The organism is Herbiconiux dendrobii (assembly GCF_052048175.1).
Classification (GTDB): Bacteria; Actinomycetota; Actinomycetes; order Actinomycetales; family Microbacteriaceae; genus Herbiconiux.
Map to the genome: position 1 here is coordinate 955620 of NZ_JBLZQV010000001.1, position 56170 is coordinate 1011789.

The 56170-nt window shown below is 71.7% G+C and carries 50 protein-coding genes, 2 tRNA genes and 3 pseudogenes (2 of these 55 only partly in view); 21 read left to right on the top strand and 34 right to left on the bottom strand.

Annotated features, from left to right (window positions below; all coding sequences use genetic code 11):
* The 6 genes in view from ACN4JJ_RS04415 to ACN4JJ_RS04440 are tightly spaced (at most 31 nt apart) and all read left to right on the top strand, a layout consistent with a single transcriptional unit that may run on beyond the window.
* Positions 1–719, top strand: partial view of an ABC transporter substrate-binding protein gene (locus ACN4JJ_RS04415; protein WP_440708688.1) — the 3' end only. Its footprint begins 949 nt before the window's first position; only the last 719 of its 1668 coding nucleotides appear in the window; its start codon lies beyond the left edge, outside the window; the stop codon is at positions 717–719.
* A 31-nt stretch (positions 720–750) separates the two neighbouring features.
* Positions 751–1707: an ABC transporter permease gene (locus ACN4JJ_RS04420; protein ID WP_440708689.1), complete on the top strand. Its 957-nt coding sequence runs from the start codon at positions 751–753 to the stop codon at positions 1705–1707.
* Entirely contained in the window at positions 1704–2567 is an 864-nt protein-coding gene (locus tag ACN4JJ_RS04425) for an ABC transporter permease (RefSeq protein WP_440708690.1), read from the top strand. The genes ACN4JJ_RS04420 and ACN4JJ_RS04425 overlap by 4 nt, the downstream gene beginning before the upstream one ends.
* Complete coding sequence (gene nikE / locus ACN4JJ_RS04430; RefSeq protein ID WP_440708691.1) at positions 2564–4273, top strand: nickel ABC transporter ATP-binding protein NikE; 1710 nt, start codon at positions 2564–2566, stop codon at positions 4271–4273. Before ACN4JJ_RS04425 ends, nikE begins: the two co-directional genes overlap by 4 nt.
* Complete coding sequence (locus ACN4JJ_RS04435; RefSeq protein ID WP_440708692.1) at positions 4270–5700, top strand: amidase; 1431 nt, start codon at positions 4270–4272, stop codon at positions 5698–5700. Before nikE ends, ACN4JJ_RS04435 begins: the two co-directional genes overlap by 4 nt.
* Positions 5697–6221, top strand: coding sequence for a DUF3237 domain-containing protein (locus ACN4JJ_RS04440; RefSeq protein ID WP_440708693.1), 525 nt, complete (start codon positions 5697–5699; stop codon positions 6219–6221). The genes ACN4JJ_RS04435 and ACN4JJ_RS04440 overlap by 4 nt, the downstream gene beginning before the upstream one ends.
* A 27-nt stretch (positions 6222–6248) precedes the next feature.
* Here ACN4JJ_RS04440 and ACN4JJ_RS04445 read toward each other — a convergent pair whose 3' ends face one another.
* Positions 6249–7193, bottom strand: a complete 945-nt coding sequence (locus ACN4JJ_RS04445; protein ID WP_440708694.1) for an alpha/beta hydrolase fold domain-containing protein — start codon at positions 7191–7193, stop codon at positions 6249–6251.
* An 82-nt stretch (positions 7194–7275) separates the two neighbouring features.
* Between ACN4JJ_RS04445 and ACN4JJ_RS04450 the strand changes: the two genes are divergently transcribed.
* Entirely contained in the window at positions 7276–7869 is a 594-nt protein-coding gene (locus ACN4JJ_RS04450) for a TetR/AcrR family transcriptional regulator (RefSeq protein WP_440708695.1), read from the top strand.
* Position 7870: 1 nt separating this feature from the next.
* Here ACN4JJ_RS04450 and ACN4JJ_RS04455 read toward each other — a convergent pair whose 3' ends face one another.
* The gene (locus ACN4JJ_RS04455) at positions 7871–8707 is read right to left on the bottom strand and encodes an SDR family oxidoreductase (protein WP_440708696.1); all 837 of its coding nucleotides are present in this window, start codon (positions 8705–8707) and stop codon (positions 7871–7873) included.
* A 95-nt stretch (positions 8708–8802) separates the two neighbouring features.
* On the opposite strand from ACN4JJ_RS04455, the gene ACN4JJ_RS04460 reads away from it, so the two are divergent.
* On the top strand, positions 8803–9378 hold the full coding sequence (locus ACN4JJ_RS04460; RefSeq protein WP_440708697.1) for a TetR/AcrR family transcriptional regulator: 576 nt from the start codon (positions 8803–8805) through the stop codon (positions 9376–9378).
* Here the strand turns inward: ACN4JJ_RS04460 and ACN4JJ_RS04465 are convergent.
* From ACN4JJ_RS04465 to ACN4JJ_RS04485, 5 genes are read right to left on the bottom strand one after another with little or no spacing between them, the layout of a single operon-like run.
* Positions 9375–10199 carry an SDR family NAD(P)-dependent oxidoreductase gene (locus ACN4JJ_RS04465; RefSeq protein WP_440708698.1) on the bottom strand — a complete coding sequence of 275 codons (825 nt, stop codon included), beginning with the start codon at positions 10197–10199 and terminating at the stop codon, positions 9375–9377. The genes ACN4JJ_RS04460 and ACN4JJ_RS04465 overlap by 4 nt on opposite strands.
* Positions 10196–11161: an alpha/beta fold hydrolase gene (locus ACN4JJ_RS04470; RefSeq protein ID WP_440708699.1), complete on the bottom strand. Its 966-nt coding sequence runs from the start codon at positions 11159–11161 to the stop codon at positions 10196–10198. Before ACN4JJ_RS04470 ends, ACN4JJ_RS04465 begins: the two co-directional genes overlap by 4 nt.
* Complete coding sequence (locus tag ACN4JJ_RS04475) at positions 11158–12654, bottom strand: flavin-containing monooxygenase (protein WP_440708700.1); 1497 nt, start codon at positions 12652–12654, stop codon at positions 11158–11160. The genes ACN4JJ_RS04470 and ACN4JJ_RS04475 overlap by 4 nt, the downstream gene beginning before the upstream one ends.
* A 36-nt stretch (positions 12655–12690) precedes the next feature.
* On the bottom strand, positions 12691–13302 hold the full coding sequence (locus ACN4JJ_RS04480; RefSeq protein ID WP_440708701.1) for a TetR/AcrR family transcriptional regulator: 612 nt from the start codon (positions 13300–13302) through the stop codon (positions 12691–12693).
* A gap of 34 nt (positions 13303–13336) precedes the next feature.
* Complete coding sequence (locus tag ACN4JJ_RS04485) at positions 13337–14053, bottom strand: cyclodeaminase/cyclohydrolase family protein (protein WP_440708702.1); 717 nt, start codon at positions 14051–14053, stop codon at positions 13337–13339.
* A 117-nt stretch (positions 14054–14170) separates the two neighbouring features.
* Between ACN4JJ_RS04485 and ACN4JJ_RS04490 the strand changes: the two genes are divergently transcribed.
* Genes ACN4JJ_RS04490 through ACN4JJ_RS04505 form a run of 4 tightly spaced genes read left to right on the top strand, consistent with a single transcriptional unit; the run spans position 14171 to position 17440 of the window.
* Positions 14171–14575, top strand: a complete 405-nt coding sequence (locus tag ACN4JJ_RS04490; RefSeq protein WP_440708703.1) for a TOBE domain-containing protein — start codon at positions 14171–14173, stop codon at positions 14573–14575.
* A 17-nt stretch (positions 14576–14592) separates the two neighbouring features.
* Positions 14593–15420, top strand: a complete 828-nt coding sequence (gene modA, locus ACN4JJ_RS04495) for a molybdate ABC transporter substrate-binding protein (protein ID WP_440708704.1) — start codon at positions 14593–14595, stop codon at positions 15418–15420.
* Positions 15421–15428: 8 nt separating this feature from the next.
* The gene (locus ACN4JJ_RS04500) at positions 15429–16256 is read left to right on the top strand and encodes an ABC transporter permease (RefSeq protein WP_440708705.1); all 828 of its coding nucleotides are present in this window, start codon (positions 15429–15431) and stop codon (positions 16254–16256) included.
* The gene (locus ACN4JJ_RS04505) at positions 16253–17440 is read left to right on the top strand and encodes a sulfate/molybdate ABC transporter ATP-binding protein (RefSeq protein WP_440708706.1); all 1188 of its coding nucleotides are present in this window, start codon (positions 16253–16255) and stop codon (positions 17438–17440) included. The genes ACN4JJ_RS04500 and ACN4JJ_RS04505 overlap by 4 nt, the downstream gene beginning before the upstream one ends.
* Positions 17441–17476: 36 nt before the next feature.
* Here the strand turns inward: ACN4JJ_RS04505 and ACN4JJ_RS04510 are convergent, their stop codons facing one another.
* From ACN4JJ_RS04510 to ACN4JJ_RS04520, 3 genes are read right to left on the bottom strand one after another with little or no spacing between them, the layout of a single operon-like run.
* Positions 17477–18136, bottom strand: a complete 660-nt coding sequence (locus ACN4JJ_RS04510; RefSeq protein WP_440708707.1) for a methionine ABC transporter permease — start codon at positions 18134–18136, stop codon at positions 17477–17479.
* Positions 18129–19214 (bottom strand): methionine ABC transporter ATP-binding protein, encoded by a 1086-nt coding sequence (locus ACN4JJ_RS04515; protein ID WP_440708708.1) that lies wholly within the window; start codon positions 19212–19214, stop codon positions 18129–18131. Before ACN4JJ_RS04515 ends, ACN4JJ_RS04510 begins: the two co-directional genes overlap by 8 nt.
* Positions 19215–19217: 3 nt before the next feature.
* Entirely contained in the window at positions 19218–20123 is a 906-nt protein-coding gene (locus tag ACN4JJ_RS04520; RefSeq protein WP_440708709.1) for a MetQ/NlpA family ABC transporter substrate-binding protein, read from the bottom strand.
* Positions 20124–20267: 144 nt separating this feature from the next.
* Between ACN4JJ_RS04520 and ACN4JJ_RS04525 the strand changes: the two genes are divergently transcribed.
* A tRNA-Cys gene (locus ACN4JJ_RS04525) sits at positions 20268–20338 on the top strand.
* Positions 20339–20366: 28 nt separating this feature from the next.
* Here ACN4JJ_RS04525 and ACN4JJ_RS04530 read toward each other — a convergent pair.
* Positions 20367–20960: a DJ-1/PfpI family protein gene (locus ACN4JJ_RS04530; RefSeq protein ID WP_440708710.1), complete on the bottom strand. Its 594-nt coding sequence runs from the start codon at positions 20958–20960 to the stop codon at positions 20367–20369.
* Positions 20961–21084: 124 nt separating this feature from the next.
* Between ACN4JJ_RS04530 and ACN4JJ_RS04535 the strand changes: the two genes are divergently transcribed.
* A tRNA-Gln gene (locus ACN4JJ_RS04535) sits at positions 21085–21156 on the top strand.
* Between the two features lie 84 nt (positions 21157–21240).
* Entirely contained in the window at positions 21241–22320 is a 1080-nt protein-coding gene (locus tag ACN4JJ_RS04540; protein ID WP_440708711.1) for an alcohol dehydrogenase catalytic domain-containing protein, read from the top strand.
* Positions 22321–22351: 31 nt separating this feature from the next.
* Here ACN4JJ_RS04540 and araA read toward each other — a convergent pair whose 3' ends face one another.
* The 6 genes and pseudogenes from araA to ACN4JJ_RS04570 form a co-directional block, all read right to left on the bottom strand.
* Positions 22352–23869, bottom strand: coding sequence for an L-arabinose isomerase (gene araA / locus ACN4JJ_RS04545; RefSeq protein ID WP_440708712.1), 1518 nt, complete (start codon positions 23867–23869; stop codon positions 22352–22354).
* A complete protein-coding gene (locus ACN4JJ_RS04550) occupies positions 23866–24564 on the bottom strand; it encodes an L-ribulose-5-phosphate 4-epimerase (RefSeq protein ID WP_440708788.1) in 699 nt (232 codons plus the stop codon). The genes araA and ACN4JJ_RS04550 overlap by 4 nt, the downstream gene beginning before the upstream one ends.
* Positions 24565–24639: 75 nt before the next feature.
* Positions 24640–26256: pseudogene (locus ACN4JJ_RS04555) on the bottom strand (xylulokinase); the annotation flags it as partial.
* 158 nt (positions 26257–26414) lie between these two features.
* Positions 26415–27440, bottom strand: coding sequence for a LacI family DNA-binding transcriptional regulator (locus ACN4JJ_RS04560; protein WP_440708713.1), 1026 nt, complete (start codon positions 27438–27440; stop codon positions 26415–26417).
* Positions 27441–27552: 112 nt separating this feature from the next.
* Positions 27553–27852 (bottom strand): hypothetical protein, encoded by a 300-nt coding sequence (locus ACN4JJ_RS04565; protein WP_440708714.1) that lies wholly within the window; start codon positions 27850–27852, stop codon positions 27553–27555.
* 85 nt (positions 27853–27937) lie between these two features.
* Complete coding sequence (locus ACN4JJ_RS04570) at positions 27938–29278, bottom strand: hypothetical protein (protein ID WP_440708715.1); 1341 nt, start codon at positions 29276–29278, stop codon at positions 27938–27940.
* Positions 29279–29460: 182 nt separating this feature from the next.
* Here ACN4JJ_RS04570 and ACN4JJ_RS04575 point away from each other — a divergent pair, with 182 nt between their 5' ends.
* Entirely contained in the window at positions 29461–30189 is a 729-nt protein-coding gene (locus ACN4JJ_RS04575) for a type II toxin-antitoxin system PemK/MazF family toxin (RefSeq protein ID WP_440708716.1), read from the top strand.
* A gap of 151 nt (positions 30190–30340) precedes the next feature.
* Here the strand turns inward: ACN4JJ_RS04575 and ACN4JJ_RS04580 are convergent, their stop codons facing one another.
* The 6 genes from ACN4JJ_RS04580 to ACN4JJ_RS04605 all read right to left on the bottom strand — a co-directional run bounded on the left by ACN4JJ_RS04580 (position 30341) and on the right by ACN4JJ_RS04605 (position 34506).
* Positions 30341–30664, bottom strand: coding sequence for an SHOCT domain-containing protein (locus ACN4JJ_RS04580; protein ID WP_440708717.1), 324 nt, complete (start codon positions 30662–30664; stop codon positions 30341–30343).
* A 177-nt stretch (positions 30665–30841) separates the two neighbouring features.
* Positions 30842–31501 (bottom strand): response regulator, encoded by a 660-nt coding sequence (locus tag ACN4JJ_RS04585; protein ID WP_440708718.1) that lies wholly within the window; start codon positions 31499–31501, stop codon positions 30842–30844.
* Entirely contained in the window at positions 31498–32832 is a 1335-nt protein-coding gene (locus ACN4JJ_RS04590) for a sensor histidine kinase (protein WP_440708719.1), read from the bottom strand. Before ACN4JJ_RS04590 ends, ACN4JJ_RS04585 begins: the two co-directional genes overlap by 4 nt.
* 137 nt (positions 32833–32969) lie before the next feature.
* Positions 32970–33227 carry a hypothetical protein gene (locus tag ACN4JJ_RS04595; protein WP_440708720.1) on the bottom strand — a complete coding sequence of 86 codons (258 nt, stop codon included), beginning with the start codon at positions 33225–33227 and terminating at the stop codon, positions 32970–32972.
* Positions 33228–33408: 181 nt separating this feature from the next.
* Positions 33409–33936 (bottom strand): hypothetical protein, encoded by a 528-nt coding sequence (locus ACN4JJ_RS04600; RefSeq protein WP_440708721.1) that lies wholly within the window; start codon positions 33934–33936, stop codon positions 33409–33411.
* Positions 33937–34044: 108 nt separating this feature from the next.
* Positions 34045–34506: a hypothetical protein gene (locus tag ACN4JJ_RS04605; protein ID WP_440708722.1), complete on the bottom strand. Its 462-nt coding sequence runs from the start codon at positions 34504–34506 to the stop codon at positions 34045–34047.
* Positions 34507–34664: 158 nt separating this feature from the next.
* Here ACN4JJ_RS04605 and ACN4JJ_RS04610 point away from each other — a divergent pair, with 158 nt between their 5' ends.
* Both ACN4JJ_RS04610 and ACN4JJ_RS04615 read left to right on the top strand, forming a co-directional pair.
* Positions 34665–35684, top strand: a complete 1020-nt coding sequence (locus ACN4JJ_RS04610) for an NAD-dependent epimerase/dehydratase family protein (RefSeq protein ID WP_440708723.1) — start codon at positions 34665–34667, stop codon at positions 35682–35684.
* Positions 35677–36330, top strand: coding sequence for a CatA-like O-acetyltransferase (locus tag ACN4JJ_RS04615; RefSeq protein WP_440708724.1), 654 nt, complete (start codon positions 35677–35679; stop codon positions 36328–36330). Before ACN4JJ_RS04610 ends, ACN4JJ_RS04615 begins: the two co-directional genes overlap by 8 nt.
* A 390-nt stretch (positions 36331–36720) precedes the next feature.
* On the opposite strand, the gene ACN4JJ_RS04620 is transcribed toward ACN4JJ_RS04615, so the two are convergent.
* From ACN4JJ_RS04620 to ACN4JJ_RS04640, 5 genes are all read right to left on the bottom strand, one after another.
* Positions 36721–37356: a GNAT family N-acetyltransferase gene (locus tag ACN4JJ_RS04620; protein ID WP_440708725.1), complete on the bottom strand. Its 636-nt coding sequence runs from the start codon at positions 37354–37356 to the stop codon at positions 36721–36723.
* Positions 37357–37363: 7 nt separating this feature from the next.
* Positions 37364–37948, bottom strand: coding sequence for a hypothetical protein (locus tag ACN4JJ_RS04625; RefSeq protein WP_440708726.1), 585 nt, complete (start codon positions 37946–37948; stop codon positions 37364–37366).
* Positions 37945–38760 (bottom strand): hypothetical protein, encoded by an 816-nt coding sequence (locus ACN4JJ_RS04630; RefSeq protein ID WP_440708727.1) that lies wholly within the window; start codon positions 38758–38760, stop codon positions 37945–37947. The genes ACN4JJ_RS04625 and ACN4JJ_RS04630 overlap by 4 nt, the downstream gene beginning before the upstream one ends.
* A gap of 130 nt (positions 38761–38890) precedes the next feature.
* Entirely contained in the window at positions 38891–39535 is a 645-nt protein-coding gene (locus tag ACN4JJ_RS04635) for a hypothetical protein (RefSeq protein ID WP_440708728.1), read from the bottom strand.
* 38 nt (positions 39536–39573) lie between these two features.
* Positions 39574–40224 carry a hypothetical protein gene (locus ACN4JJ_RS04640; RefSeq protein WP_440708729.1) on the bottom strand — a complete coding sequence of 217 codons (651 nt, stop codon included), beginning with the start codon at positions 40222–40224 and terminating at the stop codon, positions 39574–39576.
* A gap of 316 nt (positions 40225–40540) precedes the next feature.
* On the opposite strand from ACN4JJ_RS04640, the pseudogene ACN4JJ_RS04645 reads away from it, so the two are divergent.
* From ACN4JJ_RS04645 to ACN4JJ_RS04655, 3 genes and pseudogenes are all read left to right on the top strand, one after another.
* Positions 40541–41608: pseudogene (locus ACN4JJ_RS04645) on the top strand (purple acid phosphatase family protein); the annotation flags it as partial.
* 1110 nt (positions 41609–42718) lie between these two features.
* Positions 42719–42853 (top strand): annotated as a pseudogene (locus ACN4JJ_RS04650) (LPXTG cell wall anchor domain-containing protein); the annotation flags it as partial.
* Positions 42853–47094 carry a metallophosphoesterase gene (locus tag ACN4JJ_RS04655; protein ID WP_440708730.1) on the top strand — a complete coding sequence of 1414 codons (4242 nt, stop codon included), beginning with the start codon at positions 42853–42855 and terminating at the stop codon, positions 47092–47094. The pseudogene ACN4JJ_RS04650 and the gene ACN4JJ_RS04655, both read left to right, overlap by 1 nt.
* Positions 47095–47184: 90 nt before the next feature.
* Here ACN4JJ_RS04655 and ACN4JJ_RS04660 read toward each other — a convergent pair whose 3' ends face one another.
* The 6 genes from ACN4JJ_RS04660 to aroA all read right to left on the bottom strand — a co-directional run.
* Positions 47185–47838: an FMN-dependent NADH-azoreductase gene (locus tag ACN4JJ_RS04660; protein ID WP_440708731.1), complete on the bottom strand. Its 654-nt coding sequence runs from the start codon at positions 47836–47838 to the stop codon at positions 47185–47187.
* A gap of 744 nt (positions 47839–48582) precedes the next feature.
* Positions 48583–50907 (bottom strand): FAD-dependent oxidoreductase, encoded by a 2325-nt coding sequence (locus tag ACN4JJ_RS04665; protein WP_440708732.1) that lies wholly within the window; start codon positions 50905–50907, stop codon positions 48583–48585.
* Positions 50908–50917: 10 nt separating this feature from the next.
* Positions 50918–51859, bottom strand: a complete 942-nt coding sequence (locus tag ACN4JJ_RS04670) for an SDR family oxidoreductase (protein WP_440708733.1) — start codon at positions 51857–51859, stop codon at positions 50918–50920.
* Positions 51856–53070: an acyl-CoA dehydrogenase family protein gene (locus tag ACN4JJ_RS04675; protein WP_440708734.1), complete on the bottom strand. Its 1215-nt coding sequence runs from the start codon at positions 53068–53070 to the stop codon at positions 51856–51858. Before ACN4JJ_RS04675 ends, ACN4JJ_RS04670 begins: the two co-directional genes overlap by 4 nt.
* On the bottom strand, positions 53067–54872 hold the full coding sequence (locus tag ACN4JJ_RS04680) for an AMP-binding protein (protein WP_440708735.1): 1806 nt from the start codon (positions 54870–54872) through the stop codon (positions 53067–53069). The genes ACN4JJ_RS04675 and ACN4JJ_RS04680 overlap by 4 nt, the downstream gene beginning before the upstream one ends.
* Positions 54869–56170, bottom strand: the 3' portion of a protein-coding gene (gene aroA, locus ACN4JJ_RS04685; protein ID WP_440708736.1) for a 3-phosphoshikimate 1-carboxyvinyltransferase. 81 nt of this gene lie beyond the right edge of the window; the window shows 1302 of its 1383 coding nt (coding positions 82–1383); its start codon lies off the right edge, out of view; the stop codon is at positions 54869–54871. Before aroA ends, ACN4JJ_RS04680 begins: the two co-directional genes overlap by 4 nt.

A 56170-nucleotide genomic window follows, 5' to 3' on the forward strand; every position in this document is an offset into this window, starting at 1 on the left:
CCCTCAGCCTCGCCATCGACCGCGATCAGTACATCCAGACCGTGCTGAACGGTCTGGGCGAAGCGCAGTCGACGTTCGTGGCTCCCTTCTCCTGGCAGGGGTCGGATGCCGCGGCCACCTACGAGGCCGGGTACGACGCCCTGCAGGCGCCCACCTATGATCTCGACGCGGCGAAGAAGCTCGTCGAGGAGTCGGGTGAAGACACTTCGGTGCCGCTGCGCATCGTGATCCCGGCCGGATCGACCGAACTCTCGCAGACGGCGGCCATCATGCAGAGCGCCGCCCAGCAGATCGGCCTCACCGCCGAGATCGACGAGCGCCAGGCGGCCGACTACGCCGCGATGTTCTCCGACCCGTTCAACGAGAGCGTGCGCGCCGACACCGACCTCATCGCGGCGACCGGCTACACCGAGACCCCGGGCGTGCTGGCCTACCCGCAGCTGTTCCTGCTGCCGCCGGACCAGGGCGGCATCTTCAACTGGAGCGGCTACGCGAACCCCGACGTGACCGCCGCGTTGCAGACCGCGCGCACGACGCCGGATGCCGAGGGCGCCGCCGCGGCCTACGTCGACGCCCAGGCGATCTTCGCGCCCGACCAGCTGCAGGTCACCCTCGCCGGGGCGTACCACACCACGTTCCTGTCGAACGATCTCACCGGTGTCGTCACCTCGATCGCCGCGTACTCCAGCCCCTGGGCGCTCGCGCTGGGTGGCAAGTGACCGGGGCGCTGGCCGGGAAGGGGGCGGGCGGATGAACCGCGCCACGATCCGGCCCCTGCTGGGCAAGCTCGGCGGGCTGCTGCTCACCCTCTTCCTGGCCAGCGTCGTCATCTTCGGCGCCCTGCAGCTCACGGGCGACCCGATCGCCGCCATCACCGGCGGTGTGCGGCCGACGCCCGAGCTGATCGACACGATCCGGGCGCAGTACCACCTCGACGATCCGATCTGGCTGCAGTACCTGCGCTGGCTCGGTGGCATCTTCACCGGCGACCTCGGCACCTCGTTCGTGTACAAGACGCCCGTGGTCGACCTGATCGCGCCGCGGATCGGGATCACGGTGCTGCTGGTGCTGTACACCGTGGTGCTGATCGTGGTGTTCGGTATCGGCAGCGGCATCCTCGCCGCCCGACGGGGCGGAGCGACCGACAGGACGGTGCTCGTCGCCACTTCCGTCGGCGTGGCGCTGCCCACCTTCGTGGTGGCGATCCTGCTGATCTGGCTGTTCGGCCGCGAACTCGGCTGGTTCCCGGTGTACGGGGCGGGGGAGGGACTGCTCGACAACCTCTACCACCTCACTCTGCCCGCCATCTCGCTCTCGGTGCTCTACATCGCCTACCTCAGCCGCATCACCCGCGGCGCCGTGGTGGCGCAGCTCGGCTCCGAGCACGTGGACACCGCCCGGGTACGCGGCATCCCTTCCGAGCAGATCTTCCGGCGGCACGTGTTCTTGAACGCCTCGCCGCAGGTGCTCTCCATCTCCGGCGCCACCATCGCCGGCCTGTTCGCGATCTCGGCGATCGCCGAGGTGGCGTTCGGCATCGGCGGGCTCGGCTCGCTGCTCACCGAGGCCGCCGCCCGCAAAGACCTGCCGGTCGTGCAGGTGATCTCGCTGATGCTGGTGGCGCTGTTCGTGGTGGTGAACGCCGTCGTCGACGTGATCATCGCCACGATCGATCCGGATTCCGCCAGACCGAGGAGGAACGCATGAGCGTCGCACAACTCGCCGGCGGCCGTGTTCCGCGGGTCGCCCGCCGGGCCGCCCAGCGCGAATGGCTCTCCGTCGCCGCAGCGATCGTGCTGCTCGGCATCGTCGTGATGGCGCTGTTCGGGCCGCTGCTCGCCCCCTACGACCCCGATCAGCTCTTCGTGGGGCCGGCCAACGGCGCCGTGTCGGCCGCCCACATCATGGGCACCGACGACCTCGGGCGCGACATCTTCTCCCGCGTGCTCAGTGGGGCGGCGGCCAGCGTGTTCGCGCCGGTCGTGGTGGTCGTGCTCTCCGGGTTGCTGGGCGCCACCCTGGCGATCGTGGCGGCCTGGTTCGGCGGCTGGGTCGACGGCGTGAGCAACCGGGTCATCGACGTGATCTTCGCCATCCCCGGCCTCGTGCTGGCCATCCTCGCGGTCGCCATGTTCGGCAAGGGGCTCGTCGCCCCGGTGATCGCGCTGTCGATCGCCTACCTCCCGATCGTCTCGCGACTCGTGCGGGGTGGTGCCCGGGCCGAGCTCGGCAAGCCGTACATGGCGGCCCTGCGCATCCAGGGCGTGAGCTCGGGTGCCATCGCCTTCAAGCACCTCGTGCCGGCGCTGCTGCCGATGATCATCGCGCAGTCGACCATCGGCTTCGGCTACGCGATGCTCGACCTGGCCGCGATCTCGTTCCTCGGCCTCGGCGCCCAGCCGCCGGCATCCGACTGGGGTGTGATGATCTCGGCCGGGCAGGCCTCGCTGCTCACCGGCGCTCCCGAGCAGTCGGTGTTCCCGGCGCTGCTCGTGGTGGTGACGGTGCTGGCGGTCAACATCCTCGGCGCGCGGGTGACCGCGTGGGCGGAAGGAAAGGACTCATGAGCGACCTCGTGCTCGAACTCGACCACCTCTCGATCGCCGCGCCGGCGGCTCCGGGCGCTCCCGGCGCCGGGCCGCGCACGATCGTGCACGACGTGACGCTGCAGGTGAGGGCCGGCGAATCGGTGGGCCTCGTGGGGGAGTCCGGATCGGGCAAGACCCTCTCGGTGCGCTCGGTGGCCGGCCTGCTGCCCGCCGGATTCACCACGACCGGCGCCATCCGGGTCGAAGGTCACGACCTCTCGCAGCTGCCCAAGGCGGACCTGCGGCGGCTGCGCGCCACTCGCATCGGTATGGTCTTCCAGACCCCCCGCGCGCACCTGAACCCGTTGCGCACCATCGGCGACTTCATGACCGAGGCGCTGATCGCGGTGGCGAAGGAGCGACCGGATGCGGCGCGCCGGCGGGCGGTCGACCTGCTCGCCGAGGTGGGCATCCCCGACCCGGAGCGGCGGATGCGCCAGCGGCCCGCCGAGCTGTCGGGCGGCCTGCTGCAGCGGGTGATGATCGCGGCCACCCTCGCGATGGATCCGCCCATCCTGCTCGCCGACGAGATCACGACGGCCCTCGACGTGACCACGCAGGAGGAGGTGATGGCCGTCATCGCCGACCTGCGCCGGCACCGCGACCTCACGCTGCTGTTCATCACGCACGACCTCGCCCTCGCCGGCGCCGTCTGCGACCGGGTCGCCGTGATGCAGCACGGCCGGGTGGTCGAGACGCTGAACGCGGCGACCATGCGCCAGGATGCGACCGATCCGTACACGAAGCGGCTGCTGTCGGCCTCGCTGCCGGGCGAGGTCTCGGCCGAGCGGCCGCCCGCCGCCGAGCCGGTGCTCGTGGTGGAGGGGCTGCGGAAGGTGTTCTCGGTGCTGTCCTCCACGGGCCGGCGCGAGGAGTTCGTGGCCGTCGACGACGTGGGCTTCCGGCTCGCGCCGGGCGGCTCGCTGGGCATCGTGGGCGAGTCCGGATCGGGCAAGTCGACCACGGCGCGGGTCATCTGCGGCCTGGAGGCGGCCGACGGCGGATCGGTGCTCGTGAAGGGCGAGGACTGGACCACGGCGGCGCGCGGCACCAAGGCCAGGCGGCATCGCGCCCGGATCGCGCAGATGGTGTTCCAGGATCCGTACCAGTCGCTGGACCGCCGCCAGACCGTGCGCGAATGCCTGGCGGAGGCGGTGGCCGTGCACCGGCCCCGCGCCACCCGGGCCGAGCTGACCGCCCGGGCCGACGAGCTGCTCACTGCCGTCACCCTCGACCTCGCCCTAGCCGGGCAGCGGCCGCGCTCGCTCTCGGGCGGGCAGCGGCAACGCGTGGCGATCGCGCGGGCGCTCGCCGCCGATCCCGAGATCCTCGTGCTCGACGAGGCCGTCTCGGCGCTCGACGTGACGACGCAGGTCGAGATCCTCACCCTGCTCGACCGCATCCGGCGCGACACCGGGGTGGCCCTGCTGATGATCTCGCACGACCTCACCACGGTGCGGCGCGTGTGCGACCAGGTCGTGGTGATGAAGTCCGGCCGGGTCGTGGAGCAGGGGCCCATCGCCGAGGTGCTCGACGAGCCGCGCGCCGACTACACGCGCACCCTGCTCGACTCCATCCCGCGCGAGGGGTGGGTGCCCCGGCGCCGCATCCCCACCCGCACCGCATCGCTCCCGGCCGTGGCCACAAGAGCGACGAACATCGTCACCAATGAAGGAGAGAAATGACCGACCGTTCCCTGTGGCAGCTCAGCCTGCGCGAGCTCGCCGAGGCCGTCCGCTCCCGTTCCACGACCGCGCGAGCCGTCGTCGACGCCCACCTGGCCCGCATCGACGAGATCAATCCCGTCGTGAACGCCCTCACCGTCGTGTTCGCCGACCGCGCCCGTGCCCTCGCCGACGAGGTCGACCGCCGGCTCGACGCGGGAGAGGAGGTGGGTCCGCTCGCGGGCGTACCGTTCACCGTGAAGGAGAACATCGACCTCACCTGGTCGGCCACGACGAGCGGATGGCCGTTCCTGGCCGAGGCCGTGCCCGCGCAGGACGCCACGCTGGTGCGGCGCCTGCTCGAGGCCGGCGCCATCCCCGTGGGGCGCGGCAACATGCCCGACTGGGGGCTGCGCTGGGACACCGACAACGACCTGTTCGGCCGCACGCTCAACCCGTGGGACCCGAGCCGGGTGCCCGGCGGATCCAGCGGTGGGGACGCCGTCGCGGTCGCGACCGGGATGACGCCGCTCGGGCTCGGCAACGACTACGGCGGATCGCTGCGGCTGCCGGCCTACGCCGCGGGTGTGTGCGCACTGCGGCCCTCGGCCGGGCGCGTTCCGGCCCCGATGCTCGAGGTCACGGAGCCGGTGGCGCTGTCGCTGCAGTTCTTCGCGGTGAACGGGCCGATCGCGCGCCGCGTCGACGACCTCGACACCGCCTTCGGCCTCATGCACGGTGCCGACGGATCCGACCCGACCGCGCTGACCCTCCCGCATCCGTCCTCGTACGACGGTCCGAAGCGCGTGGCCGTGGTGCGCGATCCGCTCGGCTGGGGTGTCGACCCCCAGGTCGCGGCCGCCGTCGACCGGGCCGCTGCGGCGCTGGCCTCCGCCGGCTGGGAGATCGTGGAGGCCGAGCCGCCGATGATCGAGGAGGCCGCCACCCTGTGGCGCGAGATCTCGACCACCGAGATGGTGGGCGCGTTCCTGCCGGGGGCCCTGCCGATGCCGCTGTCAGAGGGGTCGACGCAGTACTTCCTCGACAACGCGAAGGAGACGACGGTGCTCGAGTCGGGCCAGCAGTACGGCGGCGCGTGGGCCCGCCGAGCGCTCGTGGCGGGCGCGTGGGAGAAGTTCCAGAGCGAGTATCCGGTCGTGCTCGGCCCGGTGTCGGCGCGACGGATGCCCGAGATCGGCTTCGACCTGTCCGGGCCAGCCGCGACGACCGAGCTGTGGAAGGCGCACCGGCTGCTCGTGACGGTGAACTTCCTGGGCCTGCCCTCGGTGGCGCTGCCCACCGGGCTCGACGACGACGGACTGCCGACCGGCGTGCAGCTGATCGGGCCGCGCAACGGGGAGCACGTGGCGCTCGCCGCGGCGCGCGCGGTGGAAGCCGCGCTCGGCACGCTCACACCCGTGGATGCACGTCAGGCGGTCGTCGCGTGAGCGGGGTCGGCGGCATCGGCGGCATCGGCGGCGTCGACGGGACGGATGGGCAGGGCGTCGCGCCCGCCTTCGAGCCCTCGCTCGAGTTCGTCTTCGAGCTCCGGGTCGCCGTCAGCGAGCCGATCCGCGTCGGTCGCAGCGCATCCGAAGACCTCAACGTGACGCCGATCGTGGGCGGCACGGTCACCGGCCCGCGGCTCACCGGCGAGGTGCTTCCGGTGGGCGCGGACTGGTGGGTCACCCGGGGTGCGACCACGCAGCTCGACGCCCGCTACCTCATCCGTGCCGCCGACGGCGCCGCGATCGACGTGGTGAACCGCGGCTACTGGCACGCGGATGCCGCGGTCGAGCAGCGCCTGTACGCCGGCGAGGCGGTGCCCGAGTCCGACCTCTACTACCGCACGGCCTTCGTGTTCCAGACCGGCGCCGAGCAGCACCGCTGGCTCACCGAGGCGCAGTTCGTAGGCTACGCCCGCCCGGAGCCCGACACCGTGGCCATCCGCGTCTTCCGCCTGGCCTGACTCCTCCGTCCGGCCTGACGGGGATCGCTAGCCGAGGCCGAGGTGGCGATGCACGAAGGAGCGGGTCTCCAGCGTGACGGCGATCTCCTCCGGTGCGTTCCCGAACCCCGCGTGCGGGCGGCCGTCGAAGATGTGCAGATCGGCATCCACGCCCGCTTCCCGAAGGCGCCGGTGCATGCGCACGGTGTTGGAGAGGAAGAGGTCGCGGGTGCCGCCGGTGAGCAGCGTGGGCGGGAAGCCGGTCAGATCACCAAACAGCGGCGAGAGGTAGGGCTCGTCGAGGGCGTGGCCGCCCGCGTAGAGCAGGTTCGCCTCGCGCAGGCTCTGCAGGCCCACGCTGACATCGGCGAGGGTGGTGAAGCTGTCGCCCGACTCGGTGAGGTCGACCTCGGGGGTGTTGAGCACGAGGGCCGCGGGCATCGGCAGCCCCTCGTCTTTCGCGCGCAGCAGCAGGGCGGCGGCGAGGTTGCCTCCGGCGGAACCGCCCCCGACGACGATCGCGTCGGGCGACTTCACGGCCAGCAGAGCGCGGTAGACGGTCACCACGTCGTCAAGTGCGGCCGGGAACGGATGCAGCGGCGGCATCCGGTAGTCGGGCGCCCAGTTGACCACGCCGTTGCCCGCCGCACCGATCTCGGTCATCACGCGGGTGAGGTCGCCGGCGCCCATGATGAGGCCGCCGCCGTGGATGTTCAGGAACACCGGGGCGTCATCGCCGGTGGGTGCTCCCGGCGGGGTGACGACGTAGGTCGGAACCCCGTCGGCGTCGATCTGGGCGGATTCGGCGAGGGAGGGCATACCGGCGAGCATGCCCGTGACCATGGTGTCGACCTGCCCGATGAACTCCTGCCAGGCGGCCGTGTCGTCCAGCGGCGGGTAGGGGGTTCGGGTGATCGGAACCTCGAGGCCGGCGCGGGCCTCGGGGCTGAGCCAGCTCGGGGCGGCCGGCGGGTTGACGGTCGAATCGGTCATCGCATCTCCTTCGATGGAACGTATCGATATTGAATACTCTCCGTCTCCTAAATGCAAGAGGCGGCTCGGCTACGCTCGGGATGTGAGCGTCGAAGCCGGTGACCGACCGCGGGGGAGGCCCCGCGACGAGTCGCTGCGTGCGCGGGTTCTCGCGGTCGTGGCGGATCAGCTGGCGTCGACCGGCTTCGCCGCGATGACCATGGACGGCGTGATCGCCGAGTCGGGTGCGGCGAAGAGGACTCTGTACCGGTGGTGGCCGTCGAAGGCGTCACTGGTCGCCGACGCGCTGCTGCAGGGATTCATCGAGGTGCCGGCCAACGTGCTGCCCGAGTCGCCCGACGTCTGGGCTGATCTCGACCTCTGGCTGCAGCGCTGCGCCCGTGCGATGCGCGGCCCGTACGGAGAAGTGCTGCGGGCGGCGACCGCCATCAGCGCCACCGAGCCGGCCATCGCCGTCGCGCTGGAGCAGGCCTTCGCTCTGCCGGCCCACGAGAACCTCGTGGCCCGGCTGGAGCGCGGCGTGGCCGACCGCCAGCTGCGCGCGGATGCCGACATCGAGTCCGTCGTGCACCTCCTCCTGGCGGCGATCACCTACGTCGGCATCTCCCGCGCCGATCCGGACCGTTTCACCGCGACACTCGCCGTGCTGAAGGACGGCATCAGCGCCCGGGTGTGAGTTACTCCTGCAGGGCGCCGGAGAGCACGGCCGCGACGACGCCGCCATCGACGAGCAGATCGGTCCCGGTGATGAACGACGAGTCGGGGCCGAGCAGGAACAGGGCGGCACTCAGGATGTCGTCCGGTGAGCCCAGACGACCGGTTCCGGATGCGGCGACCATCGCGCGCATCTGGGCGCCGTTCTCGCCGGCGAGCTCCTGATCGCCCATCGGCGTGCTGATCACTCCCGGGCTGATGGAGTTGATGCGCGCGCCGCGAGCGCCCCAGCTGAGGCTCGCGCTGCGCACCCGCAGCTGATTGGAACGCTTGGCGATGCCGTAGGCCGCGCCCGGGTCGGGGAGGGCGGCGGGAGAGAGGAAAGGCAGGCCGAGCAGGTCGTCGGAGGGCGTGTGCTGGAGCGCGACGCCGAGCTCCGCCGGCAGCTGTTCGCCCGTCATGGTGCCCGCCATGCTGGCGATCACCACACCGGCACCCCCGTCGGCTATCACCGCGGCGAATTCGTCGAGCCCATAGGCCACACCCGCGAGGTCGACCGCGAGGATGGCCTCGGCCGAGGCCTGCACCGGAGACAGCCCGGCGGTCCAGGCGACCTTCGTCACCGGGCCGAGCGCGGCGGCATCCTGGGCCAGGGCCGCGACAGAGGCGCGCGACGAGACGTCGACCAGATGGGAGGAGGTGGCGATGCCGTCGGCCTGCAGGGCGGCGGACACGCGATCGAGTGCGGTCTGACTGAAATCGGCGAGCACGACGTGCACATTCTCACCCGCCCCCGCTGCGCGTGCGATGGCTTCACCCATTCCGCCGACTCCGACGACGACCACGATGTCGTTCGACATGTGCACTTCCCTTCTCGGTCGACCCGCCGGCGACAACGTGCGCCGATTAACGAGTCACCTGTATCGTAATACCATGAAGGCAAGAAAGCATCCCCGTGGCTGAGCGCGGTCGCCCCCGCAGCGAGCAGGCACGGCACGCCATCCTGCTCGCCGCCCGCGATCTGCTGGCCGAGGTGGGCTACGAGCAGCTCTCCATCCAGGGGATAGCCGCCCGGGCAGGGAGCGGACGGGCCACCGTGCACCGCTGGTGGAGTTCCAAAGCGCTGATCGTGGCCGATCTGGTCATCGCCGGAGAACTCGACCTGCCGCGGTCGCCGGTGCCGGATTCGGGGCACCTGGCCGCCGACCTCACCGCCTGGCTCGACGGCGTTCTCGTCTCGCTCGCCGAGCCGCGCCTGCGAGCAGTGATGCTCGGCCTGGTCACGGCCGCCTCCGACAACGAGCAGGAGAGCCGACTGCTGTACGACACGAGCACGGGCCCGTTCTTCAGGGCTCTCGTCGAGCGATTGGAACGCGGCGCGCAGCTCGGGCAGATCGGCGCATCCGGGGATCCCGAGGCGATCGCCGAGGCCTTGATCGGCACCGTGCTCTTCCGTGCGCTGACACCGGCCGCTCGGCCCGCGCCTGCCTCCGCCGTGGTTCGAACCCTGCTCGGAGGCACGTCGACCTAGCCGAAGGTGCGCTTGTCCCAGCCGGCGACCACGCGCGGGTACGACTGGGGAAAGAGCCGCACCAGGCGGTCGACCGCGACGGTCTGGCCGAGGCGCAAGCGGCCCTTGCCGGCGGCGACGGCTTTCAGGATGCGGGCGGCCGCGTCGTCGGCCGTCATCCGGAACAGCTTCGTGTTGTAGACCTCGGCCTGCCGGCGCTCGACGGCCGAGACGGTCGCCGAGGCCGGGATCTCGGCGATGCTCGTGCGCACGCCGCCGGGATGGATCACCGTCACCTTCACCGGCGCGCCCTGCCGGATCAGCTCGGAGCGCACCGCCTCGGTGAAGCCGCGCACCGCGAACTTCGACGTGACGTAGGCCGCCAGCCGCGGCTGCGCCATGATGCCGTTCAGGCTCGAGACGTTGATCAGGTGGCCGTCGCCAGAGGCGATGAGCCGCGGCAGGAACTCCTTGGTGCCCGTGATCACCCCGCCCAGGTTCACGGCCAGAACCCGGTCGATGATCTCGTACGAGGTGTCGACCAGCGGCCGCGAGCTCGCCCCGATGCCGGCGTTGTTGTAGAGCTGGTGCACCACGCCGAAGTGCTCGGCGACGGCCTCGGCGTACGAGCCGAAGGCGGCCCGGTCGCTCACGTCCACGGGCAGGGCGTGCACGTCGACCCGCTCCGCCCGCAGCGCGGCCTCAACCGTGGCGAGCCTCTCCGGATCCACGTCGCTGATCGCGACCCGGGCGCCCGAGGCCCCGAGCGCGTGCGCGAGCGCCTGCCCGATGCCCGAGCCCGCCCCCGTGACGACCGCGACCTTGCCGGTGAAAGTGCTCATGGGGTGCTGTCCGTTCTGGGAGTGGCCGAGGGAGTGGAGGACGGGGCGGGGGACGGATGTGCGGGGCCGGCGTCCCGGATGTGGTCGCCGATCAGCGCCAGGAGTTCGGGCGCGAGCGATTCGGGCAGGTGGTGCCGCATCCCCGGGATCGTCACGTGCCGCGCACCGCGGACGGCGGCGGCCGTGGCCCGTCCGCCGCTGGGGGCGACCATGAGGTCGCGATCGCCGTGCAGCACGAGCGTCGGCGCCGTGATGCGGGCCAGGGCCTGCGTGCGGTCGCCCGAGGCGTTGATCGCACCGATCTGCCGGGCCATCCCGGTGGCGCGCTGCTCGCCCGCGCCCCGCTCCCAGGCATCGACCGCCCACCGCGTCTCGCGAGCGACGTCGACCGGGTATCGCGTCGAGCCGATGTGGCCGAGCATCCCGACGTGCCGGCGCGCGAAGTCGGGCCCGGTGGCGGCGCCGGGCCGCACCATCCGCACGAGGGTCGAGCGTGCCGGCTGCCCCACCGAGCGGGCGCCGGTCGTGGAGAAGATCGACGTGAGGCTCAGCACGCGATCCGGATGCGCCGCCGCGATCGTCTGCGCGATCATCCCGCCGAGCGACATGCCCACCAGGTGCACCCGGCGGATGCCGAGGGCGTCGAGCAGGCCCACATGATCCGCCGCCATGTCCTCGAGCGTGTAAGCGCCGGCCGGGGCGACGCCCCGCAGCTGCTGCCACGGTGTCGGCGCCGGCGTCGTGGCCCGGGTGGATCGGCCGGCGTCGCGGTTGTCGGTGCGCAGCACGCGCAGACCCCGGCCGAGCAGGCCGTCGACGAGTGACGGCGGCCAGGAGGTGAGGTCGAGACCGAGCCCCGCGATGAGCAGCACCGCGGGAGCATCCGTCGGCCCGTCGCTGCGGTAGCAGATCCGGATGCCGTGGCCGGCCTCCGCGAAGAGGTCGCCCCCTTCGACGCTCATGAGGCGGCCGTCCGCGCGCCCGCCGCCGTCGCGCCCGCCGTTCTCGCGCTGCGGCGGCCGAAGCGGAGGGCGGGATCGACCACTGAGGCACGGCGCAGCACCTTCACGTCGGCGCGGTAGTCGGCCGAGGTCAGCCACGGCGCCGCCGAGCCCTGACGCGGGAGCGTGTCGGCGACCCGCTGGATGTAGCCGGCGCCGAAGTCGAGCAGCGGCCGCGTCTCGAGCCCTTCCGGGGCGACGGGGGTGCAGGTCGCCAGGTCTTTCTCGTCCATCAGGTCGAGCAGCTTCACGAAGTGCTCGCAGAGCAGCCCCACCTTGAGGGTCCAGGAGGCGTTGGTGTAGCCGATCGCGTAGGCGAAGTTCGGCACGCCGCTCAGCATCATGCCCTTGAACGACACCCGGCTCGACACGTCGACGGGCACACCGTCCAGGCTCAGCGCGACGCCGCCGAGCGGCTGCACGCTCAGGCCGGTGGCGGTCACGACGATGTCGGCGTCGATCCGCTCGCCCGACTCGAGCTGCACGCCGTCGGCGTCGAAGGTGCGGATGCGATCGGTCACCACCTCGGCGTCGCCGCTGCGGATCGAGGCGAAGAAGTCGCCGTTCGGCACGAAGCAGAGCCGCTGGTCCCACGGCTGATAGGGCGGGTTGAAGTGCGTGTCGACCGGATAGCCCACGGGCAGGCTCTTCACGTTCGCCCAGCGGATGAACCGCCGCATGCGGTTCGGGAAGCGCCGGCTGATCCGCCAGACCAGCCGCTGCCGGGTCACGTTCTTCCGCCGGATGAGCGGGTAGGCGATCCGGTCGCCGAGCACCCGGCGCAGCCACAGCGCCGGCTCGTCGCGGGAGGCGAGCGGCAGGATGTAGCTGGGCGTGCGCTGCAGCATCACCACGCTCGCGGCCTTCCCGGCCAGGTTGGGAACCAGGGTGACGGCCGTGGCCCCGCTGCCGATGACGAGCATCCGTGTGCCGGCGTAGTCGAGGTCGGCGGGCCAGAACTGCGGATGCACGACCCGGCCCTCGAAGGCGTCGAGGCCGGGGAGCTCGGGGGAGTAGCCCTGGTCGTAGCGGTAGTAGCCGCCGGCCGAGAACACCCAGCGCGAACGGATGCGCTGCCGCTCCCCGGTGGCGACGGTCTCGACCTCGGTGGTCCACCGCTGCTCGGCGCTGCTCCAGTCGGAGGAGATCACCCGGTGCCCGAAGCGGATGCGGTCGGCGAGCCGGTTCTCGTCGACCGTCTCCTGGAGGTAGGCGAGGATGCGGTCGCCGCTGGCGATCGACTCGTCGTCGCGCCACGGCTTGAACTCGTAGCCGAAGGTGTAGAGGTCGGAGTCGGACCGCACGCCGGGGTAGCGGAAGAGATCCCAGGTGCCGCCGATGTTCTCGCGCGCCTCGACGACGGTGAAGCTCGTGCCCGGCCGGCGCCGCGCGAGGTAGGAGGCCGCGCCGATTCCCGAGATGCCGGCTCCGATGACCAGAACGTCCGTGTCCATGCGCTAACTATACGTCACGTATAGTTAAATTGTCTCCTAGGCATCGCGGATCGTGGCGCCGAGCCCCCCGACGATGAAGTCGCGGTAATACGCCACCACCTGCTCGCGGGGCACGTCGGGCTGCGTGAGCCACCAGCGGCCGAGCTGCTCGCCGAGGCCGCTGACCATGTACGCCACCGCCTCCACCTGCCGGGCGTCGACGTCGGTCCGCATCCGCACGCCGATGTCCATGATGCGCAGCACCGTGGTCCGCCGCATCTCGGGAAGGCTGGCGACCGCATCCGGGGCATTCGCCAGGATCGGTGCGAACAGCAGCGCCCACCGGCTGGGCGCGCTCTCGAGCATGGCGAAGAACAGGTCGCCGCCGCGTTCGACCACGTCGGCGACCGGCACGCCCGGGTCGGTGTCGGCGGCGAGTTCGGCGAGGCGCCGGTCGAGCTCCTCGTGCGCGCGCCGGATGCCGTCGAGCAGAATCGCCTCGCGGCTGGCGAAGTGCGCGTAGACGACGGCCCGGGTGACGCCGGCGGCCTTGGCCACGTCGTCCATCGTGGTGGCCTCGTAGCCCTGCGAGGCGAACAGACCCTCCGCGGTGTCGAGCAGCTGCGCGCGCCGCTCGTCGCGGCTCAGTCGCTTTCGGGGTGCCGTCACACCGCCATCCTAGGGATCGTGCCGCGGCGCGGGGCTACGGATGCCCGGCGGCGTCGGTGGGCGCCGCGCGGTCGTCGGAGCGTGCGGTCAGGGCGTCGATGCGGGCGAGGGCACGGTCGAGATCGCCGACGGCCGACCAGAGCTCCGGCTCGGCGTCGTGGATCTGGGGGAGCGAGAGGCCCGTGGAGCGCAGCGATCCGAGGTCGAAGCTCACGTTGGTGCGGGCACCGGCGAGGGCGGCGCGCAGGGCGCCGAGCCCCACCACGACATCGGAGATGAGAGCGGGATTGCCGTGCTCGGCGAGCCAGGCCAGGTCGTCGAGGGCCTCGATCGCCCGCCGGCCCAGCTCGGCCGAGCTGCGGGCCGCGGCGAGGGACGCCTCGCGGATCGCACGGGTACGTTCTTCGCCCTTCTCGAGCCGGAATGCTGCCCCGAAGGCGTTCGAGGCGTCGGCGTCGGCGTCGGCCAGCCGGAGAGCGGTCTCGCGCAGGGCGCGGGCGCGGGAGCGGATGGCCTCGACCGGCGACTCGTGTGCCGGCTCCGCCTGCTCCGGCTCCGCCTGCTCCGTCTCCGGCGCCTCCGTGTAGCCGGCCACCATCGAGGTGAGTGAGGCCGCGATGGCCAGCATCACCCCGGCTCCGGCGCCGCCGCCGGGCGATCCCGTCGACTCCGCCAGTTCGCGGGTCCACTCCTGCACGGTCGATCCGCCGGTCGTCACCGGCCGGGCCTGCGGGGTCTGCTCCGTGTCCATCCGTCCACCCTGGCCCACCCGGCATCCTGTGGCCATGTCTCGGAGCGCCGACCGGCCCGGGTGCGGAGTCCGCCCGCCCTGTCCGCTATCCGCAGATGCGGCCCTAGACTTGATGCCATGTCGCAGATTCGGATCAAGGATGCCGCGAGCTTTCTCGGGGTGAGCGACGACACGGTTCGGCGGTGGATCGATCAGGGCGTGCTGCCCGGCTCGAAAGACGACTCCGGGCGCGGCGTCGTCGACGGCCTGGCGATGGCCGAGCTGGCCCGCACGAACGCGGTGCTGCCCGTCGATCCCTCCGAGATCGGCCGCTCGGCGCGCAACCGGCTGGTCGGCATCGTGACGGAGATCATCCTGGACACGGTGATGGCCCAGGTGGAACTGCAGTGCGGCCCGCACCGGATCGTCTCCCTGCTGAGCAGCGAGGCCGTGCGCGAGCTCGGTCTCGAGCCCGGATCCGTGGCCATCGCCGTCGTCAAAGCCACGACGGTGATCATCGAGACCCCCGCCGGAAAGGCCTGAGAGTGACCGGAGCCAGCATGACCCGCACCACCACGATCGCCGCCGCAGTCCTCTCGGCGGCCGTCGCCCTCACCCTCGCCGCGTGTTCGAGCGGAAGCTCCGACGCCCCCGCCCCCGCCCCCGCCCCCAGCGCAGCGCCCGCCGCGACCGAGACGGCCGCCGCCCTCGACGGCTCGATCACCGTCTTCGCCGCCGCCTCGCTGAAGAGCACCTTCACCGAGCTGGCCGACGAGTTCGAGGCCGCGAACCCCGGCGTCACCGTCGAGCTGAACTTCGCCGGCTCCTCCGACCTGGTCACCCAGATCACCGAGGGCGCCCCGGCCGACGTGTTCGCCTCGGCCGACGAGAAGAACATGACCAAGCTCACCGACGTCGGCCTGATCGCGGCGGATGCCCCGGTCGACTTCGCCACGAACGTACTGACCATCGCCGTGCCGCCGGGCAACCCCGCCGGCGTCGCCGCCTTCGCCGACCTCGCGAAGCCCGAGGTCACGACCGTCGTCTGCGCCGCCCAGGTGCCCTGCGGCTCGGCCACGGTCACGGTCGAACAGGCCACCGGCGTCACCCTCACGCCCGTCTCGGAGGAGTCCTCGGTCACCGACGTGCTCGGCAAGGTCATCAGCGGCGAAGCGGATGCCGGCCTCGTCTACGTCACCGACGTGATCGCCGCGGGTGACGCCGTCGAGGGCATCGAGTTCCCCGAGTCGAGCGAGGCCGTGAACACCTACCCGATCGCCCCGGTCACCGCGTCGGCGAACGCCGAGATCGCCCGGGCGTTCGTCGACTTCGTCACCGGAGCGGCCGGCCGGGGAGTGCTCGAAGCCGCCGGCTTCGGCAAGCCCTGACCCCGCCCGTGTCCTCCCGCAGCAGCAGCGCCACCTACGCCGGGGTCCCCGGCTGGGTGGTGACCATCGCGATCATCGGTGCCGGCTTCGTGCTGCTGCCGCTGATCGCGATGGTCACGCGGGTCGACTGGGGCGAGTTCATCCCGCTCGTCACCTCGGAGTCGTCGGTCGACGCCCTCTGGCTGAGCCTGCGCACCTCGCTCACGGCCACCGTGCTGTGCGTCGTCCTGGGTGTGCCGATGGCGATCGTGCTGGCGCGCACCGAGTTCTGGGGGCAGAAGATCCTGCGCTCGCTCGTGCTGCTGCCGCTCGTGCTGCCCCCGGTGGTGGGCGGCATCGCGCTGCTCTACACCTTCGGACGGCGGGGCCTGCTCGGCCAGAGCTTCGAGGCGCTCGGCGTCACCATCGCCTTCTCCACCACCGCCGTGGTGCTCGCGCAGACCTTCGTGGCGCTGCCCTTCCTCGTGCTGAGCCTGGAGGGCGCGCTGCGCACGGTCGGCACGCGGTACGAGGCGGTGGGCGCCACGCTCGGCGCCCGCCCCACGACGGTGCTGCGGCGTATCACGCTGCCGCTCGTGCTGCCGGCGCTCATCTCGGGCGCGGTGCTCTCGTTCGCCCGGGCACTCGGCGAGTTCGGCGCCACCCTCACCTTCGCAGGTTCGCTGCAGGGCGTCACCCGCACTCTGCCGCTGGAGATCTACCTGCAGCGGGAGACCGATCCGGATGCCGCGGTCGCCCTCTCGCTGGTGCTGGTCGTCGTCGCCGTGATCGTGGTGGCCATCGCCCACCAGGCCGGTGAGGCGAACGGATTCCGCCTGCGCAGGAGCGGCTCGTGACGGAGGTGCCCGTGCCGGAACCGGTGTTCGAGTTCGAGGCCGAGGTGCGGGCGCGCGGCTTCGCGGTGTCGCTGGCGCTGCAGCCGGGCGAGACCGTCGCGATCCTCGGTCCGAACGGTGCCGGCAAGTCGACCCTGCTCACCCTGATCGCCGGGCTGCTCAAGCCGGATGCCGGCCGCGCCCGACTGGGCGAGCGGGTGCTGTTCGAGGTGGGGGAGCAGGGGCGCTCCCGCTGGCTGCCGCCGCACGCGCGGGGGGTGTCGATGCTGGCGCAGGACGCACTGCTCTTCCCGCACCTCAACGCCCTCGACAACGTCGCGTTCGGGCCGCGCAGCCAGGGCCGCTCGCGTTCTTCGGCGAATGACCGGGCCGCCGAGTGGCTCGAGCGGGTGGGGGCGGGCGAACTCGCCGGCCGCAAGCCCACCCAGCTGTCGGGCGGGCAGGCGCAGCGCATCGCCGTGGCCCGGGCCCTCGCCTCGGAGCCCGATCTGCTGCTGCTGGACGAGCCGATGGCCGCGCTCGACGTCTCGGTGGCGCCGGCGCTCCGCCGCCTGCTGCGCGAGGTGCTGGCCGAGCGCACCGCGATCATCGTCACCCACGACGTGCTCGACGCCTTCACGCTGGCCGACCGGGTGCTCGTGCTCGAGGGCGGCCACGTGGTGGAGGCCGGCCCGACGCGCCAGGTGCTCGACCGCCCGCGAACGCCGTTCGCCGCCGGCCTCGCCGCGCTCAATCTGATCGTCGGCGTGCGCGACGGCGACGCGGTGCTGACCGACGGAGGTCACCGCATCCACGCCGAGGGCCTCGCCGGGGAGTCGGCGCCGGGCGTCGACGGCCCCACCGCGGGACCGGCGCCGGCACCGGGAGCTCGCATGGGCGTGTCGGTGCGGCCGTCCCGGGTGAGCGTCGAGCTGCCGGACGGATCGCCGGACTCCCTCTCCGGATCCCGCGCATCCGCCGGCCTGCACCCGCAACCGCACCCCGGCGCCGCCCTTGGTGCCGCCCGGAACGTGCTGCCGGCGACCATCACCGACCTCGAGCCGCGCGGCGACCTCGTGCGCGTGCGCTCCGCCGAGATCGCGGCCGACGTCGAGCCCGGCCTGGTGGCCGAGCTCGACCTGGCTCCCGGTCGCGCCGTCGTGTTCTCGTTCCCGGCCGACGCGGCTCTCGCCTACCCGCTGTAACGCGACAGCGACAGCGACCGCGACCGAACGCGCGGGCTAGCGGCGCAGCGCCTTGCGCGCCAGGGCGTTGCCGAGGAACTGCACCGCCTGCACGATCAGGATGATCACGATCACGGCCGCCCAGGTCACCACCGGGTTGAACTGCCGGTACCCGTACTGGATGGCGAACGTGCCGAGCCCGCCGCCGCCCACGTAGCCGGCCACGGCCGACATGTCGATGATCGCGATGAACACGAAGGTGTAGCCGAGCGTGAGGGGCCCGAGCGCCTCCAGGATGAGCAGGTTCGCTACGATCCGGAGCCGGCTGGCACCCACCGATCGGGCCGCCTCGATCACGCCGGGCTGCACGGTGAGTAGGTTCTGCTCCACCACCCGGCTGATGCCGAAGGTGGCCGCGAGCGAGAGCGTGAAGATGATCGCCGTGTTGCCGATGCCGGTGCCCACCACCAGCCGGGCCAGCGGTTGGGCGGCGGCCAAGAAGATGATGAACGGGATCGGCCGGAAGATGTTCACGACCACGTTCAGGATGCCGAACACGACGCGGTTCGAATAGAGGTTGCCGGGCCGGGTCGTGTAGAGCCCGAGCCCCACGAGCAGGCCGCCGATGCCACCGAAGAGCAGGCTGAAGCCCACGATGTAGAGGGTCTCGAAGGTGGCCTGGCCGAGTTTCGGCAGCAGCTGGATCAGGTCATCCACCGTGGGCCTCCCGTCCGGCGCCGAAGTGGCCGTCGATCGTGCCCTCGCGGCCGTGGTCGGTCACCTCGACCGAGGCATCGGCCAGGCTCGCCAGCGTGCGGTCGATCACCGCCTCGTCCCCGTTCAGCACCAAGGTGAGGTGCCCGAAGGCCCGGCCCCGGATGTCGTTGATGCCGCCGTAGACCAGTTCGAGCGCGACGCCGGCCTGGGCGAGGGTGAGGAACACGCTGCCCTGCGAACTGTCGCCGTCGCGGAACGAGAGCGTGACGATGCGGCCCGGATGCCGCTCCCGCAGCACCGCGAGCTCGGCCGGCGACGGGATGCCGCGCACGACGGTGGCCACGAAGCGCTGGGACGAGGCCTCCTGCGGGTCGGAGAACACGTCGAACACGTCGCCCTGCTCGACGATCCGCCCGCCGTCCATCACCGCGACCTTGGTGGCGAGCGTCTGGATGACCTCCATCTCGTGCGTGATCACGACGATGGTGACGCCGAACTCCTCGTTCACGCGCTTCAGCAGCGCGAGCACCTCCTGCGTGGTCTCGGGGTCGAGGGCGCTGGTGGCCTCGTCGGCCAGCAGGATGCGAGGACTCGTGGCGAGCGCGCGGGCGATGCCCACGCGCTGCTTCTGGCCGCCGGAGAGCTGCTCGGGGTAATTGCGCGCCTTGTCGGCCAGGCCCACGAAGCGCAGCAACTCCTCGACCCGCGGGCCGATCTCGTTCTTGGGCGTGCGGGCCACCTCGAGCGGGTAGGCCACGTTCTTGTAGACCGACTTCGAGCTGAACAGGTTGAACTGCTGGAAGATCATCCCGATGCCCAGCCGAAGCCGCCGGAGTTCCCGTTCGCGCAGCCCGTTCACCTCGATGCCGTCGACCAGGATGCTGCCGGAGGTCGCGGTCTCGAGCGCGTTCACGAGGCGGACGAGCGTGCTCTTGCCGGCACCGGAATAGCCGATGATGCCGTACACGTCGCCCGCCTCGATCTCGAGCGAGACGCCGTCGATCGCGGTCACGGGTTCGCCGCCCCTCTTGGCGGGCGGATAGGTCTTGGTGACGTCGCGAAGACTGACGAGCGCCACCGATCAGCCCTGGTGGGCCTTGGTGTCGGCCTCGACGTCGGCGAGGGAGGCCTGGAGGTCGGCCACGGGGGTCTTGAGGAAGACCGCGCTGCCGCCCGAGACATCCTGAACGCCGTCGAGAACCGCCTGGGTGTCCTGATAGATCTGCACGAGCTTCAGGTAGGTGGGGTTGTCGGCGTCTTCGGCCTTGGCGGCGAATATGTTGACGTAGGGGAGCGCGTTGGGGTCGGACGGGTCGTCCTGCGCGATGGCGTCCTCGGGGGTGAGGCCGGCGTCCTCGACGAAGTCGTTATTGATGATCGCGGCGGCGACATCCGGAAGCGAGGTGGGCGTGAGCGAGGCCTCGAGGGTCGTGACCTTCACCTTCGACTTCGCCTCGTCGACGTCGTCGAGCGTGGCGAAGATGCTGCCGCCGTCCTTCAGCTCCACCAGGCCGGCCGACTGCAGCACGAGCAGGCCGCGGGCCAGGTTGCTCTCGTCGTTCGGGATGGCGACGGTGTCGCCCTGCTGGATCTCGTCGACCGAGCCGTACTTGGTGGAGTACAGGCCGAGCGGGTAGATGGCGGTGGAGCCGATCGGTGTGAGGTCGGCGTCGGCGGACACGTTGTACTGCGCCAGGTAGACGATGTGCTGGAACTGGTTGAGGTCGAGCTCGCCCTCGGTGAGTGCCGGGTTGGGCTGCGCGTAGTCGGTGAAGTCGACGATGTCGACGGTGATGCCCTCGTCGGCGGCGGCCTGCTTGTAGGTCTCCCAGTAGGGGTCGCTGGCGCCGACGACGCCGATCTTGACGGGTTCGGTGCTGTCTCCGGATGCCGTGCTGTCGGCGCTTCCGGATGAGGCGCAGCCGGCGAGCAGCGTGATCGACGCGGCGACCGCGGCGGCGGCCAGGAACTTCTTGCTGATGGACATGTGACTTCCTCTCGGTGGTACGAGGAGCCACGGTAGGTCGAGTCGGTCGAGCGCGCACATCGGCGCGTAACATGCCGGAACAGGGTGACCTCGGGTGACATGTCCGACGCGTGTCGAGCGCGAATCGTGCAGAGTGGACTGCATCGCGGCGTGCCCGAGTGGTCAGGGAGCGGACTGCAAATCCGTCTACACCGGTTCGAATCCGGTCGCCGCGTCTCTCGGAGGCTCACGCCTCCACCCGGCTCAGACGGGCGGCTCGGGGTCGTACTGGATGCCGCGGCGGGTCTCGATGGCGCGCTCGCGGCCGGCCAGGCGGTCGACCAGGTGCAGGGCCATGTCGATGCCGGCCGAGACGCCCGAGGAGGTGATGAGGTCGCCGTCGTCGACGAAGCGGTCGTCGGGGCGCACGCGGATGCTCGGGTCGAGTTCGGCGAGCAGGTCGAGCGAGCCCCAGTGCGTGGTGGCGGGGCGGCCGGCCAGCACGCCGGCGGCGGCGTAGACGAGCGACCCGGTGCAGACGCTGGTGAGCAGCGGCACGGTCGCACGCTGGGCGCGCACCCACTCGAGCTCGGCCGGATCCTTCAGGCGCGGCCGGGTTCCTTGCCCGCCCGGGTAGAGCAGCACGTCCAGCGGGGGCGCCTCGGCGACGGTGGTGTCGGGCAGCAGCCGCAGCCCCTTGGCGGCGCGCACGGGGTCGAGCGTCTTGGCCAGCATCCGCACCTCGTAGGCGTCTTCGGGGTGCGCCAGGGTCCAGTAGGAGAGCACCTCCCAGGGCCCGACGGCGTCGAGCTCCTCCACGCCGTCGAACAGCAGGATGCCGATGGTCTTGACTGTCATGCCTCAACGCTACTGGCGCGGCGCCCCCGGGCGCATCCGCTTTCGGTCCGGGCGCGTCCGCTTTTGGAATGGCCGGGCGGATAGGCTACTGTAGATCTTCGGCCCGGGCTTCGGTTCTGGCCAGTGGGGTATGGTGTAATTGGCAACACGGCTGATTCTGGTTCAGTTGTTCTTGGTTCGAGTCCAGGTACCCCAGCAAGATCCGGCTCCTCTCCGAGGGGCCTTTTTTGTTGCCCGCCGCCGCCATGGTGTCGCGGCACGCATCCGCTAGCGTCGGAGCATGCGTGCGATCAGGTTCGACCGGTTCGGGGAGCGGCCCGTGCTCCAGGAGGTGGCGGATCCGACGCCGAGCCCCCGAGGCGTGGTGCTGCGGGTGGAGGCGACGGGGCTGTGCCGCAGCGACGTGCACGGGTGGCTGGGGCACGACGACGGGATCGCGCTGCCGCACGTGCCGGGGCACGAGGTGGTCGGCGTCATCGACGAGGTGGGGCCGGAGGTCGAGCGATTCCGGGTGGGACAGCGGGGCACTACGCCGTTCGTCTGTGCCTGCGGGCGCTGCGCGGAGTGCGCCTCCGGCAACGGGCAGGTGTGCCGCAACCAGACCCAGCCGGGGTTCACGCACTGGGGGTCGTTCGCCGAGCGGGTGGCCTTGCACGACGCCGACGTGAACCTGATCGAGGTGCCCGCCGGGCTCGACGCCGGCGCGGCCGCCCTGCTGGGCTGCCGGTTCGCCACCGCCTACCGCGGGCTCGTGCACCAGGCAGGGCTGGCGCGCGACGAGAGCCTGGTGGTGGTCGGATGCGGCGGCGTGGGCCTCAGCGCGGTGATGATCGGCGTCGCCGTGGGCGCGCGGGTGATCGCGGTCGATGTCGACCCCGCCGCCCTCGATCGTGCCGCCGGCCTCGGCGCCGTCGGCACCGTGAACAGCGCGGGCAGGGCGGACGATGAGGTCGTGGCCGACATCCGTGCCCTGGCCGGCCGCACGGGGGGAGCGCGCGGCGCCCTCGCGGCCGACGGCGCCGACGTCTCGGTGGAGGCACTCGGGCGCGAGTCGACCGTGCGCACCGCCATCCGATCTCTGGGCGCCCGCGGCCGCCACGTGCAGATCGGGCTGTTCGCCGACGACCCCCGCGTGCCGCTGGGCGACGTCATCGCCCGCGAGCTGCAGCTGTTCGGCAGCCACGGGATGCCGGCGCCGGCCTACGCGGGCCTGCTCGACCTGGTGCTCTCGGGTGCACTCCGGCCCGAACGGCTCATCTCGCGCCGCATCGGCCTCGCCGAGGTTCCGGATGCCCTGCTCGCCATGGCCTCGGGAACCCCGGCGGCGGGCGTGACCATGATCGACGTCACCCCCGCCTGAACCGCGCCGCACCGCCGCGGACGCCGAGCGGTCAGAGGCCCTGCGCGAGGCGGTAGTAGGCCTGGTTCCAGCGCACCTCGTTCGCGAAGCCCTTGCGGGTGGTCTCGGCGTCGATGGTGAGCAGCTCGGTCTTCGCGATGGCGGCGAAATCCTCGAACACCTCGATGCCGACCGCGGTCGACATGACGGTGTGGTGCGCGGCCCCGGCGGTGAGCCAGGCGGCGGCCGAGACCGCGAACGAGGGCTCCGGTCGCCAGACGGCTCGGCCGACGGGCAGGTGAGGCAGCGGCGCGCGCGGCTCGACGACCTCCACGACGTTCGCCACGAGCCGGAAGCGGTCGCGCATGTCCGAGAGGGCCACCACCACGGCGGGACCCGGATCGGCCGTGAACACCAGGCGCACCGGGTCGTCCTTGCCGCCGATGCCGAGCGGGTGGATCTCCAGCGTCGGCCGGGCCGTGGTGAGCGAGGGGCTCACCTCGAGCATGTGCGCACCCAGGATGGTCTCGGCACCCTCGACCAGGTCGTAGGTGTAGTCCTCCATGAGCGACGCCCCGCCGGGCAGGCCCGCGCCCATCACGTTCGCGGCGCGCACCAGGATGGCGGTCTTCCAGTCGCCCTCGGCGCCGAAGCCGTAGCCCTCGGCCATCAGCCGCTGCACGGCGAGCCCGGGCAGCTGCTTCAGTGCGCCCAGGTCTTCGAAGCTCGTGGTGAACGCTCCGAAGCCTCCTTCTTCCAAGAAGGAGCGGAGCCCGAGCTCGATCGCGGCGCCGTCGCGAAGGGACTGGTTCCGCTCACCGCCGCTCCGGAGCTCGGGCACCACATCGTAGAGATCTTCGTACTCGGCCACCAGCGCGTCGACGTCCGCCGACGACGCCGCGGCCACGGCATCCGCCAGCTCGTTCACGCCCCAGGTGTTCACCTGCACGCCGAAGCGCAGCTCGGCCTCGGTCTTGTCGCCCTCGGTCACCGCCACGTAGCGCATGTTGTCGCCGAAGCGGGCGAGCTTGAGCGTCTTCACGGCCTGCCAGCCGGCGGAGGCGCGGGCCCAGTCGGCGATCTGCTTCTGCACCAGCGGGTTGCTCGCGTGGCCGACCACGGTCTTGCGGGCCACGCCCAAGCGGGTCTGGATGTAGCCGAACTCGCGGTCGCCGTGGGCGGCCTGGTTGAGGTTCATGAAGTCGAAGTCGATCTCGGCGTAGGGCAGCTCGACGTTCGCCTGCGTGTGCAGGTGCAGCAGCGGCTTGGTGAGCGCATCGAGGCCGGCGATCCACATCTTCGCGGGGCTGAAGGTGTGCATCCAGGCGACGATGCCGATCACGCGGTCGTCGGCGTTCGCGTCGAGGGCGGCGCGGCGGATCGACTCGCTGTCCTTCAGCACGGGCTTCCAGACGATCTTCACGGGGATCGCGGATGCGTCGTCCAGCGTCGCCACGATCTGCTGCGACTGCTCGGCCACCTGGCGGAGGGTCTCCTCCCCGTAGAGGTTCTGGCTGCCGGTGAAGAACCAGATCTCGTAGGGGGAGAGGTCGGTGCTGAGACGGGTCATGCGAGGGATCCTGTCGGGTCTTGTCCGTAGACGTTCTGGTAGCGGGCGAAGAGGGAGTCGACGGCGTCGGCGGCGATCGGCGGCGGGGTCTCGCCGCCGCCTACCTGACGGGAGAACAGCACCGAGCGGGCCACGTCCTCCACCATCACGGCGGCCTTCACGGCGTCGCGGGCGTCTTTGCCGATGGTGAACGGGCCGTGGCTCTTCATCAGCACGGCCCGCGACCGGTGGCCGCGGAGGGTCTCGACGATGCCCCGGCCGATCGAGTCGTCGCCGATGATGGCGAAGGGCCCGATCGGCACCTCACCGCCGAACTCGTCGGCCATCGCGGTGGTGACGCAGGGGATCGGCTCGCCCTGCGCGGCCCAGGCCACGGCGTAGGGGGAGTGGGTGTGCACCACGCCGCCGACCTCGGGCATGTTCCGGTACACGTAGGCGTGCGCGGCGGTGTCGCTGGAGGGGGAGCGGTCCGAGCCCTCGGTGCCGGCGACGACGGTGCCGTCGAGGTGGCAGAGGATCATGTTCTGCGGGGCGAGCGCGTCGTAGTCGACGCCGGAGGGCTTGATCACGAAGAGGTCGGCGCCCGGAACCCGGCCCGAGATGTTGCCGCCGGTCCACTGCACGAGGTTGTAGCGGGTGAGCTGGGAGTGCAGGTCGCTGACCTCTTGGCGGATGCGGTCGATCGCGGCCTGCAGCTCGTCGTCGGGGGCGAAGGCTCCGGATGCGGCGGACTCCGGGGCACCTGCACCGGTCGCGCCGGCTTCGAGCGGGAGGGCCTGGACGGCCGCGGCCTCCACGGCCAGTCCGGCGCGGTAGCGCTCGAGGTAGGCGGCGAAACCGGCCACGTCGGCGGCGTCGGGCTCCACGCTGCTCAGCTCGGCGCCGGCGAACACCTCGCGCGTCACGAAGTCGTCGAGCGAGACCCCGGATGCGGCGGGCCGCAGATACGCGGCCAGCACCGCGATACCCCAGGCGCCCCCCTCCGAGGCCGTGCGGGCGACGGTCACCGGGGCGTCCAGGGCGCCGGCCAGGAACCGCTGGGCCACCCCGGCGGTGCGGAAGAGGCCGCCGTGCGCGAACATCCGCTCGATCCGCACGCCCTCCTCGGCCAGCACGCGGAGACCGAGCGCGAGGGTGCCGAACACGCCGTAGAGCTGGGCGCGCATGAAGTCCGCGAGCGTGAACGCACTCCCGGGGGTGCGCACGAACAGCGGGCGCCCGTCGTGCAGACCCGCGATCGGCTCTCCGGCCAGGTGGTTGTACGCGAGCAGGCCGCCGGCATCCGGGGCCCCGTCGATCGCCTCGCGGAACAGCACCTCGAACACGGCGTCGGCCTCGACCGGTGTGCCCGAGGCCGCCGCGAACCGCTCGAACAGACCGGCCCAGGCGGCGAGCTCGCTCGCCCCGTTGTTGCAGTGCACCATGGCCACCGGGTCGCCGGCGGGCGTGGTCACCAGGTCGAGCTCGTGGTGCACCTCGCGCAGCGGATGCTCGAGCACGACCATCGCGAAGATGCTCGTGCCCGCGCTCACGTTCCCGCTGCGCGGAGCCACCGAGGCGGTGGCCACCATCCCGGTTCCGGCGTCGCCCTCGGGCGGGCAGAGGGGGGCGCCCGGTTTCAGCGTGCCGCTCGGGTCGAGCAGGGCCGCGCCCTCGGTGGTGAGCTCGCCCGCCGGCCGGCCGGCGAGGAGAACCTCCGGCAGCAGGGCGCGCAGGTTCTGGCCGAGCTCGGGGGCGGCCTCGGCGAGCAGCTCGTCGTAACGGGCGAGCATCCCGGCGTCGTAGTCGTTCGTGCGCGAGTCGATCGGGAACATCCCCGAGGCGTCGCCGACCCCCAGCACCCGCCGCCCGGTGAGGCGCTCGTGCACGTGCCCGGCCAGGGTGGTGAGGTGCCGGATGCGCGGCACGTGCGCCTCGCGATCGAGCACGGCCTGGTGCAGGTGGGCGATCGACCAGCGCAGCGGGATGTTCACCCCGAACCGCTCGGAGAGCTCGGCGGCCGCAGGGCCGGTGCTGGTGTTGCGCCAGGTGCGGAACGGCGTGAGCAGCTCGCCGGCCGCGTCGAACGCGAGGTAGCCGTGCATCATCGCCGAGACGCCGATGGCGCCGTAGCCGGTGGGGTGCACGCCGTAGCGGGTCGCGACGTCGGCGGCGAGGGCGGCGTAGGCGGCGCGGAGGCCCGTCCAGACGTCGTCGAGGGAGTAGGTCCAGACGCCGTCGCGGAGCTCGTTCTCCCAGCTGTGACCGCCGACGGCGAGCACCGCGTGGTCGTCGCCGATCAGGCAGGCCTTGATGCGGGTGGAGCCGAGCTCGATGCCGAGGATGGCGCGTCCGGCGGCGATGGTCTCCCGGGCGGCCTCGTGCTCGGTGAGGGCGGGCTGGCTCATGCTCGGGGACTCCTTCGGCTTGGCATGTGTTCGCGTATGTGATCGCTCACATCAGCGACGAGCATACACGTCGCAGGGGTGTTCTGTCAGTGCGTACCCGAGGTGCTCCGTCAGTGCGTCCCCGAGGCGTTCGGTCAAAGTGTCCCCGAGGCGTTCGGTCAGTGCGACGGGGGAGCCGTGGACCCGCGCAGCACGAGCGCCGGCTCCACCGAGGGTGGGGCCTCGGCCTGCCCGAGCAGGCGGGCCAGTGCCTGCCGCCCGGCCTCGGCGAAGTTCTGCCGCACCGTCGTCAGCCCCGGCCGGTAGTGCCGGGCCTCCGGGGTGTCGTCGAAGCCCACGACGCTCAGGTCGTCCGGCACCGTGAGGCCGGCCTCGGCGGCGGCGTGCAGCAGCCCGAGGGCCATCTGGTCGTTCGCCGAGAACACGGCGGTGACGCCGGGCCGCAGCAGGGCGCGGGCGGCTTCGTAGCCTGAGTCGGCGCTCCAGTCGCCCGCCGCGACGACGGCCGGCTGCAGCCCGCGGGAGGCGAGCTCCGCGCGGAATCCGGAGTCCCGCGATCCGGCGTCGATCCAGTCGGCCGGCCCCGCGAGGTGGGCGATCCCGGTGTGCCCCAGATCGGCGAGGTGGGCGGTGGCGAGGCGGGCGCCCTGGTGCTGGTCGAGGGCGACGGTGGCGCCGTCGAGGGTGCTGAGCGTCTGCAGGGTCACGAAGGGCACCCCGATCGGCAGGCGTCCCAGCGTCGTCAGCACGGGCGTCTGCGGTGCCACCACCACGAGGCCCTCCACCGACAGCGCCAGCAGGTGCTCGAGCGCCTCGTTCACCGAGGCCGCGTCGAGTCCGTCGGCCGTGGCGATGCTCACGCTGTACCCACGCGCCCGGGCCGCCGCTTCGACGGCCGCGATGCTCGACGCCGGTCCGTACTCGCCGTGCGCCGTCGACAGGATGCCGATGATGCGGGAGCGGCTGGTCACCAGAGCGCGGGCGGCGAGGTTCGGCCGGTAGCCGAGCTCGCGCATGGCGTCGAGCACCTTCTGCCGGGTGGCGGGGCGCAGGCTCGGATGGTCGTTGAGCACGCGCGACACGGTCTGATGCGACACCCCGGCGGCCCTCGCCACGTCGAACACGCTCGGCCCGCGCGGCTTCGAGCTGCCGGTTTCCGGTGGAGGGGTCGCGGCGGGGCTCATGATGCCAGTATCGCGTGCTCCCGTCGCTCTGCGGCGTCAGGCGCGAGTGCCGGCGTCAGGCGCGGATGCCGACGTCAGGTGCGGATGAGGACGCCAGGCGCGGATGAGGACGTCAGGCGCGGATGAGAGGGTGCGGGATGCGCAGGGTCGACGACCAGGTGCCGGTGCGGTCGTCCCAGCCGGGGAGCTGGTCGGGCACGAGTCCCCAGCGCTCGAGCAGGTGGCGGGCCAGGGTGACGACGTGCCGCGGGCGGGCGTCGCCGTGGATGTGCAGCACCGTGCTCGCCAGGCGGTCACCGGTGAAGCGGCGCACTTCGAGCACCCACTGCTCGCCCACGCGATGCACGATCACCACGTCGGCGAGGGCGGGGTCGAACGGAATGCTCGCCGGCACGGCCGTCGGTACCGCCATGCTCACCACCCCCTGTGAAACGAACTGCCCCTGATAGTTAGACAGTCTAGTCATCTCAGCGCAAGCGGCAACACCGTCCCGGTTCTCAGAAGTCGTCGATGTGCAGGTGGTTGCAGGTGTCGGCGAAGCTGACGAAGTTGATGTACGAGGGCTCGTTGCCGGCGGCGTAGCGGCAGTTGGACTGGCCGACCCGCGATCCGTTGGGCATGATCGGGTCGAGCACCGCGATCAGGTTCAGCGAGGCGTCGTTCGCGCCGGTGGTGGGCACGCCGCCCACCGAGGTGAAGTCGACCGCGTGGCCGCCGCCCGAGCGGTAGTGGGCGGATGCCGTTCCCGCACCCTCGATCTGGCCCGTGCAGCGCCGGCTGATGTCGCTCACGCCCGCGCTTCCGAAGGCACGCACCGCCGCCACCATGGCCTGCAGGATGACGACGTCGATGCCGCAGTTCTCGACATCCTGGCCCTGGGCGATCCAGGCGATCTCGAAGATGTGATCGGGGGTGGAGCCGTGGAAGGTGCCGGCGGCGACGTCGCCCATCAGCTCCTGGGCGAGGGCCTGGGCATCGCCCGAGACGGGGCCGACCACGTTGCCGCCCTGGTGCGCGGCTGCGGCCGCGGCGGCCGCTGCAGCAGCAGCCGCGGCCGCCGCCGCTGCGACACCCTCCTGGTATTGCTGCTCGGTGGTGGCGAGGTTCTGCTGCAGGCTGGTCAGCTGGGCGTTCAGCTCGGCCTGGTGCGCCGACTGCTCCTGCAGCGCTGCGATCATCGCGCGCTGGGCCTCGGCGGCTTCTTCGAGAGCCGCCTGGGCGGCATCCGCCAGGGTGCTCAGCTCGGCCTCGGCCACGGTCGCCTGCTCGCTGAGCGACTGGGCGGTGTTCTTGTCCTGATCGGCGCTCGCGTAGACGGCGTTGACCGCTTGGGTGAGCTGGCCGGCCGAGCTGAGCTGGGCGAGCAGGTCGTCGGCCTCGGACGAGCTGCTGGTGAGCAGCATCGTGGTGAGGTCGTTGCCGCCGGTGCGCACGAACTGGGCGGCCACGACCGCGGCGCGCTTCTTCGACTCCTCGGCCTTCGCGGCGGCCGCGGCGGCCGAGGCGGTGAGGGTGTCGGCCTTGAGCTGGCCGGCGGCGAGGGCGGACTGCGCCTCGTCGTTCGCGGCGGTGCGCTCGGCGACAAGCTGGCGGGCGGCATCCGCTTCGGCCTGCAGCTGGGCGATCACGTTCGTGATCTCGGTGATCTGAGCCTGCTTGGCGCTCTCACTGGAGCGGGCGGCGAGCACGTCGTCCCAGCTCGGGTAGTCGACGGCGTAGGCGGGGGCGCCCGCGATGGTGGCGGATGCCGCGACGGCGATCGCCAGCACGGCGGTGGTGAGCGCGCGCAGCGGGCTGCGGCGCGCGGCACGGCGGGTGGGGCGGGGTGCTGGTGTCATGGGTCCTCGAACGTCGGGCCGCGGCGAAGATCGACGGCTCCCGCTGCCCATCCAAACCCCCGGAGGCCTCGGAGGGGCGCATCCGGAGACGGCGATTCGCGAATCGTTGCTCCCGGGCAAGAATCCCTTCGAGGCGGCTATGAGGCGCCTGTGGGTCCGGGCTCGACTGATAGCGTCGGCGCATGGCTACGGGTGGCGGACGCGGATCGAACGGTGCAGCGGATGGGCGCGGTGGTGCCGGTGGCGGTGATCGCGACAGCCCCGGGCGCTCGGGTCCGGCGGCCACGCGCGAGGTCGATCCGCGCGGGGTCGGGCCGGTGTCGATCGCGTACAACCCGGTGACCGACGGCGATGCCGACCCGGGCGAGATCGTGTGGACGTGGGTGCCGTACGAGGAGAACGACGGTCGCGGCAAGGATCGGCCGGTGCTCGTGGTGGCCGCGGAGCCGGGCGGCACCCTGCTCGGGGTGCAGCTGACCTCGAAGCCGCACGACGACACCTACGACGTGGGCATAGGCAGCGGCCCGTGGGACTCGGTCGGGCGGCCCAGCTGGGTGCGGCTCGAGCGGGTGTTCCGGCTGCACCAGGGCGGCATCCGGCGGGAGGCGGTGGCGCTGGACGCCGAGCGCTTCGCGCTCGTGGCGGCGGCGCTCACGCGCCGCTACGCCTGGCGCACGGGGCGGCCGGCCGCCGCCGCCGGCGCGGCGGGCGCGGGCGCTCGGCGCCCTCCCGCGCCGGCCCGCGGGGCCTCCCCCGCATCCCGCACCCCGGCTTCCGCATCCCGCACCCCGGCTTCCGCATCCCGCACCCCGGCCTCCGCATCCCGGGCCCCGGCCTCCGCATCCCGGGCCGATGCATCCGCGCCCCGCACCACCTTCGGCAGCCTCCTGCGCCGCCTCTTCTCCCGCTGACCCACCCCACCTGCGCGGCCGCCCCCCACCCCCGCTTAGCCACCCCCACCTCCGCCGACCCGTCACGTAATGCCGCTATCACGACCGGATAACGGCATCACGTGACGGGTCGGCGGAGGTGCGCGCGGGGGAGAGCGGCGCGGGCGGGGCGCTAGCGGCCCGGGAACTGCGGCGCGGGGTTGTTCGTGCGGATCACCTCGAGCCGGGCGCGGTACTCGACCTCGTCGATGTCGCCCTGCGCGAAGCGCTCGGCGAGCGTCGCCTCGGCGCGGCGTCCGGGCTGGTCGAACCCGCCGGCCCGGTGGGCCCAGGCGGCGCGGCGCCAACGGCGGCCGACGGTGGCGAACAGGACGGCGAACAGGGCGATCCAGAACAGCGGGATCAGCAGGAACAGCCAGCCGCCTCCGAAGCCGAATCCCGGCCCGAAGTGGGCGGCGGCGAGGGCGGGGGCGGTGGCGAGCACGGCGGTCGACACGATGTCATCCTTCTCTCTGGTTCCGGTGGAACCTCAGGACTCCACCCTCGCCGCCCCGGCCCTCGCGCGAATCGGCCCCCGGGCGACACTTGCCGTACTCCCTACGGAGCACGCCTCGTGCGCGCGTGGACCCGGGCGGGCACGACCAGGTTCAGCGACCGGTCTCAGCCACCGGTGTCAGCGGCCGGGCGCCACGAGCCCGGTCTCGTAGGCCACGATCACGAGCTGCACGCGGTCGCGCGCGGCGAGCTTCGACATGATGCGCGAGACGTGCGTCTTCGCCGTGAGCGGGCTGAGGTGCAGGCGCGTGCCGATCTCGTCGTTCGTGAGGCCCTCGCCCACCAGTGCCAGCACCTCCTGCTCGCGCGGGGTGAGCGCCGAGAGCCGCCGGGCGTCGGGCGCAGCACTCAGATCGTGCGCGACCCGCTCCAGCAGCCGACGCGTCACGCCCGGGCTCAGCAACGCCTCGCCGCCCGCCACCACCCGCACGGCCCGGATCAGCTCGACCGGCTCCGTGTCCTTCACCAGGAACCCGCTCGCCCCCGCCCGGATCGCCCGCGCCACGTACTCGTCGAGCTCGAACGTGGTCACCACCACGATCCGCGTCGCCGAGAGCTGCGGATCGGCGGTGATCTGCTCGGTCGCCCACAGTCCGTCGCCGTCGGGCATCCGGATGTCCATCAGGATGACGTCGGGCCGCTGGGCACGCACGAGCTCGACCGCTTCCACCCCGGATCCGGCCTCGCCCACCACCTCGAGGTCGGGCTCCGAGGCCAGCAACGCCCGGAACCCGCCCCGGATCAACTGCTGATCGTCGGCGATCGCCACCCGGATCATCCGAAGCCCCCGCTGCGCCGGGGGAGTGCGGCGGCCACCCGGAAGCCTCCGCCGGGGCGCGGGCCGGCCTCGAGGTGCCCGCCGAGCAGGGCGGCGCGCTCGCGCATTCCGAGCAGACCGCGGCCCTCGGTGAGGGAGCCGGGCGAGGCGAGGCCGGCGGCGGCGCGGCTCTCAGCGGGGGCCCCGCGGCCGTCGCCGTCGTCCTCGATCACCGCGGTGCACTCCGCGTCGGTGCAGGCGAGAGTGACGGATGCTGCGGAGGCGCCGGCGTGCCGGATGACGTTCGTCAGCGACTCCTGCACGATCCGGTACAGCGCGAGCTGCACGGCCTGGGGCACGGCGGCGTCGCCGATCCGGTCGTCGAAGGTCACCGTGAGCCCTTGCGAGCGCACGGATGCGACGAGTCCCGGGAGGCGACTGAGATCCGGCTCGGGAACGAGGGGCGCCGCATCCGGAACGGCGCCGTCCGTCGCATCCGTCCCGCCGACCGTCGCATCCGCCCCCTCGCGCAGCACGCCGAGCACCGAGCGCACCTCGTCGAGCGCCGACTTGGAGGTCGCCTTGATGGCGGCGAGCGACTTGGCGGCCTCCTCGGGCCGGGTGTCGATGAGGTGAAGGCCCACTCCGGCCTGCACGTTGATCTGGCTGAGGGAGTGCGCGAGCACGTCGTGCAGTTCGCGGGCGATGCGCACCCGCTCGGCCTGGGCGGCGCTCTGCCGGCGCTCGGCGACCCGCCGCCGGAACTCGTCGGAGCGCTCGCGCCGGGTGCGCAGGGCCTCGCCGACGCCGAGCACGAGCAGCAGCCCGAGCGTGACGGCCACCACGAGCGCCGGCTGCCACGACACCCCGAGCACGACGCCGAGCGGCAGGGTGACGGCCCACGCCACCCCGACCGACACCCACGCCCACACGCGCGCGCCGCGCACGACGGCCCCGATCACGGCGAACACCACCGCGACGTACGGCGGCGCCGCGCTGCCCGACACGACGAGCACGTACGCGCCCGCCGCCGCCGACACCACCGCCACGACCGGGCCGGGGAACCGCCGGGCGAACAGCAGCGCCACGGGTCCGAGCACCGCGAGCCCGAGGCGCAGCGCGAAGCGGCCGGGGTCGTCGTCGAAGGCGCTCTCGAAGCGGCGCGCGTGCCAGCTGAGCAGAGCGGCCGGGATCTGCACGAGGAACGAGACGATGACGGGGATCCAGAGCGCGGGCCGGCCCCCGATGCGGAAGCGCGGCTCCCAGTCCCGGTCCCCCCAGCCCGACTCCGCCCACCGCTCGGCGGCCCAGCGCTCACGCTCGGCCCTGCTCCGACCCGGCTGCTGCGGCATGGCTCGATCGTAGCCGCGCCCGCACCCCGCGACATCCGCCCCCGGGCCCGCCCCGCCTACTCCCGGGGGAGTACGCGTCGAGCACTGTTCCCGGCTACCGCAGCGTCATCGGGTAGTCGCGTTTCGCCTCCCGGCCCTCACCACATTTCTCCGAGCGATCGCCGCAGCCGTGCGTTCAGTTCACCCAAGCCGATCTCGACGTCTGTCGACCCGTCATCCGAGGTGCTGTCATCGACCTCGATCACACCGTCTCTGGCCAGGCGCCGGCGGAAGGAGCTCACCTCGCTCGGCCCGATCCGGCCGGCCCGGATGAGCCCTTCGAGCACCGCCAGAACGCCGATCAACGCCTTCCCGTCGTCGCGCCTGACATCGATCCCGGATGTCTCGTCAGTCATGCAGACAAGGCTGAGCCCAGGCGGCACCGAGCGCAACCGCACCGTGCGCGGTCGGCGAACCGGATGCCGTCGACGAGGGTCGACGGGTCCGCGCTCCGGCTCGACGTGGCGTGGACCGCAGCGAATCCGGCGCCGGCCGCCAACACCGGCCACACCGGCCGCTAGCCGCCTGCGTCCCGGGTTAGGACGTCGTCATCGGCCTGATCGACAGGTCGACACTGCCGAACGGGAACGGATAGACGAACGAATACGATCCCGTGGGAGTCCAGTCCCAGATCGGGATCAGACCGAACCAGATCTGCGAGATCACGATGCCGAGCGCGGCCAGGACCGCGATCGCGACCACGGATCGATCGATGATGCGCACCGCGTCCTTCTCGCTCTGCGCTCGATTCAGCACCCGCGTGAGCGCGAGGACGACGATCGCAGCGAACAGCACCAGCATCAGCGGGTTCGGTCCCAGTGTGAGGGAGAGGCACGACGGCGCTACAGCCGTGGGGTTCCCCGACGAATCGGTGAACCCGCCGGACGCATCCACCCCACCGGCGCAGATGCCCTTGCTGGCCACGGTCAGAGAGGAATAAGCCAGACCCGCCACGACCGCGGCGATCACCATCCTCCGAATTCGTGCGATCACGGCCGCGCCCGGGACGAACGCCGCCCGCGAGCGCCCCGCGGAGACGCGAACGCCCTCGAGTACCCCAGTCATGGTCCCTCCTCCTCACCCAGCCTTGATCCCAGCTCGACACCTGTCAACCGCCGTCGGAACCGCACGGTCTCGGCCGGCGGCGTGTCGCATCGTTCCCCGGAACGGGCATCATCGGCCGGAGATGAATCGCAGCACGTCTCCGGGGTGGATCTGACCCCAGTTGAGGATGTTGCGGCCCTCGAACTCTCCCGCGTCGTGGTAGATCTGCGTGGCCTCCGTGCCGAGCCGCAGCCCGATCTCGTCGCCGCGATCACCCTCGGCGACGACGTACTTCACGATCTGCCCGGCATCGTCGAGGACGACCTCACCGGTTGCGTGCTCGCGGACGCCGGTGTCCACGAGTGGAGGGTTGTCGGCGACGTCAGTCACGGCGGGCGACGGTTCCTCCTCAGCCACCGGGGTCGCTGCGACCGACGGCACGGCGTCATCGCTGGGAACATCGGCCACGCAGCCAGTCAGCGCACAGCCGAGGGTGACCGTTACGGACACGAGCACGGCGAGACATCTGGTCTTCGCGCGGGGCTCCTTGACATCAGAGTTCCCGGTCGTTGCCGCGTCGTTGTAGTACATCTGTCGAAATTAGCCCGCGACCCGTCGGGACTTCCACTCCCGAGCGAGAGGCGGTGCGGCCACCCGCCGCCGCGGCGTCCGCGATCCGTCATGTCCGGCGTTTGCGCTGGGAGCGAAGCCTTGTCGGCGAACGTGACGGGGCTTGGTTGACTGTCGGCATGCGACGCGTGCTGGTGCTGGGCGGAACGGGATGGCTGGGTCGGGAGATCTCGCGGAGGGCGGTCGAGGCCGGCTCGGAGGTGGTCTGCCTGGCGCGCGGGCGGTCGGGGCAGGTCGCCGAGGAGGCGCATCACATTCGCGCGGACCGCCTGTCGACGGGGGCATACGACGACCTGAAAACGCGCTGGGACGACGTGATCGAGCTCTCCTCCGAGCCGGTTCTGGTCGAGTCCGCGTTGAGTGCGCTCGCGGGGTACGCCTCGCACTGGACGCTGGTGTCGTCGGTCTCGGTGTACGCCTCGAACGACGAGCCCGGCGCCGACGAGTCCGCCCGGCTGGTGGAGCCCACAGACCTCTCCTCCTACGCCGATGCGAAGGTCGCGGCGGAGCGCAGCAGTGCCGCAGCGCTCGGAGACCGCCTCCTCATCGCCCGCCCGGGTCTCATCGTCGGCCCGGGCGATCCGAGCGACCGTTTCGGATACTGGCCGGCGCGGCTGAGCCGGACGGGCCCGGCTGTCGTCCCGACGCCCGATGGGCGCTTCGTGCAGGTCATCGACGTCGCCGACCTCTCGGCGTGGATCGAACGGGCGGGACGCACCGGCGTCACCGGCACGATCAACGCCGTCGGAGAGATCCACCCCATGCGGAACTTCTTCTCCGCTGCCGTCGAAGCGACCGGATACGGGGGAGATCTCGTGCCGCTCGACGACCGCTTCCTGCTCGCCCAGGGCGTGAACCACTGGGCCGGGCCGCGATCTCTGCCGCTCTGGCTCCCCGAGACGGACACTGCCTTCCTGCAGCGATCCGGGGCGTCCTTCCTCGCCACCGGCGGCACCCTCTCCTTCCTCGACGACACTCTCGCCCGGGTGCTGGCGGATGAGACGGCCCGGAACGCGCACCGCGAACGCCGGGCCGGCCTCACTCCGCCCGAAGAACGGGCCGTCCTGGAGGCCGACCGCGCGGACGGCGGCGCAGACGGCGACGCAACGCAGCGCCTCCTAGGCTTTCGGCATGACTGATCCTCGCCTCATCGACCTGGATGCGTGGCCCCGGAGAGAGCACTTCGACCACTACTTCACCGAGGTCGAGTGCACCTACGCGATCACGGTCGACATCGACGTCACGGAGACGGTCGCCGCTCTTCGCCGATCGGCATGGAAGACCTACGTCGCTCAGATCTGGGCGATCTCGTCGCTGGTCAATCGGCACGAGGAATTCCGCCTGACCCTCGTGGACGAGAGAAAGCCTGCGATCTGGGACGTCGTGCATCCTGCGTTCACCGTCTGCAACCCCGACCGCGAGACCTTCGCCAGTGTCTGGTCCCCGTTCCACGCCGATTTCCCGACGTTCCACGAGCAGGCGGCCGAGGTGGCGGCACGGAACCGCCAGGCCACGTCGTTCCAGCCGCAACCGGACATGCCCGCGAACGTGTTCGACATCTCCAGCATCCCCTGGGCGTCGTTCACCGGGTTCAGCCTCCAGCTCCGCCACGGGTGGAGGCATCTGCTGCCGATCTTCACGCTGGGGCGGTACCGCGACCATGACGGGCGCACCGTCATGCCGGTGGCCCTCCAAGTGCACCACGCGGCGGCGGACGGCTTCCACGCCGCGCGCCTCCTGAACGAGCTCCAAACACTCTTCTCCGAGCCGTCCTGGCTGCGTTGATCGAACACGCCGGAGAGTATGGCGTCGGATGGCAGACAGGCTGCCGAGCGTGCGCAGGATCGTCCCGGCAGGAACTTGGCGAGAATGATCTGACGGTCGGTGTTGCAGATGGTGCGTCCCGGGGCATGTACATATCGAGACCGAGATCCGGTCGGTCGAGGGGAACACGTCGAGCGACGAGAACGCCGGCTTCTCAGCCGCGTACACCGATAACTACGCCGACGTACTCATCGACCCCACGACCGGCCAGTTCATCGGAGAATGCCAGATCAGCCTCGACGCTACCAACGAGCTCCCCGCCGGCACCGCTCCCATCGATCCTGCAGACATCGCACTGCCGCCGACCCGCTCGCTGGACGTGACGTGGTCGCTCGAGGTCCCCGCAGCACGTCAGGTCGAGCGTGCGCCTCCTGAGGGAGGTCCTCCGGGCACGTAGGTGAGCCACTCCTCGTCGAGCTCGTAGCCGAGGGAGCGGTTGGCGGCGATGCTCGCCGGGTTGTCGAAGGAGCCGCCGGTGCGGAAGACCGTGTGGCCCTCGTCGGCCAGGGCGAGCACGCACGCCGCCTTCACGGCGGATCCGAGCCCGAGGCGGCGCCATCCTCGACGCACGACCGTGAAATCCGTCTCCGTGACGCCGGGGCCGGGGCCGGGGCCGGGGCTGGTGTCGGTGTCGGCGAACGTCATCGCCACCAGCAGGCCATCCGTGGTGAAGGCGCCCCAGCCGCGGTGGGTGGCCGTCGGCGTCGCGCCGGCCGTCGTCAGGGCGTCGTGGGCCGTCGCGATGTCGCCGGGGTAGTCGTCCGCCGTCGCGCGGTCCAGGGCCAGCACGGCCTCGACGTCGCTCGCGGTGACCTCCCTGACGCTGACGAGCGGATGCGCCCGGTTCACGAGGTGCCGCACCCGTTGGCGCCGCTCCTCGTCGAGCACCAGGCCCGCACCCCACGACCGGGCGATGACGACCCAGCCCTGCGCGTCCAGCTCGGATCGGCCCGGCGAGTCCGCCCGGACCACTCTGCGTTCCTGCACCGTCCTCCTACTGCGCCGCTGTGGCCACGACCGTGATCGACGGATCGACGTATCCCGCCTGCTCGAGGACTCCGACGAGCTCACTGCGATAGGCCTCCAGATCCCGGCCGTCGAACACCTCGACCGTGCCGGAGACGTACGCCGCCTGGACCTCGAACCTCTCCCCGACCCGAACTCCGGGGTCGGCGAGCACGTCCAGCCACAGCTGTACCGCGGAGAAGTACCGGTCCGAGCGGGCCGGATCGTAGCCGAGCCATTCCAGGCCCCCCGCCCCCGACCGGACGTCGTCGTGGCTCAGCACGAGTCGCACCGGCAGGGCGCCCAGCGGCGAGTCCCCGACGAGCGGCAGCGCCTCCTCGATGAAGCGGCGGGTGTCGGATGACGACAGGTCGCCGAGGCGGGCGTCGAGCGTGATCCCGTCAGAGCTCCCTCGCACCCGCAGCTCGGCCGGCTGCGGCTCGACGTCGCGCAGGGTCTCGGCCACGGCATCGCCGAAGGCCTGCGATCGATCGTCAGGCGTGTCGTATCGCGGCGTGCATCCGGAGAGCAGGAGCACGGCCACGACGGCGACCACCACCAGCCGCCGCCTCACGGGGTCGCTCCGAACAGCGTCGTGAGCGAACCGTCGTCGCCCCGGATGGCGTAGCTCACGCTCACCGAGGGCTGGAGCACTCCCGCGCCGCCGAGGATCCCCAGGATCTCCGCGGTCTGCTCGGCGGTGAGGCCGGTGGTGCCGGTGAGACGGAGCGCGGTCGTGTCGGGCTCGAACTGCGCACTGGCCTTCGGGATGTATTCCAGGTTCGTGACCTCCTCGAGCGCGGTGTCCCAGCCGGCGGGCAAGGCCGGATGGCCGGAGCGGTTCGTCACCAGCACGTCGCCGACGAGCGCTTCGGTCTGCAGTCCCGGGAACGACGTCAGGTCGTCACCCAGCGCAGTCACCATGGCGTCGAACGCCTGGCTCACCGTTGGTCCGGGCTCGCCCGGTTCGCCGGAATGCACGTTCAGCACCCCGTCGCCCGTGTCGTCGAACACGTTGTACCTGACCTCGGTGAAACCCTCGTCGAGCAGGCCTGCCCAGATGCGCACATCCCGCTCGAACCGGTCGGCATCCTCGTAGGACCGCGTGGTGAACTCGGTCGTCACGGAAGCGTCACCCGGATACACGGCGATGAGGTCGAGCTCTCTCGGGCGGTCGGAGCCGAGGCCGTCGAGGATCTCGCGGACGGCCAGTGCCGTCGTCACGATCTCGTCCTCGGATGCGGCCGGGTCGACCTGCACCAAGCGCTCGTACGGCGCGACGAGCACCCCGGGCACCTTCTCGATCTCCAGCATCGCGTCGTACCGGGCCTGGTCGTCCGCGTCGTCCGCCCCGGCGCAGCCGGCCAGCCCCAGCACGAGCGCCATGACGGACAGCCTCCCGACTCGTCGCATCCACCGATCCCTTCCCGCCCGGTTCGACCGGGACACCGACCTAACCTACGGGTGTGCAAGATCCGCCGCGATGGGGACCTCTCACCATCCACGGCGTGCCGCGTCACAGCAGGGCGCGAGGAGCGAGCCGCCGTTTCGCCCGGTGCCGCCGCACGGCGAGCAGGATCGCGAGCACGGGCAGGCCGAGGGTGAAGAGCCAGAACACGACGATCCCGGCCACCCAGACGGCCCGCGCCGACGTGAACTCGTCTTCGGCCTCGCGAACCGACTGCTCGGTGACCGGCCGGATGCTGCCGACGGGGCCGTGCTGCACGGCGCGCGGTCGATCGTCGAGCACGACCAGGAAGTCGAGTTCGGCCGGGTAGTCCGACGACGGCGGGAAGCCCCACTGCTCGTCGCCGCGGAACGTCACCTGGTCCTCGGCTCCGGTATCGGTATCGGCATCGGGACCGGGATCGGTTCCGGTGCCGGTCCCCGTGTCCGGGATCGTGACCTCGTACAGGCTGCTCGTCTTCGGCAGCCCGGACGTGGTCTCCACCTCCGAGAGCACTCCCGTGAGCACGACATTCCGCCCCACGGCGTCGCGTTCGAGGCCCAGGCGATCGGCCGCCGCATCCTTCGCGAAGCCGAGAACGCCGAGCATCGCGATGCAGGGCACGAGGAGCAGCCCGAAGACGAGCCAGATCGGCCACGACGGGAACGGCAACCTCCGCAGGCGCGCGTCCGGAAAGGGCGGCGGGGCGGTCATGAGAGCGTCCGATCAGGGTCCATCAGTCGACCAGCCCATCAGTCCATCAGGTCGAGGGCCGCCACGCCGGCGCCCAGCGCCCACTCGTTCGTCAGCGCGGCCAGCTGCGGCACGTCCTGGAGCGCCACCCCGCCGGAGGTGAGCACGACGACGACACCGTCCCGCACGACCTGCACCCCGGTCACGTCCAGTTGCTCGGCGGGGTCGTATCCACCGCCGACTTTGAGTGCCCAGGCTCCGGCGGCGGCCACCCGGCCGTCCTCGACGTTCCAGCCCAGGGGCTCCATGCTCTCCTCGGTGTACTCGGGGTCGCGCGAGATCCCGAGCGAGAGCCCGCCGTACTCCTCCAGGTCGATGCTCGAATCGGCCGTCTCCTTCGTGTGCCAGGCGCAGCCGAGGGCGGGGCCGTCGGAACCGGTCGCCACGCCGTTCTCACTGTCGGCGAGCTCGACGAGACCCGCCACCTCCGGGCCGAGCGCCGCCTTGACCTCGTCGCAGGTCGGGAATCCGCCGGCGTCGGCCGTGGCGGAGGGCGCACCGGTGACAGGGGCGGCCGAGGCCGGCGGCGGGCCGGCGGGCGCGTCGTCCGTGGGATCGTCGCCCGAACCGCTGCATCCGCTCAGCAGAGCCCCCGTCAGGGCCAGGGGGATCAGCACGGACAGGGTTCGAAGCGTTCGGCGGGTGGTCATGGGACGGATCTCTCCTCTGCATCGTCGGGGTCTCCTACGCTATCGAAGCGCAGACGGACGTCAGAACTATACGCGTATAGCAGGTCGATGGCACCGCTGCCAACCCGGGAGGGGCATCCCCGTGTGAAGAGTGGATGACCGAATACGGGCTCTCGTAGCGCGTTGCCGAGCACCGGATGAACGCGCCGTGAAACCTCCCACCGACCCCCGGATGCGCCCCCGCCCCTTCGTTAGCGTGATCGGCGTCGTGCGCGAACCAAGCGTGCGCGGCATCCGTCGGCAACCCGTGCCGTCTCACCGAAGGACGTCCCATCACATGAAGAGCGAGAAGCTCACGCGCGCCCTGACGCGCCTCACACCCCGCACCGCGCTGGTCGCCGGTGGCCTCGCGGCCGTCGTGGCCCTCGGCACGCTCGGCGGCGGCATCGCCTACGCCGCTGGCGGACTCAACCCGCCACCCGTCAACCCCGCGCTCGTGCACGTGGCCTCGGCCGTGCCCGACCGCGTCATCCTGACCCCCACGGAGACCCCGGCGGCCACACAGAACGTGTCGTGGCGCACCTCGGTCGACGTCACCACCCCGCAGGTGCAGCTGGCCTCGATGACGAAGGGCCCGGTCACCGCCTCGACGACCGTCGCGGCCACCTCCACGACGGAGTTCGCCACCGACCTCGGCTACACGATCAAGTACCACACGGCCACGATGACGGGCCTGGCCGAGAACACCGCCTACCTCTACCGCGTGGGCGACGGCGAGACCTGGAGCGAGTGGCTCGAGTTCGAGACCGCCGCGGCCACCGCCGAGCCGTTCTCGTTCATCGTGCAGGGCGACGCCCAGAACGACGTCAAGAGCTACGCCTCGCGCGCCTTCCGGGCGGCCTACGAGGCCCGCCCCTACGCCAAGGCCGTCGTGCACCTCGGCGACCTGATCGACACCGACGTCGCGGATGCCGAGTGGGGCGAGTGGTTCGGCGCCGCCGGCTTCGAGAACTCCTACCTCAACGTGATCGCCGCCCCCGGCAACCACGAGTACTACCCTGGCCCCGAGCTCAGCCGGTACTGGGGCGCGCAGTTCGAGTACCCGCGCAACGGTCCGGCCGGCACGCCGGAGGTGAAGCAGACCTTCGACGAGAACGTCTACTACGTCGACCTGCAGGGCGTGCGCTTCATCACGCTGAACGCCAACATGGGCTCCGGCGCGCTGCTGGCCGAGCAGACCGCCTGGCTCGACCAGGTGCTGGCGCAGAACCCGAACAAATGGACCGTCATCGCCTTCCACCAGCCGATCTTCTCGGTGACCTCGGGCCGCGACAACGCGAGCATCCGCGAGGCCTGGCTGCCGCTGTTCGAGAAGTACGACGTCGACCTGGTGCTGCAGGGCCACGACCACGCCTACGGGCGCGGCAACCTGTTCGCGAACGAGCAGAACCTGCCGGCCGGGGCGGATGCCGCCACCAGCCAGACCGGACCGGTCTACCTCGTCACCGTGGCGGGCCCCAAGATGTACGTGCCCGACCCGCTCGAGTCGAACAACTGGATCACCAACGGCGCGAACCTGCGCAGCATGAACCGCGACACGCAGATGTACCAGACCGTCGACGTCGTGGGCGACCAGCTGCACCTCGAGAGCCACACGGTCACCGGCGAGCTCTTCGACGCCTTCACCATCACCAAGACGGATGGCACGAAGCTCGTCACCGACGAGACCGTGGCCTGGGCCTCGGGACCGGGATCCACCCGCTCCGACATCGACGCCCCCGAGCGCCCGACGCCCGTCGTGCCCGGCGAGGGCACTTCCACGCCCGAGCCGACCCCGACCCCGGAGCCGACCTCGACTCCGACCCCGACCCCGACCCCGGAGCCGACCGTCGAGCCGACGCCGGAGCCCACCGTCGAGCCCACGCCGGAGCCGACCGTCGAGCCCACGCCGGAGCCGACCGTCGAACCCACGCCCGAGCCCACGGCCACCCCGACCCCCGAGCCGACGGTCGAGCCCACGCCCGAGCCGACCGTGGAGCCCACGCCCGAGCCGACCGTGGAGCCCACCCCCGAGCCGACCGCGAGCCCCGAGCCCACGACCAGCCCCGAGCCCACCGCGACCCCGGAGCCGACCGCCACCCCCGAGCCCACCGCCACGGCGAGCCCCACGGCGCCGCCCACCGCGAGCCCGCAGCCCACCGAGAACCCCACCCAGCCGAAGCCGGCGGCGAACCCCTCGCCGATCGAGCTCTCCGCCACGGGAATCGCGGCCGGCGACTCGCTCAGCATGAAGGGCAGCGGCTTCTGGCCGAACGAAGATCTCGAGGTCACGCTGCACTCCGACCCGATCGAGCTCGGCTACCCCACCGCGGATGCGAACGGCGCCTACTTCTTCACCGCCCACATCCCGGCCGGGGTCGCTCCCGGTGAGCACCACATCGTGGTGCGCGGTCTCGAGTCGGGTGCCGAGGCATACGTCGCAATCACCGTACTGAAGCCCGGATCGGCCGCGACCGGCGTGAAGAACCTCGCCGAGACGGGCGTCAACGGCGTCGGGGTCGGGATCGCCCTCGGCGGCGCCGCCCTGCTCGCCGGCCTCGCCGTGTTGTTCGTGCTCTACCGCCGCGGTCGCCGTGAGGGCGGCGTCGCATGAGCCGCCGCCCCGCATCCGGAACCGGCCGCGACGACCGCCGCCCCGCATCCGGAACCACCCCAACCTCCCCGACCACAGCATCGAAAGGTCGTCAGACCATGACGAACACGTCCAAGCGGGGCCGCAGCGCGCGGATGCTCGCAGGCTTCGCGATCGCGGCCGTCGCCGCCTCGCTGCTCACGCCGGTGCTGGGGGTGAGCAGCGCCCAGGCCGCCACGGTGACCCCGCTCGTGCAGCACGGGCCGTCGGTGATCCCGGATCGCATCGTGCTCACCCCGAACGGCGACCTCGCCACCTCGCAGTCGGTCACCTGGCGCACCAGCAAGGGTGTCTCGACCGCCAAGGCCGAGTATCGCGTCGCCACGGCCACGCCGTACCCGACCGGGATCATGACGGTGGATGCCGCGAAGAACACCGATCTCTCCACGGCGAATTACGACGAGACCTTCCACACGGTGCAGTTCACCGGCCTCGAGCCCGACACGCAGTACCAGTACCGCGTGGGCGACGGCACGAACTTCAGCGAGTGGCAGCATTTCACCACGGCCGCAGCGACCGCCGACCCGTTCTCGTTCATCTACCTCGGCGACGTGCAGAACGGCATCAAGAGCGACGCGAGCCGGGTCATCCGCAACGCGTTCCGCGACCGCCCCGACGCCAGCATCGTGCTGCAGGCGGGCGACCTGATCGATGCCGCCAACGACGACAGCCAGTGGGGCGAGGTGTTCGACGCGGCCGGCTACCAGTTCGGCACGCAGAACTTCCTCGCGGCGGCGGGCAACCACGAGTACGAGGGCGAAGAGCTCTCGACGCAGTGGCAGGCCCAGTTCGACTACCCCGAGAACGGCCCGACCGGCGCCGAGGGCATCGAGGCGCTGCTCAAGGGCACGGTCTACTACAACGACTACCAGGGCGTGCGTTTCATCTCGCTGAACAGCAACATCACGGATGCGGCGGCGCTCGCCGTGCAGACCGAGTGGCTGAAGCAGACCCTCGAGACGAATCCCAACAAGTGGACGGTCGTGTACTTCCACCACCCGGTGTTCTCGCTCGACGAGGGGCGCAACAACCGCGCCATCCGTGAGGCCTGGCTGCCGCTGTTCGAGGCGAACAACGTCGACCTCGTGCTGCAGGGCCACGACCACAACTACGGCCGCGGCAACACGCTCGCCGCCGAGGAGGGCAACCCCAGCACCTGGAACTCCGAGCTGAACTACGACGGGCCCGTGTACGCGGTGTCGGTGGTGGGTTCGAAGATGTACTCGGGTGCGGGTCCCCGCATCTGGAACGAGAACGGAGGCCACCTCAAGAAGCTCGAGGGCGAGGTCGAGCTCTACCAGCTGATCGACGTCGCGGGCGACACGCTCCGCTACGAGTCGCGCACCGCCGACGGCGAGTACTTCGACGGTCTCACGATCGTGAAGAACGATGCCGGCAAGGCCGTGACCGACGACGAGGCGCCCCAGGTGATCGACCCGAGCGACCCCGGCACCCCGTGCCTGGGCTGCGTGCCGAACCCCGATCCGACCGACCCCACCGATCCGGAGACCCCGGTCGGCACGGTCGACTACCAGGTCGTCTCGCAGCTGGACTCGGTGAACAAGTCGAATGCCTCGCTGCCCGCCGGATCCGCGTACTCCGAGTCGAAGGACCTGCTGTACCTGGGCGACCAGAACGGCCGGAACATCTTCGAGATGAATCCCGACACCGATGAGGTGCGGCGCACCATCACGCTGCCCGAGAACATCCGGGACCTCGGGATCGACGACGAGAAGCAGCTGCTCTACGTGGGTCAGCAGAACCGCAACTGGGTGGTCGTCTCGATCGCCGACGACACCTTCGGCCAGGTCGTGCGCGGCCCGTACTCGTTCATCGAGTCGAACCGCTCGATCGACGTCGACCCGGTGAACGACCTGGTGTACGGCGCCGTGCCCTCCCGCGGCATCGAGGTGCTGCGGGCCTCCACGGGCGAGTCGCTCGGCGTGATCGACGGAACGGCCGGCGCGTACTACGTGGCCGCCGATCCGTCGAAGGGGTACGTCACCGCCGCCTACTTCGAGGAGGTTCCGGATGCCGTGCAGGTCGCGGCCTTCGACGCGAAGAACGGCTTCGGCCAGGTCTGGGACAAGGTCACCCGCGTGAACGCCCGTCAGGTGGACATCGACTCCACCAACGGTCTCGTCTACGTCGGCTACACCGGTACCGCGGCGGGATCGGGCGGCTTCACCGTGCTCGACCTCGCCACGGGCGAGCAGCTCGGCGACTTCGCCGATCCCTCCTACGGCAAGGACGGCTACGGCATCTCGGTCGACGAGGAGCATCAGCGGGTGTTCGTCTCCAACCGCGACTTCCGCCTGAACCCGCCCGGGTCGGAGCTGGATGCGGTGGCCGTCACGGTCTCGCAGCGCGTGCTCGAGGCGGGCTTCGACTACGACGTGGCCGGATCCATCGACGTGGTGAACAAGTCGAACGCCTCGCTGCCGGCCGGATCCGCGTTCTCGCAGGCGAAGGACGTGCTCTACCTCGGCGACCAGAACGGGCGCTCGATCTTCGAGCTGAACCCCGACACCAACCAGATCCTGCGCACGATCACGATGCCCGAGAACATCCGGGACCTCGGGATCGACGACGAGAAGCAGCTGCTCTACGTCGGCCAGCAGAACACCAACTGGCGGGTCGTCTCCATCGCCGACGCGAACTTCGGCGAGACGGTGGCAGGGCCGTTCCCGTTCATCGCCTCGAACCGATCGATCGACGTCGACCCCGAGCGCGGGCTCGTCTACGGCGCCATCCCCTCGCGGGGTGTGGAGGTTCTGGATGCCGCGTCGGGCGCCTCGCTCGGCGTGATCGGCGGAACGGGCGACGCGTACTACGTGGCGGCCGACCCGGCGAACGGGCTCGTCACCACGGCGTACTTCCGCGACGCGGCCGACTCCGTGCAGATCGCGGCATTCGACGCCGACGACGGATTCGGCCAGGTCTGGGAGCAGGTCGGCCGGGTCAACGCCCGTCAGCTCGACGTCGACTCGACCAACGGTCTGGTCTACGTGGGCTACACCGGACAGGTCGCCGGTACCGGCGGCTTCTCGGTGCACGACGTGAAGACGGGTGAGCTGCTCGCCGACATCGCCGATCCCGCGTACGGCAAGGACGGCTACGGCATCTCGGTCGACGAGGAGCGTCAGCGGGTGTTCGTGTCCAACCGCGACTTCCGGCTGAACCCGCCCGGCTCGGAGCTCGCTCCGGTGGCCGTGACGATCAGCCGGCGTGCGGGCGTGGGTGGGCCGGTGGATCCGACCGACCCGACGGATCCGACCGATCCCACGGATCCGACCGATCCCACGGATCCCACGGATCCGACCGATCCCACCGATCCGGAGCCGCCGATGGGCCTGGCGTACGCGGCGAGCGAGCTGACGGCGATCCCGTCGGCTGCCTCGAACGCCGACCTCGACGTGAAGCCGGTCGGCTCCGTGGTCGACCCGGCCACCGGTCACCTCTTCGTCGGCAACGAGCAGCGCCCCGCGCGGGTGCTCGAGATCGATCCGGTGACGGATGCCGTGGTGGCCACGCATGCCATCGCCGGCGCCGAGGGCGAGGGTGTGCGCGATGTCGCCCTCGACTCGGCCAAGGGCGAGCTCTACGTGGCGTACGGCGCCTCGTGGGTCGTGCTCGACGTGGCCACCGACGCGATCACGCGCGGGCCGTTCGCCTTCACGGCGAACGTGCGCGGGATGGACGTCGACCTCGCCACCGGGCGGGTGTTCGGCGCCAACCGGGGCACGGGCTTCCAGGTGATGGATGCGCAGACCGGGGCGATGATCCAGGTCGTCGAGACGCCGGGTGAGGGCTGGGCGACGCACGGCATCGCGTTCGATGCGGCGGCGAACCGTCTCTACACCACCAACAACGGCTCCGGGACCGAGGGCGTGCGGGTGTACGACGGCACGTCGTTCGATCTGCTGCAGTCGCTCGCGGTGACGGATCCGGACTACCGTTCGGTGGCCGTCGACTCGAAGGCGGGGCGCCTCTACATCGGGCACTCCTCCGACGCCTTCGAGGCCAGTGGCATCCGCATCCTGAATGCCGCCGACCTCACCGAGATCGCGAACTACCCGGGCACCGCCTACGGCAACAAGGTCTACGGCGTCTCGGTCGACGAGGCCCTCGGCAAGGTCTACGTCTCGGCCCGCGACCGCTTCCCCACGGGCCTGATCGCCCTCCAGCGAGCCCAGTAGCCGCGGGTCACCCCCCCCACGGGCATCGACCCGTCACTCAGTCCCGCTCTGACGAGCGAATACCGGGACGAAGTGACGGGTCGATGACTGTCAAGGGGTGGGGGTGCCGAGGGAACTGCCGAGCGAGGAGGCCCGGGCGTGGGCGGCGGCGAGCTCGTCGCGGCTGCGGGGGATCTGGTCGGCGAGGGCTGCGACGTCCTCGGCCAGGGTGAGGTTGGTCTCGATGACCGTGAGGTCCATGCCGAGGGCGGTGCCCAGGATGAGGCGGAGCGCGGGGATCTCGTGGTCCCAGCCCTCGGTGGGGGAACCGGCGTCGTAGGAGGCGCCGCGGCTCGTGACGATCACGGCCGGGCGTCCGGCCATCGGCTGCGTGTCGCCGTCGAACGGGGCGGTGACGGCGGGCACGTGGATGTTGTCGATCCAGGCCTTGAGGCTGGAGGGCAGCGAGTAGTTGTAGAGCGGCGCGCCGATCAGCAGCACGTCGGCGGCGAGCAGTTCGGCGATCAGCGAGGCCTGCAGAGCCTCCGCTGCGGCGGGAGGGGCAGCATCCGCGGGCCGTAGCCGGGGCGGCCAGTGCAGTGAGGCGTCGGCCAGGTGCGGCAGCGGATCGCGGTGCAGATCCCGGTGCGTCACGGTGTTGCCCGCCTGGGCGGCCAGCCACGCCTCGCTGAACGAGTGCCCGATCGCGCGCGACCGTGACCGCCGCAGGTCGGCCGAACAGTCCAGATGAAGAAGATTCGCCATCCCCACACGCTACGCGCCCCACCCCCGCGCACCTCCACCCGCCGCGCCCACCCGCCCCGTCCCGTCCGGCCCCCCTCTAGCCGCACCCGCCCGCCCACCGTCCCGCGACATGACACAAGTTGTGGCAAGTCGGCGCGAAAACCGGCGACTTCTGTCATCTCGCCGAGCGCCTCCTCACCGTCCCGCGACATGACACAAGTGGTGGCAAGTCGGCGCGAAAACCGGCCACTTCTGCCAGGTCGCCGAGCGCCTCCTCACCGTCCCGCGACATGACACAAGTGGTGGCAAGTCGGCGCGAAAACCGGCCACTTCTGCCAGGTCGCCGAGCGCCTCCTCACCGTCCCGCGACATGACACAAGTGGTGGCAAGTCGGCGCGAAAACCGGCCACTTCTGCCAGGTCGCCGAGCGCCTCCTCACCGTCCCGCGACATGACACAAGTGGTGGCAAGTCGGCGCGAAAACCGGCCACTTCTGCCAGGTCGCCGAGCGCCTCCTCACCGTCCCGCGACATGACACAAGTTGTGGCAAGTCGGCGCGAAAACCGGCCACTTCTGCCAAGTCGCCGAGCGCCTCCTCACCGTCCCGCGACATGACACAAGTTGTGGAAAGTCGGCGCGAAAACCGGCGACTTCTGTCAAGTCGCCACTCGACGGCGGGCGGATGCTCGGGCTGGGCTGGGCTGGGCTGGGCTGGGCGGGCGTGGCGGGGCGGGGCTGGGGCGGGTCGGGGCCGGGCGAGCGCGGGCTACGGGGCGAGGCGGCGGGCGGCGTCCAGGGCCTGACGGGTGGCGCGCACGGCATCGACACGGGTCGCGTCGAGGGCGCCCCCCACGCGTTCGTGCCGCACGCCCAGCTCCGTGAGGGCGGCACTCAGCGGGTCGTGCGGGAGCTGGCCGGCGCACACCACCACGGTGTCGGCGGCGATCAGCTCGCGGGTGCCGTCGGCGAGCACGATCTGCACCCCCTCGGGGGTGATCGCCTCGTACTCGAGCCCGGTCAGCATCCGCACGCCCGCCTCGCGCAGCTCGCCGAGTGCCACCCAGCGCGAGGTCAGGCCCATGCCCGCACCCACCTTGCCCGAGCGGCGCAGCAGCACCACGTCCGATCCGGGGCGGGGATCCGACGACCGGGGGAGCCGGTCCAGGATGCCGGCCGCGGCGGTCTCCTCGCGCGCGGCGATCCGCTGCGGCAGCTCCGGCGCCTCCAGGTCGGTGCGCGGTCCGGGGATCGCGAAGCGCGACTCGAACGCCCGCGCCCGCTCGGCCGGGGAGTGCGACAGCACGAGGTACTTCGCGAGGTCGACCCCGATCCCGCCACCGCCGATGATCGCCACCCGCCCGGCGGGCACGCCTTCCAGCAGTGCCTGCTCGTAGCTGAGCACGTGCGGCAGCTCCGATCCGGCGATGTCGAGCGGCCGAGGCCGAACCCCCGTCGCCAGCACCACCGCGTCGAACCCTCCGGCGCCACCGGCCGCGGATCCCATCTCGCCCGTACCTGTCGCCCCGCCACCTGCGCCCGGCGCCCCGCCACCCGCCCACGCGTCCAGCCCCGCCAGCTCCCGCGCGGAGACCGTGCGCCCCAACTCCACCCGCGCGCCGGCCGCCGCCAGACGCGAGGCGTAGTGCCGCACGGTCAGGGCGTAGTCCTCCTTCGTCGGGACGAGCGCCGCGAGCGTGAACTGCCCGCCGAGGTGCGGTTGCGCCTCGAACAGCGTCACCTCGTGACCGCGCTCGGCCAGGTCGGTCGCGGCGACGAGTCCCGCCGGCCCGCCGCCCACCACGGCCACGCGCGAGGGCCGCGCCGTCAGCTCGAGCGGGTAGCGCGTCTCGTTGCCGGCCCGCGGATTCACCAGACACGACACGGGCTGCTTCACGAAACTGTTGTCCAGGCACGCCTGATTGCAGCCGATGCAGGTGTTCACCGCGTCGAAGCGGCCCGAGCGCGAGCGATCGATGATCGCCGCATCCGCCAGAAACGGCCGCGCCAGCGCCACGGCGGTGATCAGTCCGCCCGCCAGAACCTGCTCGGCGTCGCGCAGATCGGTCAGCCGGTTGCTCGCGATCACCGGAACGGCCGTCTCGGGCAGCCGGTCCACGGCTGCGCCCCTGTTCGAATCGGCTCCGGATGCTGCGCCCCCTGTTCCCGCGGCCCCGGGCAGCGACACGGCCCGCGCGATCGCCTCCGCGTACCCCACCCACACCCCGTGCGGCACGGCCGCCTGCACGGTCGGCACCGTCGATTCGTGCCAGCCGATCCCCACGTTCAGCGCATCCGCCCCCGCCAGTACGAGCGCGCGGGCGAGCGCATCCGTCTCGTCCTGTGAGCTCGAATCCGGCACCAGGTCGGCACCCGACATCCGCACGATCACCGGCACGTCGTAGCCGACCCCACGCCGCACGGCCCGCACCACCTCCACCGCGAAGCGCCGACGCCGCACCGCGTCGCCACCCCACTCGTCGTCGCGCCGATTCGTCACCGGCGAACAGAACTGATTGACCAGATACCCCTCCGAGGCCATGATCTCGACCGCGTCGAACCCGAGTGCGACCGCCTGCGAGGCCGCCCGCTCGAAGTCGTCGAGGGTGCGGCGGATGCCCTCCTCGTCGAGGGCTCGCGGAGCCTGCGCGCCCGAACTCCGCCACGGCAGCGCCGACGGGGCGACGGGCTGCACGGGCGTGCCCGAGGCATCCGTCATCCCTTCCAGCAAGGCGTAGCGGCCCGCATGGAACAGCTGCGCCGCGATCCGCCCGCCCGCCGCGTGCACGGCGCCGACGGCCAGCGCGAACCGCGCGTCGCTCGCCGGCTCGCCCAGCACACTGAAGTCGTCGGCGCCGCAGCCCTCGGGACTGACGGCGAGACCGCCCGTGATGACGAGCGCCGCCCCGCCCGCGATCCGTTCGGCGTAGTAGGCCGCGAGGGCCGCCCCGCCGTCGTCGACCGTCTCGAGCCCCGTGTGCATGCTGCCGGTGACGACCCGGTGCGGGAGCTCGAGCGCACCGAGCCGCCAGGGCGACAGCGTGCGGGCGAGCGACGGGGGAGTGGTGGGGGAAGCGTGCAGGGCCGTCGTCACGGAGAGGACGCTACTCGCCCACGGTGCCCGAGGGCGAACCGGCGCCCGCGACGGAGCCGTAGCCGGAGCCGGACCGGGCATCCGGATGCCCGCCCACGGCGTCATCCGCTCCCACCTCAGCCTCAGCCCCCAGCACGGCGGCCCGCAGGTCGCCCGTGGTGTCCTCCCAGTACGGCGGCGCCACGACAGTGAACCCGCCGTCGACGTTCAGCACTTGCCCCGTGATGTAGCCGGCCTTCGCCGAGAGCAGGAAGTCGGCCGCATCCGCCATGTCGTCGGCCGTCCCCAGCCGGCGCAGCGGCACGGTCTTCAGCACCGACCCGATCGGCGCCATCCCCGGCACCCTGTTGTAGAAGTAGTCGAGCGAATCGGTGTCGATCAGCCCCCCGTTCACGGCGTTCACCGTGATGCCGCGCGGCCCGAACTCGTTCGCCATGTACCGCACGTACGACTCGTTCGCCGCCTTCGCCGAACCGAGCGCCGCGTAGGTGGCGAACGCCCGCTGCGAGCCGTAGCTAGTGATGGCGAGGATGCGGCCGCCGCGATCCATCAGCTCGGCGGCCCGGATGGCGCCCAGCACGAACGCCCGGGTGTTCATGGCGTAGCTGCGGTCGAGGTGGTGCGTCTTCAACTGCGCCACGGGCTTGAAGGCGCTCGCCGCGGCGTTGGAGACGAAGGCGTCGAGGCGCCCGTAGCGGTCGCGCACCTCGTCGAAGAGGCGGTCGATGTCCTCCGGGCTCTCCACGTCGGCCTGCACGGTGAAGCCCGATCCGCCCGCCGCGACGACGTCGGCGAGCGAGTCCTCGGCGAGGTCGGCGTTCACCTTGTAGTTGATCGCCACGGCGGCGCCCTGTGCGCCGAGCTTCCTGGCCAGCAGTCGCCCGATCCCGCGCGAGGCGCCGGTGATCACCACGACGCGGGGGGAGGGGGCGGATGTCTCGTCGGTGCTCATCGTGTTGCCTCCTCGGCCTTCGCCACGGCCGCGGCGAGCACCGCGCGCGCCACCACCGTCTTCTGGATCTCGTTCGTACCCTCTTCGAAGCGCTGCGCCCGGGCGTCCCGGTACACCCGCTCGATCGCGTTGCGGCGCCAGTACCCCTGCCCGCCGTGCACCTGCAGCGCCTTGTCGGTCACCCGCGCGAGCATGTCGACCGCCACGATCTTCGACGCGCTCGACAGCGCACCGGCATCCGCACGCCCTTCGTCGTAGGCCCGCGCCGCCTCGAGCACGAGCGCCCGCGCGGCCGCGATGTCGGCGTAGTTCTCGGCCAGATACGCCTGGATGACCGGCCGCTCGGCGAGCTTCTTGCCGAAGGTCTCGCGCGTCAGCGCGTACTCCACGGCGAGCTCCTGGGCCCGCTCGGCCAGCCCCACGGCGCTCATCGCCACCGAGACCCGGCTCGGCAGCAGGAACCCGCCGAGCGCCACCGCGAGCCCCTCGCCCTCGGCGCCGATCCGCGCCGACACCGGCACCGGCGTGTCGGTGAAGTTCAGGATGGCGTGGTCGGTTCCGCGCACGCCCATCGTGTCGGAGTCGTCGATCACCTCGGCACCCGGCAGCCCGGCGTTCGGCACCAGCAGCGCCACCGTGCCCTCCGCACCCGCCGTGCCCGCCAGCCGGGCGAACAGCAGCCAGTAGTCGCACTTCACCCCGAACGTGATCAGGTGCTTCTCCCCGTTCAGCAGGTAGTGCGAGCCGTCGTCGGAGAGGCGCACGGTCGTGCGGAGGTCGGCCCCGGTGCCCGCCGTCGCCTCGGTGAGGGTGAAGGCCACGAGCTTCTCGCCGCTCACGGCCTGCTTCAGGGTCTCGCGCTGGGCGTCGTCGACGAAGGGGGCCATCGCCCGCCAGAGTCCGTTGTTGACGTGCACGAGCATCCGGATCGAGCCGTGCGAGCGCGAGATCACCTCGAGCAGCTCGAGGTACCGGGGGAACGGGATGCCCCGGCCGCCGAGCTCCACGGGGGCGGCGAGGCTCAGCCAGCCGCGGTCGCGCAGTTCGTCGTACAGGGCCTGCGGCACGTCGCCCTCCGCCTCGACGCGCTCGGACCAGTCCTCGCCGGGGCCGCGCACCCAGGCCTCGATCTCGGCCTTGAGGGCGGCGAACCCGGCCTCGTCGAAGGCGGTCTCCGCCGGTGCGGACGTCTTGCTCGTGTCGATACTCACGCGGATGCACTCTCTCTCGCCGACGGCACGGCGCCGGCCCCTCGTTCGGACTCCAGCAGAGCGGCGACGCGCTCGCGGAGCAGGTTCTTCTGGATCTTGCCCACCGGGTTCCGCGGCAGCTCCTGGATCGTCTCGAGCCGCTCCGGCCAGTAGTACTTCGACACGTTCGCCTCGGCGAGGTACTCCCGCATCGCGCCGAGACCGAGCGCGGCGGATGCCCCGTCGGCGGTCACCACGAAGGCGCAGGCGCGCTCGCCGAGCCGCTCATCGGGCATCGCGACGATCGCCACGTCCTTGACCAGCGGATGCGCGAACAGCAGGTTCTCGATCTCGACCACGGGCACCTTCTCGCCGCCGCGGTTGATGACGTCTTTCACCCGCCCGGTGATGTGCAGGAAGCCCTCGGCGTCGAGGATGCCGAGATCGCCGGTCTTGTACCAGCCGTCGGCGGTGAACACCTCGGCGGTGAGGTCGGGGCGGTCGAGGTAGCCGAGGAACATCGTGGGGCTGTTCAGCTCGTAGTGGCCCTCGTGGCCGGGCCCGAGCTCGACGCCGGAGTCGTCGACGATCCGCAGACCGATGCCGGGCAAGGGGCGGCCGTCGCTGCCCCAGGCCGAGGCGGGCGGGTCGTGCGGGGCCGAGAGGGTGCCGAGGCAGGTCTCGGTGGTGCCGAACGCGCCGCAGACGGCGGTGTCGAGTACGCGGGTGGCGCGTTCGGCGAGCTCGCGCGGGACGGCCGCGCCGGTGGCGACGAAGATCCGCAGGCTCGCGGGGGCGGGGGAGCCGGCCTCGACGGCCTCGACGAGGTCCATCAGAAAGGGGGTGGCCGCCTGCACGAACCGGGCGCCCGCCTGCCCGAACGCCTGCTCGAGGGCGACCCGGGCATCCCAGACCGGCTGCACCACGGCGGCCGTGCCGAGCCGCCACGACAGCACGAGCCCGTAGAGGAAACCGGTCTGGTGCGCCAGCGGAGAGGGGATGTAGACGCGATCGCCGCCGGTCAGGCCGAGGTGGGCGACCTCCAGTGCGGTCGCCTCGGCGAGCGAGCGGTGCACGTGCTGCACGCCCTTCGGCTCCCCGGTCGTGCCCGAGGTGAACAGCAGCTGCGCCACGTCGTCGCCGCGGGGCCTGCGCGCGGCGATCGCCGGGGCGTCCAACTCGGCCCCGGCTTCGGCCCCGGCCAGTGCGCCGTCGAAGTCGTGCCAGGCCGCCGCCTCGCCGACATCGCCTCCGTCGCATCTATCGCTCTCGGCTCCCGCCGCGGCGGGGCGGGGCGCCAGCTGACGGGCGCTGGACGGATCCGCGGCAGCGTCGGCTCCGGCCCGCAGCGCGCCCCGCGGATCGCGGGCACCCACCACGAGCACGTGCTCGACGCGCAACGGGAGGTCGCGCGCCGCGGCCTCGGCGCGCACGGCCGGGTACTCGGCGGCGTGCTCACGCCCGCGGAACGACTCCGGCAGCACCAGAACCCGCGCCTTCGAGCGCGAGAGCACCATCGCCACCTCGCGCGCGCCGAACACGGGCATGATCGGTGCCACGACCGCCCCGATCTGCATCACGCCGAGGATCACGCTCACGCACTCCGCCCAGTTCGGCAGCTGGAACGCCACGGATTCGCCGGGCGCCACCCCCAGCGCAAGCAGCACGGCCGACACCCGGTCGGCCTCCGCGGCCAGCTCGGTGCGGCTGAGCGTACGAGGCCGCGCGCCCACCTCGATCACCGCCGGGGCGGTGGGGTCGGCGCGCAGCAGCTCGTCGACGAGAGCGGTCAGACCGTGGCTCCCGGATGCGCCGCCGCTCATGAGGCCAGCACCTGCGGCGAGCGGCCGCCGGTCGATCCGCTCGCCGCCTTCGCCGGTGCCGCCGGGATCTCCATCGACAGCCCCACGCCGGTCATCGCTTGCAGGAACCCCGGATACGAGATGCGGTACGCCCGCGGGTAGGTCAGCTGCGACGAGCCCTCCGCGCGGGTCGCGGCGACCGCCAGCGACATCAGCACCCGGTGATCGTTGAACGACGACATCGCAGCGCCGTGCAGCCCGTCCACCCCCGTGATCGTGAGCTCCGACCCGGAGTCGACCAGGCGCCCGCCGAGCTTGTTCAGCTGCAGCATCGCGTTCACCCGGTCGGACTCCTTCAGACGGATGTGGGAGATGTTCCGCAAGGTCGAGGTGCCGTCGGCGAAGCTCGCCAGGGCGGCGATCACGGGGAGCAGGTCGGGAATCGGCTGGCAGTCGAGATCCTCCAGCGGCTGCAACCGGATGCCGTCGTGCCGCACCCGCACGAAACCGGTGCGCCGATCGTGCTCCATCGGCAGCCCCATGCCGCGCGCGAGGTCGAGGAAGTCGGCCTCCGGATGGTCGGTCTCGCCCGCGGTGGTGGCGGTGAGCCCGCGGAAGAGCACGTCGGAGGGGTGCAGCGCCGAGGCGGCCAGGCCGAACGCGGCCGATCCGATGTCGGGCGGGATGCGGTACTCGGTGGCGCGGGCGGTCTGGCCGGGGCGCACGGTGAAGTGGCGCCAGTCCTCGGAGTGCTCGACGTCGAGGCCGAAGTGCCGCATCATCCGCACGGTCAGCTCCACGTAGGGCTGCTCGTTGAGGGTGCCGGTCACCTCGATGGTGGTCTCGCGCTCGGCGAACGGCGCCACCAGCAGCAGCCCGGAGACCCACTGCGAGAGGGTGCCGGGGATGGTGACCCGGCCGCCCCGCGGCCGCCCGGGCTGCACGGTGATCGGGGGGCAGTCGTCGGCGGAGGCGTGCCGGATGCCCAGCTGCCCGAGTGCGTCGAGCAGGGCCTTGATCGGCCGGCGCCGGAAGTACTTCATCCCGGTGAGGGTGATGGGCCTGTCGGCGAGGGCGGCGAGGCCGGTCATGAAGTAGAGCGTGGTGCCGGATGAGCCCATGTTGAGCACGCCCTCGGCCGAGCTCGAGCCGTGATCGAGCACGTCGTCGCGGGTGTGGTACTCGCCGCCGTGCACCACGTAGCCGTCATCCTCGATCTCGATCCGGGTGCCGAGGGCGCGCAGGGCGCCGATGGTCCAGGCGACCTGCCTGGTGTCGGACAGCCCTCGGATGACGCTGCGCCCCGGGGCGAGGGAGGC

Coding starts and splice junctions, on each gene's coding strand:
- ACN4JJ_RS04420 (WP_440708689.1), top strand. CDS start 751: ATGAACCGCGCCACGATCCGGCCCCTGCTGGGCAAGCTCGGCGGGCTG.
- ACN4JJ_RS04425 (WP_440708690.1), top strand. CDS start 1,704: ATGAGCGTCGCACAACTCGCCGGCGGCCGTGTTCCGCGGGTCGCCCGC.
- nikE (WP_440708691.1), top strand. CDS start 2,564: ATGAGCGACCTCGTGCTCGAACTCGACCACCTCTCGATCGCCGCGCCG.
- ACN4JJ_RS04435 (WP_440708692.1), top strand. CDS start 4,270: ATGACCGACCGTTCCCTGTGGCAGCTCAGCCTGCGCGAGCTCGCCGAG.
- ACN4JJ_RS04445 (WP_440708694.1), bottom strand. CDS start 7,193: ATGACCGATTCGACCGTCAACCCGCCGGCCGCCCCGAGCTGGCTCAGC.
- ACN4JJ_RS04455 (WP_440708696.1), bottom strand. CDS start 8,707: ATGTCGAACGACATCGTGGTCGTCGTCGGAGTCGGCGGAATGGGTGAA.
- ACN4JJ_RS04465 (WP_440708698.1), bottom strand. CDS start 10,199: ATGAGCACTTTCACCGGCAAGGTCGCGGTCGTCACGGGGGCGGGCTCG.
- ACN4JJ_RS04470 (WP_440708699.1), bottom strand. CDS start 11,161: ATGAGCGTCGAAGGGGGCGACCTCTTCGCGGAGGCCGGCCACGGCATC.
- ACN4JJ_RS04475 (WP_440708700.1), bottom strand. CDS start 12,654: ATGGACACGGACGTTCTGGTCATCGGAGCCGGCATCTCGGGAATCGGC.
- ACN4JJ_RS04485 (WP_440708702.1), bottom strand. CDS start 14,053: ATGGACACGGAGCAGACCCCGCAGGCCCGGCCGGTGACGACCGGCGGA.
- ACN4JJ_RS04490 (WP_440708703.1), top strand. CDS start 14,171: ATGTCGCAGATTCGGATCAAGGATGCCGCGAGCTTTCTCGGGGTGAGC.
- modA (WP_440708704.1), top strand. CDS start 14,593: ATGACCCGCACCACCACGATCGCCGCCGCAGTCCTCTCGGCGGCCGTC.
- ACN4JJ_RS04520 (WP_440708709.1), bottom strand. CDS start 20,123: ATGTCCATCAGCAAGAAGTTCCTGGCCGCCGCCGCGGTCGCCGCGTCG.
- ACN4JJ_RS04530 (WP_440708710.1), bottom strand. CDS start 20,960: ATGACAGTCAAGACCATCGGCATCCTGCTGTTCGACGGCGTGGAGGAG.
- ACN4JJ_RS04540 (WP_440708711.1), top strand. CDS start 21,241: ATGCGTGCGATCAGGTTCGACCGGTTCGGGGAGCGGCCCGTGCTCCAG.
- araA (WP_440708712.1), bottom strand. CDS start 23,869: ATGACCCGTCTCAGCACCGACCTCTCCCCCTACGAGATCTGGTTCTTC.
- ACN4JJ_RS04560 (WP_440708713.1), bottom strand. CDS start 27,440: ATGAGCCCCGCCGCGACCCCTCCACCGGAAACCGGCAGCTCGAAGCCG.
- ACN4JJ_RS04565 (WP_440708714.1), bottom strand. CDS start 27,852: ATGGCGGTACCGACGGCCGTGCCGGCGAGCATTCCGTTCGACCCCGCC.
- ACN4JJ_RS04570 (WP_440708715.1), bottom strand. CDS start 29,278: ATGACACCAGCACCCCGCCCCACCCGCCGTGCCGCGCGCCGCAGCCCG.
- ACN4JJ_RS04575 (WP_440708716.1), top strand. CDS start 29,461: ATGGCTACGGGTGGCGGACGCGGATCGAACGGTGCAGCGGATGGGCGC.
- ACN4JJ_RS04585 (WP_440708718.1), bottom strand. CDS start 31,501: ATGATCCGGGTGGCGATCGCCGACGATCAGCAGTTGATCCGGGGCGGG.
- ACN4JJ_RS04590 (WP_440708719.1), bottom strand. CDS start 32,832: ATGCCGCAGCAGCCGGGTCGGAGCAGGGCCGAGCGTGAGCGCTGGGCC.
- ACN4JJ_RS04595 (WP_440708720.1), bottom strand. CDS start 33,227: ATGACTGACGAGACATCCGGGATCGATGTCAGGCGCGACGACGGGAAG.
- ACN4JJ_RS04600 (WP_440708721.1), bottom strand. CDS start 33,936: ATGACTGGGGTACTCGAGGGCGTTCGCGTCTCCGCGGGGCGCTCGCGG.
- ACN4JJ_RS04605 (WP_440708722.1), bottom strand. CDS start 34,506: ATGTACTACAACGACGCGGCAACGACCGGGAACTCTGATGTCAAGGAG.
- ACN4JJ_RS04610 (WP_440708723.1), top strand. CDS start 34,665: ATGCGACGCGTGCTGGTGCTGGGCGGAACGGGATGGCTGGGTCGGGAG.
- ACN4JJ_RS04615 (WP_440708724.1), top strand. CDS start 35,677: ATGACTGATCCTCGCCTCATCGACCTGGATGCGTGGCCCCGGAGAGAG.
- ACN4JJ_RS04630 (WP_440708727.1), bottom strand. CDS start 38,760: ATGGCGCTCGTGCTGGGGCTGGCCGGCTGCGCCGGGGCGGACGACGCG.
- ACN4JJ_RS04635 (WP_440708728.1), bottom strand. CDS start 39,535: ATGACCGCCCCGCCGCCCTTTCCGGACGCGCGCCTGCGGAGGTTGCCG.
- ACN4JJ_RS04640 (WP_440708729.1), bottom strand. CDS start 40,224: ATGACCACCCGCCGAACGCTTCGAACCCTGTCCGTGCTGATCCCCCTG.
- ACN4JJ_RS04655 (WP_440708730.1), top strand. CDS start 42,853: ATGAGCCGCCGCCCCGCATCCGGAACCGGCCGCGACGACCGCCGCCCC.
- ACN4JJ_RS04660 (WP_440708731.1), bottom strand. CDS start 47,838: ATGGCGAATCTTCTTCATCTGGACTGTTCGGCCGACCTGCGGCGGTCA.
- ACN4JJ_RS04670 (WP_440708733.1), bottom strand. CDS start 51,859: ATGAGCACCGACGAGACATCCGCCCCCTCCCCCCGCGTCGTGGTGATC.
- ACN4JJ_RS04680 (WP_440708735.1), bottom strand. CDS start 54,872: ATGAGCGGCGGCGCATCCGGGAGCCACGGTCTGACCGCTCTCGTCGAC.